The sequence below is a fragment of the Tenacibaculum sp. MEBiC06402 genome, assembly GCF_049239625.1.
GTDB lineage: Bacteria > Bacteroidota > Bacteroidia > Flavobacteriales > Flavobacteriaceae > Polaribacter.
The window spans coordinates 115,343-173,013 of the sequence record NZ_JBMKKT010000086.1 but is presented as its reverse complement, the minus strand read 5'-3'; the positions used below and the strand labels follow the sequence as shown (position 1 = coordinate 173,013).

Annotated in this window: 61 protein-coding genes and 1 tRNA gene (1 of these 62 cut by a window edge); 30 read left to right on the top strand and 32 right to left on the bottom strand. The window is 31.4% G+C overall.

Annotated features, from left to right (window positions below; genetic code table 11):
- Positions 1-184: 184 nt before the first annotated feature.
- The 11 genes from ACOSP6_RS04785 to ACOSP6_RS04735 form a co-directional block, all read right to left on the bottom strand.
- Complete coding sequence (locus ACOSP6_RS04785) at positions 185-430, bottom strand: hypothetical protein (protein WP_422094084.1); 246 nt, start codon at positions 428-430, stop codon at positions 185-187.
- Between the two features lie 77 nt (positions 431-507).
- A complete protein-coding gene (locus tag ACOSP6_RS04780) occupies positions 508-1,797 on the bottom strand; it encodes an HlyD family secretion protein (RefSeq protein WP_422094085.1) in 1,290 nt (429 codons plus the stop codon).
- 65 nt (positions 1,798-1,862) lie between these two features.
- Positions 1,863-2,096: a hypothetical protein gene (locus ACOSP6_RS04775; RefSeq protein ID WP_422094086.1), complete on the bottom strand. Its 234-nt coding sequence runs from the start codon at positions 2,094-2,096 to the stop codon at positions 1,863-1,865.
- Between the two features lie 2 nt (positions 2,097-2,098).
- On the bottom strand, positions 2,099-2,302 hold the full coding sequence (locus tag ACOSP6_RS04770; RefSeq protein ID WP_422094087.1) for a hypothetical protein: 204 nt from the start codon (positions 2,300-2,302) through the stop codon (positions 2,099-2,101).
- Between the two features lie 47 nt (positions 2,303-2,349).
- A complete protein-coding gene (locus tag ACOSP6_RS04765; protein WP_422094088.1) occupies positions 2,350-2,574 on the bottom strand; it encodes a hypothetical protein in 225 nt (74 codons plus the stop codon).
- Positions 2,575-2,585: 11 nt separating this feature from the next.
- Positions 2,586-2,798: a hypothetical protein gene (locus ACOSP6_RS04760; RefSeq protein WP_422094089.1), complete on the bottom strand. Its 213-nt coding sequence runs from the start codon at positions 2,796-2,798 to the stop codon at positions 2,586-2,588.
- Positions 2,799-2,915: 117 nt separating this feature from the next.
- A complete protein-coding gene (locus tag ACOSP6_RS04755) occupies positions 2,916-3,122 on the bottom strand; it encodes a hypothetical protein (RefSeq protein WP_422094090.1) in 207 nt (68 codons plus the stop codon).
- Between the two features lie 44 nt (positions 3,123-3,166).
- Positions 3,167-5,353 carry a peptidase domain-containing ABC transporter gene (locus ACOSP6_RS04750; protein ID WP_422094091.1) on the bottom strand — a complete coding sequence of 729 codons (2,187 nt, stop codon included), beginning with the start codon at positions 5,351-5,353 and terminating at the stop codon, positions 3,167-3,169.
- A 332-nt stretch (positions 5,354-5,685) separates the two neighbouring features.
- Positions 5,686-7,290 carry a vitamin K epoxide reductase family protein gene (locus tag ACOSP6_RS04745; RefSeq protein WP_422094092.1) on the bottom strand — a complete coding sequence of 535 codons (1,605 nt, stop codon included), beginning with the start codon at positions 7,288-7,290 and terminating at the stop codon, positions 5,686-5,688.
- A 186-nt stretch (positions 7,291-7,476) separates the two neighbouring features.
- Positions 7,477-7,550: transfer RNA gene (locus ACOSP6_RS04740), tRNA-Ile, on the bottom strand.
- A gap of 51 nt (positions 7,551-7,601) precedes the next feature.
- The gene (locus tag ACOSP6_RS04735) at positions 7,602-8,573 is read right to left on the bottom strand and encodes a polyprenyl synthetase family protein (protein WP_422094093.1); all 972 of its coding nucleotides are present in this window, start codon (positions 8,571-8,573) and stop codon (positions 7,602-7,604) included.
- 126 nt (positions 8,574-8,699) lie between these two features.
- Between ACOSP6_RS04735 and ACOSP6_RS04730 the strand changes: the two genes are divergently transcribed.
- From ACOSP6_RS04730 to ACOSP6_RS04710, 5 genes are all read left to right on the top strand, one after another.
- Positions 8,700-9,308, top strand: coding sequence for a TetR/AcrR family transcriptional regulator (locus ACOSP6_RS04730; protein ID WP_422094094.1), 609 nt, complete (start codon positions 8,700-8,702; stop codon positions 9,306-9,308).
- 4 nt (positions 9,309-9,312) lie between these two features.
- Positions 9,313-10,638: a TolC family protein gene (locus tag ACOSP6_RS04725; protein ID WP_422094095.1), complete on the top strand. Its 1,326-nt coding sequence runs from the start codon at positions 9,313-9,315 to the stop codon at positions 10,636-10,638.
- A 7-nt stretch (positions 10,639-10,645) separates the two neighbouring features.
- Positions 10,646-11,815 (top strand): efflux RND transporter periplasmic adaptor subunit, encoded by a 1,170-nt coding sequence (locus tag ACOSP6_RS04720; RefSeq protein ID WP_422094096.1) that lies wholly within the window; start codon positions 10,646-10,648, stop codon positions 11,813-11,815.
- Positions 11,816-11,833: 18 nt separating this feature from the next.
- Positions 11,834-15,352: an efflux RND transporter permease subunit gene (locus ACOSP6_RS04715; protein WP_422094097.1), complete on the top strand. Its 3,519-nt coding sequence runs from the start codon at positions 11,834-11,836 to the stop codon at positions 15,350-15,352.
- 69 nt (positions 15,353-15,421) lie between these two features.
- Entirely contained in the window at positions 15,422-15,895 is a 474-nt protein-coding gene (locus tag ACOSP6_RS04710) for a regulatory protein RecX (protein ID WP_422094098.1), read from the top strand.
- Positions 15,896-15,901: 6 nt separating this feature from the next.
- Here ACOSP6_RS04710 and ACOSP6_RS04705 read toward each other — a convergent pair whose 3' ends face one another.
- The gene (locus tag ACOSP6_RS04705; protein ID WP_422094099.1) at positions 15,902-16,324 is read right to left on the bottom strand and encodes a hypothetical protein; all 423 of its coding nucleotides are present in this window, start codon (positions 16,322-16,324) and stop codon (positions 15,902-15,904) included.
- 279 nt (positions 16,325-16,603) lie between these two features.
- Between ACOSP6_RS04705 and ACOSP6_RS04700 the strand changes: the two genes are divergently transcribed.
- From ACOSP6_RS04700 to ACOSP6_RS04680, 5 genes are all read left to right on the top strand, one after another.
- Positions 16,604-17,560, top strand: coding sequence for an NAD-dependent epimerase/dehydratase family protein (locus tag ACOSP6_RS04700; protein ID WP_422094100.1), 957 nt, complete (start codon positions 16,604-16,606; stop codon positions 17,558-17,560).
- A 60-nt stretch (positions 17,561-17,620) separates the two neighbouring features.
- Positions 17,621-18,214: a thioredoxin family protein gene (locus ACOSP6_RS04695; RefSeq protein ID WP_422094101.1), complete on the top strand. Its 594-nt coding sequence runs from the start codon at positions 17,621-17,623 to the stop codon at positions 18,212-18,214.
- Positions 18,215-18,289: 75 nt separating this feature from the next.
- Entirely contained in the window at positions 18,290-18,766 is a 477-nt protein-coding gene (locus tag ACOSP6_RS04690; RefSeq protein ID WP_422094102.1) for an ABC transporter ATPase, read from the top strand.
- A 101-nt stretch (positions 18,767-18,867) separates the two neighbouring features.
- Positions 18,868-20,679 carry a T9SS type A sorting domain-containing protein gene (locus ACOSP6_RS04685; RefSeq protein WP_422094103.1) on the top strand — a complete coding sequence of 604 codons (1,812 nt, stop codon included), beginning with the start codon at positions 18,868-18,870 and terminating at the stop codon, positions 20,677-20,679.
- 116 nt (positions 20,680-20,795) lie between these two features.
- The gene (locus ACOSP6_RS04680; RefSeq protein ID WP_422094104.1) at positions 20,796-21,080 is read left to right on the top strand and encodes a hypothetical protein; all 285 of its coding nucleotides are present in this window, start codon (positions 20,796-20,798) and stop codon (positions 21,078-21,080) included.
- Here the strand turns inward: ACOSP6_RS04680 and truB are convergent.
- The 5 genes from truB to mce form a co-directional block, all read right to left on the bottom strand.
- A complete protein-coding gene (truB, locus tag ACOSP6_RS04675; protein ID WP_422094105.1) occupies positions 21,075-21,767 on the bottom strand; it encodes a tRNA pseudouridine(55) synthase TruB in 693 nt (230 codons plus the stop codon). The two genes, ACOSP6_RS04680 and truB, sit on opposite strands and share 6 nt — an antisense overlap.
- A gap of 2 nt (positions 21,768-21,769) precedes the next feature.
- A complete protein-coding gene (locus ACOSP6_RS04670; protein WP_422094106.1) occupies positions 21,770-22,564 on the bottom strand; it encodes an undecaprenyl-diphosphate phosphatase in 795 nt (264 codons plus the stop codon).
- Positions 22,565-22,566: 2 nt separating this feature from the next.
- Entirely contained in the window at positions 22,567-22,812 is a 246-nt protein-coding gene (locus ACOSP6_RS04665; RefSeq protein ID WP_422094107.1) for a DUF3098 domain-containing protein, read from the bottom strand.
- A 3-nt stretch (positions 22,813-22,815) separates the two neighbouring features.
- Entirely contained in the window at positions 22,816-23,694 is an 879-nt protein-coding gene (locus tag ACOSP6_RS04660) for a cell division protein FtsX (protein WP_422094108.1), read from the bottom strand.
- 235 nt (positions 23,695-23,929) lie between these two features.
- A complete protein-coding gene (mce, locus tag ACOSP6_RS04655; protein WP_422094109.1) occupies positions 23,930-24,334 on the bottom strand; it encodes a methylmalonyl-CoA epimerase in 405 nt (134 codons plus the stop codon).
- A gap of 468 nt (positions 24,335-24,802) precedes the next feature.
- Between mce and ACOSP6_RS04650 the strand changes: the two genes are divergently transcribed.
- From ACOSP6_RS04650 to ACOSP6_RS04620, 7 genes are all read left to right on the top strand, one after another.
- Entirely contained in the window at positions 24,803-25,327 is a 525-nt protein-coding gene (locus ACOSP6_RS04650; RefSeq protein ID WP_422095700.1) for a hypothetical protein, read from the top strand.
- A 495-nt stretch (positions 25,328-25,822) separates the two neighbouring features.
- Positions 25,823-26,356: a hypothetical protein gene (locus ACOSP6_RS04645; protein WP_422094111.1), complete on the top strand. Its 534-nt coding sequence runs from the start codon at positions 25,823-25,825 to the stop codon at positions 26,354-26,356.
- A 617-nt stretch (positions 26,357-26,973) separates the two neighbouring features.
- A complete protein-coding gene (locus ACOSP6_RS04640; RefSeq protein WP_422094112.1) occupies positions 26,974-27,732 on the top strand; it encodes a sensor histidine kinase in 759 nt (252 codons plus the stop codon).
- Between the two features lie 45 nt (positions 27,733-27,777).
- Complete coding sequence (locus tag ACOSP6_RS04635; protein ID WP_422094113.1) at positions 27,778-28,422, top strand: response regulator transcription factor; 645 nt, start codon at positions 27,778-27,780, stop codon at positions 28,420-28,422.
- Positions 28,423-28,563: 141 nt separating this feature from the next.
- Entirely contained in the window at positions 28,564-28,959 is a 396-nt protein-coding gene (gene rbfA / locus ACOSP6_RS04630; protein ID WP_422094114.1) for a 30S ribosome-binding factor RbfA, read from the top strand.
- Positions 28,960-29,081: 122 nt separating this feature from the next.
- Positions 29,082-30,200 carry an ABC transporter permease gene (locus ACOSP6_RS04625; protein ID WP_422094115.1) on the top strand — a complete coding sequence of 373 codons (1,119 nt, stop codon included), beginning with the start codon at positions 29,082-29,084 and terminating at the stop codon, positions 30,198-30,200.
- Positions 30,201-30,205: 5 nt separating this feature from the next.
- Positions 30,206-30,784: a hypothetical protein gene (locus tag ACOSP6_RS04620; protein WP_422094116.1), complete on the top strand. Its 579-nt coding sequence runs from the start codon at positions 30,206-30,208 to the stop codon at positions 30,782-30,784.
- Positions 30,785-31,061: 277 nt separating this feature from the next.
- Here the strand turns inward: ACOSP6_RS04620 and dusB are convergent, their stop codons facing one another.
- Positions 31,062-32,063 (bottom strand): tRNA dihydrouridine synthase DusB, encoded by a 1,002-nt coding sequence (dusB, locus tag ACOSP6_RS04615; RefSeq protein WP_422094117.1) that lies wholly within the window; start codon positions 32,061-32,063, stop codon positions 31,062-31,064.
- Positions 32,064-32,142: 79 nt separating this feature from the next.
- Between dusB and ACOSP6_RS04610 the strand changes: the two genes are divergently transcribed.
- The 4 genes from ACOSP6_RS04610 (at position 32,143) to ACOSP6_RS04595 (ending at position 35,522) form a co-directional block, all read left to right on the top strand.
- Positions 32,143-32,880, top strand: a complete 738-nt coding sequence (locus ACOSP6_RS04610; protein WP_422094118.1) for a prolipoprotein diacylglyceryl transferase — start codon at positions 32,143-32,145, stop codon at positions 32,878-32,880.
- Positions 32,870-34,258 (top strand): radical SAM protein, encoded by a 1,389-nt coding sequence (locus tag ACOSP6_RS04605; protein ID WP_422094119.1) that lies wholly within the window; start codon positions 32,870-32,872, stop codon positions 34,256-34,258. Before ACOSP6_RS04610 ends, ACOSP6_RS04605 begins: the two co-directional genes overlap by 11 nt.
- Before the next feature lie 2 nt (positions 34,259-34,260).
- Positions 34,261-34,452: a hypothetical protein gene (locus ACOSP6_RS04600; protein ID WP_422094120.1), complete on the top strand. Its 192-nt coding sequence runs from the start codon at positions 34,261-34,263 to the stop codon at positions 34,450-34,452.
- Between the two features lie 92 nt (positions 34,453-34,544).
- Positions 34,545-35,522: a Gfo/Idh/MocA family protein gene (locus ACOSP6_RS04595; RefSeq protein ID WP_422094121.1), complete on the top strand. Its 978-nt coding sequence runs from the start codon at positions 34,545-34,547 to the stop codon at positions 35,520-35,522.
- A 33-nt stretch (positions 35,523-35,555) separates the two neighbouring features.
- Here ACOSP6_RS04595 and ACOSP6_RS04590 read toward each other — a convergent pair whose 3' ends face one another.
- The 4 genes from ACOSP6_RS04590 to ACOSP6_RS04575 are packed head-to-tail and all read right to left on the bottom strand — an operon-like array spanning position 35,556 to position 37,726.
- Complete coding sequence (locus ACOSP6_RS04590) at positions 35,556-36,455, bottom strand: DUF5777 family beta-barrel protein (RefSeq protein ID WP_422094122.1); 900 nt, start codon at positions 36,453-36,455, stop codon at positions 35,556-35,558.
- The gene (locus ACOSP6_RS04585) at positions 36,437-36,823 is read right to left on the bottom strand and encodes a hypothetical protein (protein WP_422094123.1); all 387 of its coding nucleotides are present in this window, start codon (positions 36,821-36,823) and stop codon (positions 36,437-36,439) included. Before ACOSP6_RS04585 ends, ACOSP6_RS04590 begins: the two co-directional genes overlap by 19 nt.
- Complete coding sequence (locus tag ACOSP6_RS04580) at positions 36,801-37,334, bottom strand: YceI family protein (RefSeq protein ID WP_422094124.1); 534 nt, start codon at positions 37,332-37,334, stop codon at positions 36,801-36,803. Before ACOSP6_RS04580 ends, ACOSP6_RS04585 begins: the two co-directional genes overlap by 23 nt.
- A gap of 29 nt (positions 37,335-37,363) precedes the next feature.
- On the bottom strand, positions 37,364-37,726 hold the full coding sequence (locus ACOSP6_RS04575; RefSeq protein ID WP_422094125.1) for a hypothetical protein: 363 nt from the start codon (positions 37,724-37,726) through the stop codon (positions 37,364-37,366).
- A 573-nt stretch (positions 37,727-38,299) separates the two neighbouring features.
- Here ACOSP6_RS04575 and lepA point away from each other — a divergent pair.
- The 3 genes from lepA to ACOSP6_RS04560 all read left to right on the top strand — a co-directional run bounded on the left by lepA (position 38,300) and on the right by ACOSP6_RS04560 (position 42,066).
- Positions 38,300-40,096 (top strand): translation elongation factor 4, encoded by a 1,797-nt coding sequence (lepA, locus tag ACOSP6_RS04570; protein ID WP_422094126.1) that lies wholly within the window; start codon positions 38,300-38,302, stop codon positions 40,094-40,096.
- Between the two features lie 5 nt (positions 40,097-40,101).
- Positions 40,102-41,190 carry an NAD(P)/FAD-dependent oxidoreductase gene (locus ACOSP6_RS04565; protein ID WP_422094127.1) on the top strand — a complete coding sequence of 363 codons (1,089 nt, stop codon included), beginning with the start codon at positions 40,102-40,104 and terminating at the stop codon, positions 41,188-41,190.
- 162 nt (positions 41,191-41,352) lie between these two features.
- On the top strand, positions 41,353-42,066 hold the full coding sequence (locus ACOSP6_RS04560; RefSeq protein ID WP_422094128.1) for a Bax inhibitor-1/YccA family protein: 714 nt from the start codon (positions 41,353-41,355) through the stop codon (positions 42,064-42,066).
- Between the two features lie 75 nt (positions 42,067-42,141).
- Here ACOSP6_RS04560 and ACOSP6_RS04555 read toward each other — a convergent pair whose 3' ends face one another.
- From ACOSP6_RS04555 to ACOSP6_RS04530, 6 genes are all read right to left on the bottom strand, one after another.
- The gene (locus tag ACOSP6_RS04555; protein ID WP_422094129.1) at positions 42,142-42,909 is read right to left on the bottom strand and encodes a LytR/AlgR family response regulator transcription factor; all 768 of its coding nucleotides are present in this window, start codon (positions 42,907-42,909) and stop codon (positions 42,142-42,144) included.
- A complete protein-coding gene (locus tag ACOSP6_RS04550; RefSeq protein WP_422094130.1) occupies positions 42,860-43,918 on the bottom strand; it encodes a sensor histidine kinase in 1,059 nt (352 codons plus the stop codon). Before ACOSP6_RS04550 ends, ACOSP6_RS04555 begins: the two co-directional genes overlap by 50 nt.
- Positions 43,899-45,035 (bottom strand): hypothetical protein, encoded by a 1,137-nt coding sequence (locus tag ACOSP6_RS04545; RefSeq protein WP_422094131.1) that lies wholly within the window; start codon positions 45,033-45,035, stop codon positions 43,899-43,901. Before ACOSP6_RS04545 ends, ACOSP6_RS04550 begins: the two co-directional genes overlap by 20 nt.
- A gap of 11 nt (positions 45,036-45,046) precedes the next feature.
- Positions 45,047-47,416: a TonB-dependent receptor domain-containing protein gene (locus tag ACOSP6_RS04540; protein WP_422094132.1), complete on the bottom strand. Its 2,370-nt coding sequence runs from the start codon at positions 47,414-47,416 to the stop codon at positions 45,047-45,049.
- A 108-nt stretch (positions 47,417-47,524) separates the two neighbouring features.
- Positions 47,525-48,034, bottom strand: a complete 510-nt coding sequence (locus tag ACOSP6_RS04535) for a hypothetical protein (RefSeq protein ID WP_422094133.1) — start codon at positions 48,032-48,034, stop codon at positions 47,525-47,527.
- A 96-nt stretch (positions 48,035-48,130) separates the two neighbouring features.
- A complete protein-coding gene (locus tag ACOSP6_RS04530) occupies positions 48,131-48,829 on the bottom strand; it encodes a zinc metallopeptidase (protein WP_422094134.1) in 699 nt (232 codons plus the stop codon).
- A gap of 93 nt (positions 48,830-48,922) precedes the next feature.
- On the opposite strand from ACOSP6_RS04530, the gene ACOSP6_RS04525 reads away from it, so the two are divergent.
- From ACOSP6_RS04525 to ACOSP6_RS04500, 6 genes are all read left to right on the top strand, one after another.
- Entirely contained in the window at positions 48,923-49,963 is a 1,041-nt protein-coding gene (locus ACOSP6_RS04525; RefSeq protein ID WP_422094135.1) for an asparaginase, read from the top strand.
- Between the two features lie 226 nt (positions 49,964-50,189).
- Entirely contained in the window at positions 50,190-50,903 is a 714-nt protein-coding gene (locus ACOSP6_RS04520) for a MotA/TolQ/ExbB proton channel family protein (RefSeq protein WP_422094136.1), read from the top strand.
- 8 nt (positions 50,904-50,911) lie between these two features.
- Positions 50,912-51,349, top strand: a complete 438-nt coding sequence (locus tag ACOSP6_RS04515; protein WP_422094137.1) for a hypothetical protein — start codon at positions 50,912-50,914, stop codon at positions 51,347-51,349.
- Positions 51,350-51,355: 6 nt separating this feature from the next.
- Positions 51,356-51,988: an ExbD/TolR family protein gene (locus tag ACOSP6_RS04510; protein WP_422094138.1), complete on the top strand. Its 633-nt coding sequence runs from the start codon at positions 51,356-51,358 to the stop codon at positions 51,986-51,988.
- A 23-nt stretch (positions 51,989-52,011) separates the two neighbouring features.
- Positions 52,012-52,485, top strand: a complete 474-nt coding sequence (locus ACOSP6_RS04505; RefSeq protein ID WP_422094139.1) for an ExbD/TolR family protein — start codon at positions 52,012-52,014, stop codon at positions 52,483-52,485.
- An 84-nt stretch (positions 52,486-52,569) separates the two neighbouring features.
- Positions 52,570-53,235: a porin family protein gene (locus tag ACOSP6_RS04500; RefSeq protein ID WP_422094140.1), complete on the top strand. Its 666-nt coding sequence runs from the start codon at positions 52,570-52,572 to the stop codon at positions 53,233-53,235.
- Here ACOSP6_RS04500 and ACOSP6_RS04495 read toward each other — a convergent pair.
- The 4 genes from ACOSP6_RS04495 to ACOSP6_RS04480 all read right to left on the bottom strand — a co-directional run.
- Positions 53,230-53,829, bottom strand: coding sequence for a hypothetical protein (locus ACOSP6_RS04495; protein WP_422094141.1), 600 nt, complete (start codon positions 53,827-53,829; stop codon positions 53,230-53,232). The two genes, ACOSP6_RS04500 and ACOSP6_RS04495, sit on opposite strands and share 6 nt — an antisense overlap.
- Positions 53,830-55,293 (bottom strand): RNA polymerase factor sigma-54, encoded by a 1,464-nt coding sequence (gene rpoN, locus ACOSP6_RS04490; RefSeq protein WP_422094142.1) that lies wholly within the window; start codon positions 55,291-55,293, stop codon positions 53,830-53,832. It abuts the gene before it with no gap.
- An 84-nt stretch (positions 55,294-55,377) separates the two neighbouring features.
- Positions 55,378-56,820 carry an asparagine--tRNA ligase gene (gene asnS, locus ACOSP6_RS04485; protein ID WP_422094143.1) on the bottom strand — a complete coding sequence of 481 codons (1,443 nt, stop codon included), beginning with the start codon at positions 56,818-56,820 and terminating at the stop codon, positions 55,378-55,380.
- A gap of 94 nt (positions 56,821-56,914) precedes the next feature.
- Positions 56,915-57,671, bottom strand: the 3' portion of a protein-coding gene (locus ACOSP6_RS04480) for an efflux RND transporter permease subunit (protein WP_422094144.1). The gene runs 1,613 nt beyond the window's last position; the window shows 757 of its 2,370 coding nt (coding positions 1,614-2,370); the start codon falls outside the window, past its right edge; the stop codon is at positions 56,915-56,917.

Below are 57,671 nucleotides of genomic sequence, written 5' to 3'. Positions count from 1 at the left end.
GGAATATGTCTATTCTTCGCTAAAAGTGTAAGTTTATTATGCAATAGAACTGTTACAACAAGTTTTTGAACTTGTTGTAGTGTTCTTTTGTGCCTCAGAGGTTAATCTTATGAAAGTTTAACTTTTGGTGGCTATTATTACGTGTTTATGACTTCTGTTAGAAGTTGTTTATACGAATAACTATTTAGCAAATGGGTTGTGTTCCATCATTACAAGTACTATTACAAGAAATAGTATAAGAACCGAAAGGAGTAAAGCAAACACCAGTATCATTACCACCATTACCACCGCCATTTAAACAAGGATGATTTGGAGGTACTATGCATGGGCAATCTGGAGGAGCGATATCACAACCACCGATTTGACCGTTGATGTTCTGTAGTTCAGTTTTGGTTAATACCGAACCTAGTTTTAAGATTGTTTTTTTCATTTTGAAAAGATTTAATGTTTATTAAATCCTTGATCATTTTAAGACATTCAAGGTATCTGTCTATTCTTCGCGATATATTATTTTATAACATTTTTAAGCTGATAAAAGAAGCGTTCAATAAGTCTAAGATCTTCTGTAATTATATCTGCCGTTCCAGTCATTTCTTGTTTAAATTCAATTTCTTTTTCATAAGTTGTAATGAGTTTTTTCGGTAATTCAACGTCTATTAAATAATTTCCTTCCAAATCTGGGAATAGAGATATAAATTTCACAGTTCCATTTAATTTACCAAACTCATCTGCTGGGTAGTTCAATAATTTAATGTGTACAGCTTGTCCTTTTTTAATTTTACCTGAATTGGCAATAGGCGCTTTAATTTTACCAATAAAAGACTCACTGTTTTCCGGGATTATAGTGAATATTAAATCACCAGTTTTAACAGTTTGGTTTTTATTCCAAAAAGATAAAAATGAAACTTTACCATCAATTGACGATGTTAAAGCATATAGTTTTTCCCAGTCTTTAATAGCTTTTTTTAAGTATAAAAAGGATTGAATGGCTTTTTTTCTTAATCGAATGTCATTTTGAGTTTTCTTTATAGAAGTTCCTTCGTAATTTCTTTTAGAGTTATTAATCAACTCTCTCATTTGAGAAATAGATGTCTCGTTGCTTTCATAGGCTCTTTGGGCTTGAAGATATTCTACTTCTTTTTGTCTTTTTTCCTTAGCAGAAATAACTCCCTGTTCAAACATTTTTCTACTAACTTCTAAATCACTTTTTCGAAAGGCCAATTCTTTTTTGTTTAGTTCTCTTTGTGAAAGAGAAGTTTGTAAACGTCTTCTGGCTTCAATAACAGACATTTTATTGGCGAAAGTCTCAGATTTAAACGGCGCTAGTTTTTCATTTAAAACATAATCTGAATAATCATTTTCAAATTGCGAAAAGCTAGTTGTAATATCTCCTAACATTAATGGAGGTAAATCATCTATTGGAAAAGAAAAGTTATTGTCATAAATCTGAATGGTGTCTACAATGCTCTTTAATAATAATACATCTTTATACGAAGCTGTGTTTTCTATGACTGCCAAGACCTCATTTTGTGAGACTACGGTCCCTTCACTTGCTAAAAAAACTTCAAACTGCCCTGTGGATTTAGCAAATAATTTCTCTGGCGGAGTAGAGGTGGTTACCATAACTTGAGAAGTTATTACATCTGGGTATTTGATAAACCATGAAATGAATAACAACATTAGAATCAATATAAAAACTAAAGTGTTTCCATATCGAATCATCCAATTAGGTACTTTGGTTAAAATTTCCTGTACCTCTTCACTTCTAATCTCTATGTCTTGAATGTCTTGTGGCATTGAACTAAAAAGTATAAAGAGAGAGATAGTTTAAATCTCTCTCTATTAATTATTGTTTTATAAAATTAAAAAGGCCATCCTGGATTCCAACCTGCGCTTGTGTCACAATCACAACGACCTGTTCTTTCATTACATACAGCGTCTAAATCACAAGGATTGTTTTGTGCTGAGCATGCTATTTGAGATTGCGTTTCCTGATCACAATCACCATCTGAGATGCCAAACCCACGTCCTCCTTTGATTAACTTTTGTTCTTTTTTATTTAAAATAGAACCAATATTTAAAATTGACTTTTTCATAATTAAAATTCTATTCTATTTGAACAAACATCACTGGTACAAGTATAATATGGATCGTTTACTAAAAAAGGATATTGACTGATCCAAAATCCTTGCGTTCTAGTACAGCAAAATTGATATAAGGTAGGTATATAACCTCCTTTTATTGTTTGTTGCTGATCTTTACTTAGGTTTTTTCCTAATGTCAAAATTGATTTTTTCATCATTTATTTGATATTTTATGAGAGACTTTTATCTCTAAATTTTTATTCTGTTAAACTGGATCAACTGGTTCACCTCCTCCACCAGGAGGATTATTATTACCACCGCCAGAACCTCCTGTATTACAACTACAGTATAAAGGTTTCCAATATAGCTCTTGTAAGTATGGATCAGCACACCATTCAAAACAAGGTCCTCCGAAAACTTGTCCTCCTTTTATGTTTTTCTGTTCTGCTTTTTTTAAAGCCTTACCAAAATTTAAGATTGATTTTTTCATAATTCAAAGGATTAAAAACAAGCACAGTTTTCAGAAGTTCCATATCCTGTTGCTCCCGGATGCCAAATACCTCCTGTTTCTCCACATTCAGAAGGAGTACAACATCTTGGGTCTCCATAATTTACAAGACATTTAAATTTAGTAGGTCTTAATGTACCTCCACTAATTGCTTTTTGGTCAACTTTGTTTAACAGTTTGCCTAAGTTTAAAATTGATTTTTTCATAATCAAAAAAGATTTAAATTGATTTTAAATCCTTGAACATTTAAAGACACTCAAGGTTTGTGTCTGTTCTTCGCGAAAGAATATTTTAATGTTGTTTTGTGATATTGATAGATGAAGTTACTTTACCAAAATATCTATGCTGTCACAAACTAATTTATACGTACAAGGTCCAGTTTTAACCCAATCACAACCTGGAGGAGGTGGAGCTAATACAGGTAATTCACACGGGAAAGGTTTGATAGGGATAATTTCAATACCTCCAAAAATGTTTTTCTGATCTGATTTGTTTAGGATAGTTCCTAAGTTTAAGATTGATTTTTTCATTATTCTATAATTTAATGGTTGATTATTATTCAGTTTTTGTGCTGTTAACTACCAAGTTCAAGTTGGTTTTTAACAAGGTTGTAATAATTTCCTTTTAGTTTAATTAATTCTTGGTGATTTCCTTGCTCTACTATTTTTCCTTTGTCTAAAACTACAATTTGGTGTGCGTTTTTTACGGTACTTAGTCTATGTGCAATTACAACAGCGGTTTTGTCAGCAAAAAAAGTGTTTAGTTTTTCCATAATAACCTTTTCGTTATTTGCATCTAGTGCTGAAGTAGCTTCGTCAAAAAATAGAAATTTAGGGTTTTTGTAAACAGATCTTGCAATTAACATACGCTGTTTTTGACCTGTACTTAATCCGCTTCCTTCACTACCAATTTTAGTATTAAAACCTAATGGTAAACCATCGATATAGTCTGAAATATTGGCAACATCAATGGCATGAGCTAGTTTTTTCTTGTCAACGAAATCCTCTCCAACAGCAATGTTTTTAGCAATTGTATCATTGAAAATGTATCCTTCTTGCATTACCACACCACAATTTCTTCTCCATTCTTTTTGGGAGATACTTCTAAAATTAAAATTTCCAATCTTTATTTCACCTTCGTCAACTTGATAAAAACCAAGTAATAGCTTCATTAATGTTGTTTTTCCACTTCCACTTACACCTACAATTGCGGTTGTTTTATTAGCTGGAATTTTGAGGGTTAAATTTTTAATTACAGGTTCTAAACCACCAGTATATCGAAATGAAATATTATTCAATTCAATGTCATTATTTGTTGGGATATTCGTAACCTTTTCATCATCAGGACTTTCTTCATCTTCCATGTTGTGGATTTCACCAAGACGATCTAATGAAATTTGAGCATCTTGTAAATCTCTCATGAAATTGATGAGCTGAGTAATTGGACCATTAAGCTGACCAACGATATAGCTAATTGCCATCATCATACCTAAAGTAATATCACCATCAATTACTAACTTAGCGGAAAGAATTGTGATGAGCATATTTTTTAGTTCGTTAATTAAGTTAGACCCTACACTTTGAGTTTGCTCTAAAGCCAAACTTTTGGTAGCAACTTTAAATAAACGAGCTTGAACGTATTCCCAATTCCAACGCATTCTTCTTTCAGCGTTGTGCAGTTTAATTTCCTGCATTCCATTAATTAGTTCAATTACTTTACTTTGTTCCTGACTCACCTCAGAGAACCGTTTATAGTCTAATTCTTTACGTTTTTTAAAGAAAAATAGTACCCATGAAAAGTACAGTATACTTCCAAGAACAAAGACTCCGAAAATCTGAAAGCTATAATAGCTCAAAACCAAACTGAAAATAATCAGATTTACAAATGAAAATAATACAGTAAGGGAAGAAGTGGTAAGGATTCTTTCGATTCGTTTATGATCGTTTATGCGTTGTAATAAATCCCCTGTCATTCTTACATCGAAATAAGAAATAGGTAGTTTCATTAATTTTATAAAGAAGTCGGAAATAAGAGAAATGTTAATCCGAGTACTTAAGTGCAGTAGAATCCAACTTCGAACAATTTCTAAAGATGCTTTTCCTAAAAAAAGAAAAAGTTGCGCGAACAGAATAAGGTAGACAAAATTTATGTCTTGGTTTTCAATACCAACATCAACTACACTTTGAGTTAAGAATGGTAGAATAAGCTGTAAAACACTTCCAGCAAGAAGTCCGATAATTAACTGGATGATGAACTTCTTGTATTTGAATACGTATTTGAAAATAAAGGAGAAGCCAAATTTCTCGTCTTTTTCAAATTCTTCTGAATAAAATTTAGGAGTAGGTTCAATTAATAATGCGATACCTTCTTCCGTTGTTTCATCGGCGTTATTTCCAATCCAATGTTTAATAAATTCTTCTTTTGTGAAAGTTATTAAACCGTGAGCGGGATCTGAAACATAGACTGTGTTTTTCTTTATTTTGTAAACTACTACATAATGGTTTTTATTCCAATGTACAATACAAGGTAATGGAGCTTCAATAAATTTTTCAAAAGCTAACTTTATCCCTAGTGATTTAAAACCAATAGATTCAACAGCTTCACTTAACCCAAGAAGGCTACTTCCTTCACGAGTAGTTTCACTTAGGCTTCTTAACTGTTGGGTGTTAATAGTTTTACCATAGTGTTTGGCAATTATTTTTATACAAGTTGGCCCACAATCTTTGGCTTCTGTTTGTTTGTAATGTGGAAATTTTTTCAAAAAATACAGTTAAAATAACTGGGCAACATTATCCAGTTTGGGTTAATACTAATTCTTTTATTCTATGCTCTCTTAAATTGTACTTCTTTTATTTTATCTCAAAATAGAAACACTATAAAAAATTCTCTGTCAATTTTGTTGTTTTAAAATTTAATTACTTAAGCTTTAAACCATGGCTTTTACAAGTTTAAATTTATTTTTTAACAAAAATTAAAATTTTAAAACTACATTTGCGCCGAACATTTTGGACACTCATTGAGTGCGTCTATTCTTCGCGAGAGAATATTGTTCAAAAAAGAGCAAAGTCGTTAGTTCGACTTTGCTTGTCTTTTTTATAGTTCAGTATGTTGAGGAATGTTACTATAGTTTTCGTCTAAGTCTTCAATAAAAAAACTTAAATCTGTTCTGCTATATTCTTTTGGAAAAGCTTTTCCGTTGATTAAAATCTCAGGAGTAAAATTAATTCCATTTGCCTTACACCACTCTTTTTCTTGATTTAACACCTCTTGATGTTTAGCAAAATCAGTACTCTTTTTCCACTTGGCAATCCAGTTATCATAATCGACTTCACCATAAATTTCGCTCATAGCTTCCATGCAGATTTTTTCTCCTTCTTCATGATAAAGTTCAATAAGTCGATTAGTTACAACAACTCCATTAGAATCAGGATGGTCAACAGGAACGTTAAAACGAATAATAACTTTTACTAAGTTTTGATAACGTTCTATTATTTGATCCACCAATTTATGTACAGGTTTACAATGGCCACAAAAAGGGTTCGTAATGATAGTTATTTCTACTGATGATTTTTTGTTTCCTAAAATAATTTCTCCAGCACTTTCTAGAGTTGTATTAAGCTTAGGAGACTTTTGTAATAGTGTATTAAATAGATTAAAATTTCTTTTGAATTTAATGGATTCAATTTTTTCCTTTCTTAAATCGATTACGTCTTTGATAAGCGGTTTCAAATATCTCCAGGCTGAATAAGTACCAATAAAACTTAAAGCTGTAATTACAATATCTTTGGTTTGAAGATTTAGTAATGCGTTAAAATCCGTTGTTTTTAGAAAAACTAAGCCGGCTTGAAACCAAAGAATTCCAACAATTGATAAACATAAGGTACACCAAGATTTAACTACTTGGTATTGGTAGTAAATTGAGTAAAGAGTAATTGGTAAAGCTAATAAGCTTATAACATAAACAGAATTAAAATAACTTAAGCTAAGAGAAGCAATTGTTAAGCCAATGAAATAAATAATACTTAAATCACTTAATTTATGTCCTTTAATAATTTCTGCTCCCTTAGAGCTTAAAACAGCATCGCAATCTTTCTTTTCATTATTACCAGAACAAAAAGCGTCACCGATTAAGGTGCTTTCACCTAGTTCTTGTTTCAAAATACTGTAACTCGCAACAATTCCGAAAACTGATAATAAGAGATGCATAAGACTGATTCCTCCTATTTTGTCAAAAGTTAAAAAACCAGTTATTCCAACTAAGGCAAGGAGCAGAACATAATCTAAAATTGGATTTGATGTTTTTCCTGCTGTTTCGTTTTCTGTTTTTTCGACAGCGACAATAATTCCTGTAAATTTCTGGATAAATTCTGATTCAGATAGTCGTGTGTCTTTACTTGAACTAGAATAGATGGAGTATTGAGGTTTGTTTTTTACTTTTGAAACAGTTACTAAATCTGTTCCGTCATCTGTATTAATCTGAGCTATAAAACTCTCAGGTAATTGATGTAATGTTTGAATGTCGGTTGGTACTTCAGCTGCAACATTTTCAATATTAAAATGGTCTAATACACCAGTAATTGCATGTAAACTTGGATAAGAAGGGTGACTTTTTATTTGAAAAGCAAGTTCTTTCTTATCATATGCAATTTTATTTTTTGATAGCAGCCTCTGCACTATCATAAATAGTGGATTCTTCATCGGAGGACAATATTTTGGTTGATTCTAATTACTCCAAATATAACTTTTTTGGTTATACTTTTAAAGTAAAAGTGTATAATTTACATAATCAAAACTATGATTAGTAGTATTTATTTTATTTTTTAACAAAAAATATAAGAGAATCATAAAAACAAAAAAGCTTCACAAAAAGTGAAGCTTTAAAGGTGGTCCCACATGGGCTCGAACCATGGACCCCCTGATTATGAGTCAGGTGCTCTAACCAACTGAGCTATAGGACCAGTAAAATGGATTGCAAAAATAAAATATTTTTTGAAATCCGAAAGGCTTTTTTATACTTTTCTAGTCATTAAGTTTTTCCCGAAACTAATAAGACTTTCCTTCGCTGATTCTGATATGTTTAACTGTTTTAAATCTTCAAATGATTTATTTGTGTATTCTTGAATTAAGTTTTGTGTTAATGAAGGAATATCATTTTGCTCAAATATGCGAGTAACTTCAGAAACTTTGATAGAGCTATCCTCTAGTTTTTGATTGTAATAAAATTTCAGTTTCTCCTTATCTTCATTATTTGCGAGTTCAAGACATTTAAGGTATAAATATGTTTTTTTATTCTCAATAATATCTCCACCGATTTGTTTACCAAAAGTTTCAGGATTACCAAACGTATCTAAATAATCGTCTTGAAGTTGAAAAGCGATACCTAAGTTTAATCCAAAATTATACAAACCATTGGCATCTTCCTCACGTGCTTCGGCTACAATGGCTCCCATTTTTAAAGCTGCGGCTACTAAAACAGAAGTTTTTAACGTAATCATTTTAATATATTCAGGTATGGTAACATCATTGCGAGTTTCAAAATCAACATCTAGTTGTTGCCCGTCACATACTTCAAGTGCTGTTTTACTAAATAATTTGGCTAATTGTTGAAAAATAGCAGGTTCGTAGTTTTCAAAGTATTGATATGCTAAAATCAGCATGGCATCACCAGAAAGAATCCCAGTATTTATATCCCATTTTTCATGAACTGTTTCTTTTCCTCTTCGTAAAGGGGCTTCATCCATTATATCATCATGAACTAAAGTAAAGTTGTGAAATGTTTCTACAGCCATTGCCGCTGGTAATGCTTTTTCGAACGAATTAGAAATAACATCACAAGCAATAAGAGTTAATAAAGGACGTAATCGTTTTCCTCCTAATTGTAAAATATAATCTACTGGAGTATATAAATTCTTAGGTTCTCTGTTAAAATCTTGCTTTTCTAAATAAGAAATAAAAGGCTGATAATATTTAGTTAAATCCAAAGGTTAAGTTTTTGTGCAAAAATAAAGTAATTCAACCAACTGGGTAAATTCAATGTTAAAAAAACATTAAAACTTAGGAAACTTTTTTTGTTTCTAAAGTTTCCTTGCGTACATTTGCATCGAATTATGAGAGATAAAATTATAAACAAAGCTGGGGAATTGTTCTTAAATCTAGGGTTTAAGAGTGTTACGATGGATGATATTTCAGGTGAGTTAGGAATATCAAAAAAAACATTGTACAAACATTTTTCAAATAAAGTTTCGTTGGTAGATGCATCTTGTGCTACAATTCATCAGTCTATTGAGCAAACTATAGATTTTATTAAAGAGAAAAAATACAACGCTATTGAGGAGGAGTTTGCAATCAAGGCAATTTTTAAAGAAATGTTTAAAAATGCAAAAGACTCACCAATGCACCAATTAAGAAAATACTATCCTGAAATTTATACAAAATTGATGCATCGCGAAGTATGCATGTTTAAAGATTGTAATGGTGATAATTTAAAGAAAGGTATTGAACAAGGTTTATATCGTGAAGATATCGATCTTGATTTAACCACAAACTTTTATTTCACTTTGATTTTTGGTCTGTTTGAATCAGATATGTATAGTCAAAATATGCAAGAATTGGTAAAAATTGAATACAAGATTTTAGAATACCATATAAGAGCGATTGCTACTGAAAAAGGAGTTAAAGAATTAGAAAAACAATTAAAAATAATTAATGAAAACTAACCAAATGAAGAAATACATTTTAAGTGTATTTGTTTTGTTTTTTATGAGTGTAGTATATGCTCAACAAAAAAAAGAAATGAGTTTGTCTTTAAGAGAAGCTGTTTTCTATGCAATAAAGAACAATTACAACAACAAAACAGCTCTAAATGATATTGAAGCTGCAAAAGAAAAAAAGTGGGAAACAACTGCGTCTGGTTTACCTCAAATTAATGGATCGTTAAATTATCAGAATAATTTAAAAAGACAGTTTCCTGGTGTCGATTTTGATCAAGATGGAAATATAGACTTTAATGCTCAGCATAATATTACTGGAACCGTAACATTGAGTCAATTATTATTCGATGGTTCTTATTTAGTCGGATTGCAATCTGCTAAAACTTATTTAAAAATTTCAGAGCAAGCAAAGGAAAAGACTGAATTAGCTACAAGAGAAGCGGTAATAAATGCCTATGGTAATGTTTTAGTTGCAGAGGAAAGTGTGCAAATTCTCGAAAGAAATAAAAAAGTAAACGATAGATTATTAAGAGGAGCAAGACTAGGTTATGAAAATGGTTTAGCGGAACAAGAAGATGTTGAGCGATTTGAGATTTCTGAGGGAAATATAATAAGCAATATTAGAAATGCCAAAAGGATGGTGGAAATTGCTTACGAGTATTTAAATATCGCATTAGGAAATCCGATCGATACAAAACTAATCTTAACTGAAACATTAGAAGATTTAGTTTTGAAAAACTCTAACTTAGAATTATTATCCGAGAAGTTTGACTTGGATAATCATATTGATTATCGAATTGCACAGAACGATAGAGAAAGTAATCGATTGCTTCTAAAATTAGAAAAAAGTAAGGCTTTACCAAGTGTAAATGCATTTATCAATTACTCACGATTGGCTAATGCAGAAGATTTTACCTTTTTCGACTCATCTCAACAATGGATTTCTACATCAGTATTTGGTTTAGGTATAAATGTACCAATCTTTAGTAGTTTGGGCAGAACAGCGAAAACGAAACAGGCTAAAATTGCTTTAGAGTCATCTGATATTCGACTAGAGGAAACAAAACAAAAACTAAACCTTCAAATAAAACAGGCGAGAAGCCAATATCAATTAAGTATTGAAAATTACAGTACTGCAAAAAGGAATTTAGCCTTGGCAGAACGAATCGAGAAAAAACAAACAATAAAATTTGATGAAGGTGTAACTACTAGTTTCGAATTATTAGAAACAAGAAATCAGTTATATACACAACAGAACAACTATTTACAGGCGATGCTGAATATCATTTCAAGCAAAGCTACTTTAGATAACGCATTAAATATACCAGTTAAATAATCAACTAATGAGAAAGATATTTATACTAACCGTAACTTCAGCTTTTTTATTCTCATGTGGAAGCAAAGAGCAATCTGTAGAATCTGTTTTAGCTTCAAACGATCTAACGCAAATTAGAGCTAAAAAGGATGAGCTAAGTACAAAATCTCAAGATATTGCAAGTCAAATTAAACAGTTAGATGCAGCAATTGCGAAGTTAGACACAAATAAAAAGGTTCCTTTAATTTCTACAATTCAAGCAAATGCCAAGGAATTTATACACTATTTAGAGCTGCAAGGAAGCGTTCAAACTAAAAAGAACGTTTTGGTATATCCAGAAGTTCCAGGTCAACTAGTTAGTGTTCTTGTAAAGGAAGGACAAAAAGTTTCAAAAGGACAAGCATTAGCTCGTATTGATGATGGAGGTTTATCAAATCAATTAGCTCAATTGGAAGCAAACGAGGCGTTAGCTAAAACTACTTATGAGCGTCAAAAACGTTTATGGAATCAAAGAATTGGTTCTGAAATTCAATATTTGCAGGCAAAAACGAATTACGAAGCACAAAAAAATGCTGTAACTAATTTACGAAAGAGTATCGGTAAATATACAATTAGAGCACCTTTTACAGGAATTGTAGATGATGTAATTAAAGAGCAAGGAACAGTTGTTTCTCCGGGGCCTGGTGCTGAAGTATTTAGGATTGTAAATTTAGGAGAGATGTACATTGAAACTGATGTTCCTGAAACTTACATCAGTTCTGTGGTGAAAGGGAAAGAGGTTGAAATTGAGTTTCCAATTTTAGGAAAAGAAGTGCACTCTGAAGTTCGGCAAGCAGGAAATTTTATCAATCCAGCGAACAGAACATTTAAGGTAGAAATTGGAGTTCCTAATAAAGATAGGTCAATCAAACCAAATTTAACGGCGAAATTAAAAATTAACGATTATACAAACCCAACGGCAATTTTAATTCCACAAAGTATTATTTCTGAAAATTCAAAAGGAGAGCAATACGTATATGTTGTTGAGAGTTCTCAGGATAAATCTGTAGCTAAACAAGTAATTATTGAAACAGGAAAAACACAAGGTGATGTTGTGGAAGTAATAAAAGGTTTACAGAGCGGAATGCAAATTATTGACGAAGGAGCAAGAAGTGTAAAAGATAAACAAGAAGTTAAGATTTTAAAATTAACCAAATAACAATCAAAAACTAATCTGATGACAGACCAACAGAAAAAAGTAGATAAAGAGTTTGGTTTATCTTCTTGGGCAATTAAGAATAAAACAACCATTTATGTTTTAATGGTGATTATATTATTTTCTGGAATCTCAGCATTTTTAAGTATGCCAAGGGAGAATTTTCCAGAAATCAAGGAAACTAAAATCTATGTAAACTCAATTTTCCCTGGAAATACCGCGGAAGATATTGAAAAGTTAATTACCGACCCTCTTGAGGATAAATTGAAAACAGTTAGTAACGTCACTAAAATTAATTCAACTTCTCAAGAAAATGTTTCGATGATTACTATCGAATTCAGCGAAAAAGTAACTGTAGAAGAGGCGAAGCAGTTGGTAAAAGATGAAATTGATGAAGAGGTTTCAGGAGAGGATTGGCCAACGTTTAATGGGGCTAAAGTCGAGCCGAATGTATTTGAATTAAATATTGCCGAAGAAACTCCAATTTTAAACATCAATATTTCAGGAGATTACACAGTTGAACAATTAAAAGAGTTTGCCGAGTATCTTCAAGACGATATCGAAGATTTAAAGGAAATTAAAAAAGCAGATATCAGAGGAGCAGAAGAAAAGGAAGTTGAGGTTGCGGTTGATATTTATAAGATGATGGCAGCTCAAGTAAGCTTTAATGATATCATGCAGGCTATCGGTAATGGTAATGCAACTGTTTCTGCTGGTAATATTATCGCAAGCGGACAAAGAAGAACTATTAGAGTTTTAGGAGAAATTGAAAAGCCTTCTGAACTCGAAAACTTCGTTGTGAAATCTGAAAGAGGAAATGCTATCTATTTAAAAGATATAGCAAGTGTTAGCTTTAAGGATAAAGATAAAACTACTTATGCTCGTGAGAACGGTGAATCGGTAGTAATGCTTGATGTAAAAAAGCGTTCTGGAGAGAATATGGTCGAAGCTACTGACAAGATTAGAGAAATTGTTAAAGAAGCTCAGGAGTCAAAAGCATTGCCAAGCAATTTAAAAATTACATTAGCAAATGATCAATCTTCAAAGACAGTTGGACAGGTAGATGACTTGGTAAACAATATCATATTTGGAGTTATTTTAGTTGTAACTGTATTGATGTTTTTCTTAGGGTTAAAAAATGCTCTTTTCGTAGGATTTGCAATTCCAATGTCAATGTTTATGTCATTAATGATTTTAAATATGATGGGGTATACCATGAATACGATGATTCTTTTCGGGTTAATTATGGGGCTTGGAATGCTGGTTGATAACGGTATTGTTGTTGTCGAAAATGTTTATCGATTGATGGATGAAGAGGGAATGTCTCGACTAGAAGCTGCCAAAAAAGGTATTGGAGAAATTGCATTACCAATTATTATTTCTACTGCAACTACCGTAGCGGCTTTCGTTCCTCTAGGTATGTGGCCAGGTGTTATGGGACAGTTTATGATTTATTTCCCAATTACATTATCCGTTGTACTAGGTTCATCATTATTCGTGGCAATTTTCTTCAACTCTGTTTTAGTGTCGCAATTTATGAGCACCGAGGATAAAAGTATGCCACTACAAAGAATTATTAAATTAACTGTAACACTTGGTGTTTTAGGTGTATTTGTAGTATTGTTCGGAGGTTCGTTTAGACCGTTAGGAACGTTATTGTTATTCGCAGCGGCTAATTTCTGGATTTACAGATTTGTAATGCGACCTGCTGCCAATAAATTTCAGAGAGTGGTATTACCTAGATGGGAGCGTTTTTATGAAAAGATGATAAGTGCATCATTAATTGGATGGAGACCTTATATAATTACGGGAGGTACTGTTATAACACTGTTTATTGTGTTTAATATTTTTGGTACTTTAATGAAGTCTGGTTCAGTAAAAACCGAGTTCTTTCCGGACAACACTCCAAACCAAGTGGTAGTTTATGTTGAATACCCTCAAGGAACAGATATTGAGAAGACTAATGCAATCATGAAGGATTTAGAAGAAAGAGTAACTAAGATTATCAATTCTCCTAAATACTTAGATGGTGATTATAACTTTTTAGTAGAAAGTTCAATTACTCAGGTTGGAGCAGGTTCTGGAAATCCTCAAACGGATGGTGGTTCAACTGCAGAAATGCCACATAGAGGAAAAATTGTAGCTTCAATGCGTGAATATAAATATCGCAAGGGAGCAGATAGTAAAGTTTTGAAAAAAGCAATTACGGAAGATTTAAAGGGAATTTATCCAGGATTATCTATATCAGTTGAGAAAGATCCAGTTGGACCTCCAGCTGGTTATCCAATTAATATTGAATTAGAAGGAAAGGATTATGCGGAAATGATTGATGCTGCAGAGAAAATGCGTGACTTTATCAATACAAAATCGATTCCTGGAATTGCAGAGCTTAAAATTGATGTTAACAAGGCTAAACCTACAATGTTGGTAAATGTTGATAGAAAGAAAGCGGGTGAATTAGGAGTTTCTGCATCTCAAGTTGGTCAACAATTACGAAATTCAATTTTTGGAGCAAAAGCCGGTGTTTATAAAGAAGATGGTGATGATTATGATATTTATGTTCGATTTGATGAAGAAAATCGATACAACACAAGTGCTATTTTCAATCAAACAATAACGTTCAGAGATATGGCTAGTGGACAGGTAAAATCTATTCCTGTATCGGCGGTGGCAAATCAAAAAAACACATCTGGTTTTAGTGCGATTAAACATAAAGATGGTAAGCGAATTGTAACAGTTTATTCAGCATTAGCTCCAGGTTTTACTGATGCAGAGGCAATAGTAAAAAAGATAAAAGAAGAAATGAAACTGTATAATGACATGCCTGAAACAATTGATGTTGATTACACAGGTCAAATTGAAGAACAGAAGAAGCAACAAAATTTTCTTGGAGGAGCTTTTATGTCTGGTTTAGGGTTGATTTTTTTAATTTTGATTTATCAGTTTAATTCATTGTCCAAACCAACAATTATCATGCTAGCAATCTTTTTAAGCTTAATTGGTGTTTTTTCTGGAATAATGTTAACAGGAGCTCCTTTCGTTATTATGATGACGATGATGGGAATAATTTCATTAGCCGGAATTGTCGTAAATAATGGGGTAGTTCTGCTTGACTACACACAACTACTTGTAGATAGAAAGAAAGTTGATTTAGGTTTAGAGGAAAACGAGTATGTTTCTATATCAGATTTAAAAGAAAGTATTATTAAAGGAGGAAAAGCGCGTTTACGTCCAGTATTACTTACTGCGATAACAACAATTTTAGGTTTGATTCCTTTAGCAACAGGGTTAAATATTAATTTTTACACCTTGGTGTCAGAATTGAATCCGCACATTTATGTAGGAGGAGATAATGTTATTTTCTGGGGTCCATTAGCTTGGACAGTAATTTACGGATTAATAGTAGCAACCTTCTTAACACTTATAGTAGTACCAATCTTATTCTATTTAATTACGAAATTAAAAATGTGGATAAGAAACCAAAACACTTCGGAATTAGCAGATAACGCTTTAGATGAAATTACTGGTGTAACCAGTTAGTTAAATTAATTTGTTAATAGAAAAGGGTTAGAGGTTGTTTACTTCTAACTCTTTTTGTTTTTTTGAAGAATGAATAAAAAAGAAGTTTATACTATTGAAGAAGTAAAGCGAAAATTAGAACGTTATTGCGTGTATCAAGATCGCTGTCACAAGGAGGTTGAAGATAAGCTGGGAGAGTATAAGCTAATTCCACAGGCTAAAGAAGTGATATTATTGCATCTTTTGGAGCATAACTTTTTAAATGAAGAACGATTCTCTAAGAGTTTTGCAAGAGGAAAGTATCGTATAAAAAAGTGGGGTAGACTCCGAATAATTAGAGAGCTTAAGTTTCGTCAAATTTCAGAGTATAATATTAGAACAGCTTTAAAAGAAATTGATGAAAAAGAATACATTCAAAATTTATACAGCTTAGTCGAAAAGAAGAATGAACTAATCAAAACAACGAATGCATTTGAAAGAAAGAAGAAGCTCTATGACTATTTGAATTATAGAGGTTATGAATCAAATTTGATACTAGAGGCGTTGGAGGTTTATACGAAGTAATTTTGACTACTTATCAAAAATAGCATCTAAATCAATCTCTTCGTCAAACTTTTTCTTACTATAAATTGTGTTTACTTTTTGAGTGTAGCTGTTAAAAACTAATAAAATCTTATCAACTTGCTCATTTACTTGATTGGGTTGAATAGCTGGTATTAAAGTCATATCCTTCAAACGAAGCGCTTCGTTCCGTAAAACATTATATCTCGCTTTTAAAGAATTAATTTTTAAATCTTCATTTTTTAGACTATCTCTAAGTACAGTAATGTATTCATTTAGTTCGACAGCCATGTTTAAAGCTTCATTCGGACTCGTATTGTTAAATTGCTTTAGATAATTGTTCAAATTGTCATATTCCTTCCAATCTTTTATCTTGCTTTTAGATAAACTAGAAAGTGAGTCAATTCCAACATGTTTTACTCTAACTTGCATTTCAGTTTTTTTAGGAACAGAATCAGTATTTTGAATTGTTTTTTTACAGTTCAAAAGAAAAAGCGAAAAAATGGAAATAAGAAAAAATTGTCGAATCATAAACTATGTAATACCTCGCAAAAATACATCTTTTCTATACTTAGTTCCTAAACATTAAGTTAAAGGTTAAAAATCAGTTAGTTGAACTGTGTTTTTGATAATAGTTAAAAAATAACAAAACAATTTTGCGAATTCTTAAAATTATTAACTTTGCGGCAGTCTGAAAATATATTATTACAAATGACAGGAACAATTTTAATACTTGGAGCTTGCGGGCAAATTGGTACAGAATTAACTCAGAGTTTAAGAGAAATTCATGGGAACGATAAAGTTATTGCTTCAGATATAAGATATGGAGAAGATTCATTTGTGAAAGAAGGCCCTTTTGAAATTATAGATGCTACTGATAGAAATAAGATTCTTGATGTTATTAAAAACTATAACGTATCTCAAGTTTACTTAATGGCCGCAATGTTATCAGCTACTGCTGAGAAATATCCACAAAAGGCATGGGAACTGAACATGAACTCCTTGTTACTAATTTTAGAATTAGCAAAAGAAAAATATATAGAAACGGTTTATTGGCCAAGTTCAATTGCAGTTTTCGGACCTGCTTCACCTAAAATAAATACTCCACAGGAAACGATTATGAATCCAACTACAGTTTATGGAATGAGTAAACTTGCTGGAGAACACTGGTGTAATTATTATCACCAAAAGTTTGGAGTGGATGTCAGGAGTTTACGTTATCCTGGTATTATCAGTTGGAAAACAAAACCAGGTGGTGGAACAACAGATTATGCAGTCGATATCTATTTTAGAGCTGTTGAAGAAGGAAAGTATGAATGTTTTTTATCAGAAAACACGATGCTTCCAATGATGTATATGAAAGATGCCATTCATGCAACTATTAATATTATGGAAGCCGATTCGGATGATATTAAGATTAGAACTTCATATAATTTAGCAGCAATTAGTTTCACGCCAGAACAAATTACAGCTGAAATAAAAAAGCATATCAAGGATTTCGAAGTAAGTTATAAACCTGATTTTAGACAGGATATTGCTAATAGTTGGCCTCAAATAATTGATGATTCTAAAGCTAGGCAAGATTGGAGTTGGTCGCATGAATTTGATTTAGAGTCAATGACGAAGGAAATGTTAAAGAATATTCAATCGAGCATGGTTAACATGTAATTTCGTTTGTAAGTTTTTATATTCTTATTCGTCTTAAAAGCTGTGAAATGTAAAGTCAATATGAAAGAAATTATTGAAAACAGTTTAGAGAAGGGAATCTCTTATACTGAATATAGAAGTTTAGTAAGTAATTTATTAAAAGACCAAAAATCTACAGGGCCGAATCAATCAGAAGCCTTATATAACTATAGTTTATTGAATGATAGAAGAATGAAACGTTTAGATAAAACATCTAAATTAAGTAATGATACTATTGAAAAGGTAAAAAAAATAGCTAAACCTCAAACTTGGTTGGTCTTAACTGAAGGATGGTGTGGAGATGCTGCGCAAAATTTACCAGTTTTAAGTAAAATGGCCGATGAAAATGAGAACGTAGATTTAAAATTGGTTTTAAGAGATGAAAATCTTGAGTTAATGGATGCTTTCTTAACAAATGGTGGAAGATCAATACCAAAGTTAATTGCTCTCGATGAAAATAAAGATATACTCTTTACTTGGGGGCCGAGACCGTCAATAGCGACTAAAATGATTTCAGATTATAAAGAGGAGCATGGAGTGGTTGACGCGAAAATTAAAGAAGACTTACAAAAGTGGTATAATAAAGATAAAGGGATAAACGTACAAGAAGATGTAATCTCTTTATTGTCTAATTAAATTTAATTAAAGGTTATTTTAGTAAAAACCATCTAGTAATGAACTAGGTGGTTTTTGTTTATCTATATTTGTCGAATGGTAGTAGAGTTTCAAAAATTATCTGATGATGCTAAAGTTTGGATTTATCCGGCTAGCAGAAAGTTTTATGCTCAAGAATTAGAGCCTCTGAAAGAAAAAATTTCTTCTTTTCTTTCTTCATGGAGTGAAACTATTGAAGGAGATATTTCCTATCAATTATTGTATGACAGATTTATAATTTTCGGTGTTGAAGACGAAGTGAAAATTACAAATCAACATCTTGATGAGCAAGTTTCTTTCATTCTTAAGTTACAATTACAATACGAAGTTGAATTACTGGATAAAATGAATGTTTGTTTTAAACAAGGGGAATTTGTTCAATATAAAGATGTAAAAGAATTTAAAAAACTACTTAAGAATAGATCAGTAAACGCAAATACAATTGTTTTTGATAACCTTGTTCAAACTAAGTACGACTTAGAACATTTCTGGGAAGTGCCAATTACCGATAGTTGGTATAATCGATTTTTGTAATTTGTTGAAGGATAAGTACTTTACGTTTTTTTACAAAAGAGGTAAGAGAATGTCATTTTTTTCCTAAGTAAAAACTCTATTTTTAAGGAAAATTTTTATTTATGAAAAAAACTATACTCCCATTATTAATTATATCAACTTCATTATTTAGTTTAAATGCACAGGATGTCGCCTTTAAACAACGATTATCTTCTGATAAGACTACCGTTAGAGGTAATATTACTGTTATATCTAATAATATTTTAAATAGAGAAGACACTAATTTTACATCAAATGACGCTTATTCTGGTGACGGTGCCAACGGACAACTTAATATGCAATATATTGATGTTGACAATGATGATACTACATTTTCATCGTCTAGTGCAACTTTAAACTTGCCTAGTTGTTCTAAAGTTGTTTATGCAGGATTGTATTGGTCAGCTATTTATCCTTATGAAACTTGGGAAGGTGAAGAGTCGCGATCAGGAAATTACTCTAATATTAAATTTAAATTACCCGGACAAGATTACGTAAACATCTCAAGTGATGAAATCATTTATGATAACGGAATAACTACTCAAAAACCATATGTTTGTTATAAAGACATGACCTCTGAATTAACTTCTTTATCGGATCCAAATGGTGATTATTACGCAGCAAATATTAGAGCTACGGTTGGTCAAGATAGTAACAATGGTTTAGGAGGAACTGCTGGTTGGGTTCTGGTACTTGTTTATGAAAACTCTAATGAAACTGAAAAACATATATCACTATTTGACGGATTCTCTACAATTGATGGAGCAAGTGATGGAAATGTTGTTTTCTCAGGTGTAAATGCAATTCCTACAGGTAAGGTAAAAGTAAAGGCTCTAGTAGCTGCTTTAGATGGAGATCAATCAATTTCAGGAGATAGTTTTCAAATTAAAAACACGAATGGTGTTTATTTGAATATTTCAAACGCAATTAATGCGGAAAACAATTTATTCAATGGTACTATATCACAATTTAATGATCACGTGACAACTAGAGTTCCAGCGAGTACAAATACACTTGGTTTCGATGTTGATTTATTTGAAGTTTTTAATACTGATAACTCAATCGTATCGAATGATCAAAATACAATAGAAGTGAGATTTACAACTGGAGGGGATGTGTACTGGCCATTTTTAAGTGCCATTACTGTGGAACAAGCGGAAGCGACTCCTTTAAACGTTAATAATATAAATGTCGTTTCTTCAGGAAATGTTGCGAGTGGTAAAATTGAGATTGATGCAACTGGTGGATTTACCGGATATCAATATAGTATAAATGGAACTGAATATAAGGATTCAGATAGTTTTAGAGATTTGTCCGAAGGAACTTATTCAATTACAGTAAAAGATGCTAATGGGTGTGTTTCTGAGTCGGTTGATGTGGTTATTGATAAAATTGATATCGATAATTCAGTGAGTCAGATTTCTGAAACTTTAGAAGCTTCTTTTAAAACGGCAAACTCATATCAATGGATTGATGTTGATACTAATGAAAGGATTACTGGAGCAACTCAAGTAACTTTTGCACCGACAAAATCTGGGAATTATCAGGTAGAAATGGAAATTACACAAACGGCTACGAAAGTTGTTGGTAAAACAACTGTAAATAAAAGCAATACTCAGATAGTTCTATCACCAGTTGTAGCGTTTAATTCAGGTGTATTAAGTGTGAATGATTTAGAAGGAAAGATTATTAAAGCGCATCCGAATCCAGCATCTGACAAATTAATTTTATCATCAGAGTTAATTGGTAAACAATTCAAAATTTATTCAATTCTTGGTAAGGAAGTTCAGTCAGATAAATTTTTCTCTGATGAAATTTATATCAATAAGTTAGCAAAAGGAGTTTATATCCTTAAAGTTGAAGGATATCAAGCGATAAAATTTTTAAAAAAATAAATAAGAATTCTCTTATTTTAACTACCTAAAGTGCATTTAATAACTAAATGCACTTTTTTATTGTCATAACAAGAATGTAACAAAAATTAATTTTTTCGTCCTATAATAAAAAAGTTATGGGAGGAGGATATGGTAGTATTCAACCAGTTTTGAATAACAATAAAAATTTATTAAGAGAAAGAGATTACCTCAATGGAGTTTCGTCGTCTTCAACAGATGTTAAATTAGAATTTGATAAAGTATCAGAAGAGAAACTACATCAAATTAAGGAATCAATTCAAATTAGATCAAAAAAAGAACGAATAAAGTCCAGATTAAAATCGACGATTTTATTTATAATTTGTTTGTTTATTTCTATTTATTTGGTTGTTGAAGTTTTTGCTGGTTGGATTCCACTATGATTTTAACTTCTCAATAAAGCCATCAATACTTTGCGCATTATCAACGGAAAATTCACCAATCTTTGTTCTGCGCAATACAGATAAATGTCCTCCAGAATTTAAAGCTGCTCCAAAGTCGTTGGCTAATGAGCGAATGTAAGTTCCTTTACTACAAACAACTCGAAATTCTACATTTGGTAAATCAATATTGGTTATTTCGAATTCTCTAATTTCAATTTCTCTAGATTTGATTTCAGTAGTTTTTCCCTGTCTAGCCAGTTCGTACAAACGTTTACCGTCTTTTTTAATAGCAGAGAAAATTGGTGGTTTTTGTTGAATTTTTCCAATGAATTGTTCTGTAGTTTTATGAATTAATTCATCGGTAATATGGTCTGTAGGAAAGGTCTCATTAATTTCAGTTTCCAAGTCATAACTCGGTGTTGTTGACCCTAAAACAATAGTTCCTGTATATTCCTTAATTTGACCTTGGTAGGTTTCAATGTTTTTAGTTTGCTTTCCAGTACAAATAATTAATAATCCAGTAGCCAAAGGATCTAAAGTTCCTGCATGGCCAACCTTAATTTTTTTAATATCGAATTGCTTACGAATGTGCCAACGAAGTTTATTTACCACCTGAAAAGAAGTCCATTCAAGAGGTTTGTCGATAAGTAAAATCTTACCGGTTTTAAAATCTTCAACAGTATTCATAATTAATTCAATAGAGAGTAAATAATTGCGATAGCTCCAACAACAGCACAGTAAACTGAGAAATATGAAAGTTTACTTCTTTTTACTAAGGCAATCATCCATTGACAAGCTAATAACCCAGCAACAAATGCCGCAATAAAACCAGCTGACATCGGAATTATTTCTGATGATTTAAAACTAATATCACCGCCTAATAGATCTTTAGCAATTTTTCCAAAGATTAACGGAACAACCATTAAAAACGAAAATTTTGCAGCTTTGGTTCTATCAATTCCCAATAATACAGAAGTAGAAATGGTCGCTCCAGAACGAGAAATCCCAGGCAACATTGCAATAGCTTGCGATATACCAATGACTAATGAATTGTTAAAAGAAACATTTTTGTCTGTGTTTTTTGCTCTATCAGCGAGTAATAATAATAGCGCTGTAATCAATAACATAAAACCAACAAATAAGATTTTACCGCCGAATAAGGATTCTAGTTGATCTTCAAAAAATAAACCAACAATAACAGCTGGAATCATAGATATTACAATTTTTAATGAAAATTGAGATTCTTCATTCCATTTAAATTGAAATAATCCTTTTAAGATTTCACCAACTTCTTTCCTGAAAATAACTAAAGTACTTAAAGCGGTTGCAAAGTGTAAAACCACTGTGAATGTTAAACTTTCCTCAGGAACAGAGGTGTCTCCTAAAATTGCTTTTGCTAATTCTAAATGTCCACTCGATGATACAGGCAAAAACTCTGTTAATCCCTGAATAATACCAAGGATAATTGCTTCTATAATGTCCATGTTTATTTTTTAGGATTTGCTAAAATAGCGTAGATTTCAATTCCTAATCCAATAATTACTAAAGTAGGAGCTAAACGAATTCTTCTCCAACTATAAATATCAGGATTAAAAACATTTGGATCATCACTTCCTCCACCTGCCATTAAGATAAATCCTAAAGCGATAACAGCTAAGCCAATAAGCATTAACATGTAATTTCTTTTACCGAATAAAAATTCTGGTTCATTTGAATTTTTATTTTTATTCATAGTTTAATAATATAATTCGTTGGTTTGTAAGTTTAAGAATCTTTGTGTGGCAAAAAACGTGCTAACCCAAGTAATAATTAATGAACTAATTATGATTCCTGCAGACAAATATACTAAAGATAAATAGTCTTTGGTTAATTCTAAAGAAGGGATGTATTTATTGATGTAATAAATTACAAAACCTAAAAATATCAAAGCAATTAGTGCGCCAATTAATCCAAGCTTTATGCTTTGCCAAATAAATGGTTTACGGATAAAATTTTTGGTGGCTCCAACCATTTGCATGGTTTTAATATTAAATCGTTTTGAGTAAATCGATAATCTAATCGAACTATTGATTAATATGATAGAAACGACAACAAAGAATCCGCTTAACACCAACAGCCAAAAACTAATTCGCTGTATGTTTTTTGTGAGTTGTTCTACTAAAGGTTTATCATAAGAAACATCAATCACGTAAGCATTTTTCAAAAACTTTTGTTGCAACTCTTGCATTTGTTCAGGAGTTACATAATCTGCATTTAAATGTAAGTCGATTCCGTTTTTAAGTGGATTACTTCCCAAAAAGTCTAGAAAATCCTCACCTAAATCTTTACTATACGTTTTTGCAGCTTCTTCTTTCGATATAAAGTATAAGTCTTTCGTAAAAGATTCTTTAATTAAAGATTCTCTAAAACTATCTATTTGCTCTTTTGTTACTTCGTCTTTTAAGAATAAAGACATTACAACTTCTTCCTTAAAATGATTAGCAACTTTAGTCGATTTTAATAAAATCAAACCTAAAATTCCTATCATGAATAAAACAATAGCAATACTAATTATAACCGAAGCATAAGAGGAACGCAATCGTCTTTTTTGAAAAGAATCATAAGAATTCGTCATGTACTTGAGTTTTGTGTGGCAATATAATCAATTATCAATTATTCGTTGTTAATTAAGATTTATTTAGGGTTTCAATCTAAAATAATTATTATAAACTGAGTGGAGCGGAAGCTCCGCAAAAAATATGATTTCGACTTCGCTCAATCACCATATTCAGAAACAAATATATTGTTAGCTGAGCGGAGTCGAAGCTAGAACTTATTTCAAAAGTTAGTTTTACATAACTCAATTAGCATTATTCTTTAATATCTTGGCAAAGTTCTATTAAAACTCCGTTTGTAGTTTTTGGATGTAAGAAAGCAACCAATTTATTATCGGCTCCTTTTTTAGGAACTTCATTTAAAACAGTAAACCCCTCTTCTTTAAGTCGTTTTATTTCACTTTCAATATCCTCTACGGCAAAAGCAATATGATGAATTCCTTCTCCTTTTTTTTCTATGAATTTGGCAATAGGACTATCAGGTTTTGTAGCTTCTAAAAGCTCAATTTTATTTGGTCCCGTTTTAAAAAAAGAAGTTTTCACGCCTTCACTGGCAACTTCTTCAATTTTATAATGTGCTTCTCCAAATAATGAAGCAAATAATGTATTTGATTTTTCAATGCTTTTAACAGCAATTCCGATGTGTTCTATTTTGTTCATACTACAAAAATAATGAGTTTTGTTAGAAGTTAGAAGTTAGAAAGGATCTTGTGTTGTCATTCCCGCGCAGGCGGGAATCTCATTACTACACTCTGTCATTGCGAATGAAACAAAGTAGAGTGAAGCAATCTATAGATTCTGAATTTATTAAAGAATCAATTGAGCTTATTTTGAGAGGGGATATGAAGATTACTTCATTTCGTTGCACTATATTCGTAATGACGTTTTACTTGTTGTTTCTAATAAGTAAGGTGGGAATCTCATTACTACATTCCGTCATTGCGAACAAAACAAAGTGGAGTGAAGCAATCTATATACTCAAGATTAAATTAATATTCCTTCTAACCTAAAAAAACAAAAAAATCTTTGTAGTTTTACTCAAAATAATTGCTATCCCTTTTTGCTATGAAACGATTTAAGGGATAATTGTTCAAAATGTAATTTATTAACCATTAAATATTTTCAATTATGAAAACTATGAAGATTATTGCTATTGCATTAATAGCGAGTTCAGTAACATTTATTGCTTGTCAAAAAGATGAAGAACCAGTAACTCAGGAAACAACTATTGAAGTACAAAAGCCAGAACAAGCTATTTCAATGAAAAAAGCAAAAATTCTACAACAAGAGTACATTACTACGAGAGCCAATTTATTAAACAATTTATTAAAAGCGAAAGGGACGATACAAGGAGAAGATGTAAGAGATGTATGGTATGATTTGGAAGTTATTGAACAATACATAGCTTATGTAAAAGCAGAAGCCAAAAAGAAAGGTTATGAAAATTTGGGATTACGAGTTCACTTAGGAGCTTATCCAAACCAAGAAGATTATCAAGACCCAGGAAACACAACTTTTTTCTTTGTGCCAACTTACAAGAATTCATCATCGACTAAAAATTTGGCTTTAAGAAATAGCGATAATATAACAGCTGAAGGTATAGATGCTTTGAATTTTGGTCAGGCAGGTAGACCTCCAAAAGATTTAGAATAGTATGTAGTTTTTAAACTCTAAGTATAATAACGCTTTACATTTTGTAAAGCGTTTTTTGTTATCCCGTTCCGAAGTTTCGGGATATTTCTGAATCTTAATCATAATCCGTCTTCATTGCGAACATAACAAAGTGAAATGAAGCAATCTTTGTGTTCAGAACATGATTCAAGATAAAATTCTGAGATTACTTCATTTTGTTGCACGCCATTCGAAATGACGTTTTAATTGTCATTCCCGCGTAGGCGGGAATCTTAAATAACCTTTTATGAAAACTGAATTTAATATTTCTTTTTTCTATTTAAAAAGATTCTGCATAGGGTGCGGAATGACATTTTTAAAGTCAAAACCAAAGAAAACCCTTAAGCTTAAAAGGGGTTTTTCCTGTGAGTTAGTTTATAACTTATTAAGTTCTTTGATAAACTATTAAAGAGTTTGTTTTGTATAAAAAAAATGCTTGTATTTTTGGATTGAATTAATAACTAAACTTTAACTAAAATGAAAAACACAAAATTAGTATTAGCATGTTTCGGATTAATGGCATTGGCATTCAGCTCTTGTAAATTAGAGGGAGGAAACCAAGAACCTTGTGAAGACTGCGATAAATACAAAGGAGAAAAGCCTAAGACTACTATTAACTACAAACAAGCGATTACACTTCAGAAAGAATACTTAGAAACTCGTTCACGTTTCTTAAACAAGTACTTAAACGAGCAAGGGATTATCGAAGGAGAAGATGTCCGTGAGGTATGGTATGATTTAGAAACCATTAAGCAATACATCTCGTATGTAGAGGCAGAAGCAAAGAAAAAAGGGTATGAAAACTTAGGACTACGCGTATATTTTGGTGCTTATCCAAAAGATAGTAACTACAAAGATGCTGGATATAGTACATCTTTTTTCATTCCTACGTTTAAAAGAAAAAATTCAGGAATGAATTTGGTATATCAAGAGGATGAAAATACAAATATGCATGATGTAGAAGGATTGAATTTTGGAGGAGCAGGAAAACCTCCTCATGATTTAAACTAAAAAATGAATTTTTCAGATATAACTTTATTAATCATTTTTTTTGAGTTTGTTGCTCTGTGTTTTGCAATAAAGTTTTTCGCTAGATACAAGGATTCAAGTGAGAAATATTTTTTATACTTCTTATTGTTTACTTTTTTAATGGAGCTTTACGGAAACTTTTGCGGTTATATACTTAAAAAAAATGTATTTTATATTTATCTGATTTATCTAATAGTTTCCTATCTTTTTTATTTTATTTGGTTTTTGAGAATACTAAAGCTTAAGTATCAAAAGAATATATTAAAGTTGTTGTCAGTAATATTTTTATTTATTTCAATTTATAATATGTTTTTTTTAAGCTGGAAGAATTTTCACTACTCAACATTTGCTACAGGAGCTATAGTTTTAGTGATTATTTCTTTATTCTTCTTTTCGCAATTACTTAATGATAAAAGCGAAATTGATGTAAGGTATAATTTAAAGTTTTGGATTACGACAGGACTATTGTTGTTTCATGTTGGGATGATTCCTCTTAGTATGTTTTCAGAGCAGTTTAATGCAAATGATAACATAAGAGTTATAATTTTGGTAACACTTAATTTGATTTTATATACTTGTTATTCAATAGGATTCTTTTTATGCAAACCGATCAGAGATTAGTTTTTATACTTACTACATTAATTGTTTTTTTAATGGCTTTGGTCATTATTACATTATTTGTAGTTTTTTCTAGAAAAAAAAATCGTTTGCTGCGTGAAAAATCCATAGAAAAAAAACGGTTCGAGAAAGAAATAGCCGAAACGCAAATAGAAATAAGAGAAGAAACCTTAAGAAATATTAGTTGGGAGTTGCACGATAATATCGGGCAACTTCTAACTTTAGCCAAAATACAATTACAAAATGCTTCTCCAGAAAACTTAGGAGAAATCTCAGAAACAATTACAAAAAGTTTAAATGAGATTAGGTCGTTGTCGAAACTTATTAATCCAGAGTTTATAAAAAACATCAAATTCAAAGAGGCATTAGCGCTTGAAATAGAACGTTTTAATCGATTAAAGTTTATTGACGCAACCTTAACAATTACAGGAGAAGAAAAAGAAGTGGATCAAAAGCATGGTATTATTATGTTTAGAATTTTGCAAGAATTCTTTTCAAATACCATAAAGCATGCTAAAGGCTCTAAACTAGATGTTTTCCTACATTTTAAAGACGATGCCTTAGAAATTATAGCTAAAGATAACGGAGTAGGATTTAATGTAAATGAAGTAACTAAAAAAGGAATTGGTCTTCAGAATATTAAAACAAGAGTAGAACTTATTAATGCTGAGGCTAATATAAAATCAGAGCCAAATAAGGGTACTACTTTGAATATTTATTACTACTTTTATGAAGTATAATCTCCTACATAAAGTTAAATTTAATAACCAACTTACCTAACGAAAATGAAATATTCAGTTGTCGTAGTAGATGACCATACTTTATTGTCGCAAGCAATAGAAGGTATGGTAAATACTTTTGATAAATTCAAAGTATTATACACCTGTAAAAACGGAGGAGAAGTACAAGAGAAATTTACAGCTTCCCCCAGAAACATTCCAGATATTGTTTTAGTAGACGTAAATATGCCAGTAATGAATGGTATAGAAACTACTGAGTGGATTGTAGAGAATTACCCGAATGTTAATGTGTTAGCATTATCTGTAGAAGATGCAGACGGAACTATCTTGAAAATGTTAAAAGCAGGAGCTATAGGATACCTGTTAAAAGACACGAAGAAAGAAGTTTTAGAAAAAGCGTTGCTTGAAATTATGGACAATGGTTTTTACCATACCAAAAATGTAACTAATTTACTTTTAGAATCGGTTTCAGGGAAGAAAAGTAAAAATCAAATAGACTTTAAGGAAAATGAACTTAAATTTATGCGTTTGGCTTGTTCTGAATTAACGTATAAGGAAATTGCTGAGAAAATGTTTTTAAGTCCGAAAACAATTGATGGTTATCGCGATAGTTTATTTACAAAACTTGACATCAGAAACAGAGTCGGTTTAGTAATGTATGCCATTAAAAATAAGATATACATGCCTTAATTTTAAATTATAGCAATGAATAAAGTCGCCGTACTATGTAGTCTTTTAAAAGATTGTATAGAAGGCGACTTTTTATTTTTAGTAATCATATCTAAGGATTTCAATCGCTTCTAATTCAATATTTATCGGTAAATTTGCAACATGGAAGAAACGAACAGGCAACGAAAAATTGCGGCATTATTACAAAAAGATTTAGTTGATGTACTTCAACGTGCTGCTCAAAACGGAATGAAAGGAGTAATCATCTCAGTATCTAAAGTATCTGTAACTGCAGATCTTGGAGTTGCTAAGGTGTATTTAAGTGTTTTCCCATCTGACAAAAGAGATGAAATAGTAGAAGGAGTAAAATCAAATACGCCTTTAATTCGTCATGAAATGGCGCAACGAACAAGAAATCAATTACGAAGAATGCCAGAACTGATGTTCTTTGGAGACGACAGTTTAGATTATATCGAAGAAATTGATAAGTCGTTGAAAGGAGAAGATGAAAATCCTATAAAAAATCCAGATATTTTACCTCGTAGACAAAAAAGATAATAATCATCATTTTTATATTGTTATACCTGTAACGCTAATTGAATTTTCCTTTTTACATAGCCAAAAGATATTTAAAATCGAAGAGTAGCACCAACGCTATCAATATCATTACTATCATTGCTATGTTTGGAGTTATTGTAGGTACACTTGCTTTATTTATTATTTTATCTGGTTTTTCAGGTTTACGTACTTTTAGTTATTCTTTGCTAGACTCATCAGACCCAGACATCAAAATATCTCCAGTAAAAGGCAAGACTTACGAGTATTCGAAAAAAGTAGATGAAGAGTTAATTTCAAATACCAATATAGCTTCATTTTCAAAAGTTGTTGAAGAACGAGTTTTTTTGAAGTATAAAGACAAGAATCATATTGCTTTTATAAAAGGAGTCGATACGAATTATACAGAGGTAGTTCCGGTTGATTCATCTCTCGTGGTTGGTGGTTGGATTGATCCTGAATTCAAAAGAACAGCAGTAATTGGAAATGGAATTTCCTATAAACTCTCTCTCAGAATATTTAATATTACTGAACCATTACAAGTATTTGTTCCAAAACCAGGAAAAGGTTTATTGAACGCAAATAATGCTTTTAATTCTATAAATGTGCAAATTGTAGGAGTTTATTCAGGTGCGGAAGATTTTCAGAATAAATATGTATTTACTGAATTAGAAGTCGCTCAGAAATTATTAAACTACGATTCTAACAAGGTTTCAGCTGTTGAAATTAAATTAAGAGATAACAATCGAATTGATGAAGAAGCAGCATTATTGCAAGAGAATTTGGGCGATTCTTTTAAGGTTCAAACGCGAACCGAATTAAATGCTTTGATTTACAAGGTTATTAATACGGAGAATTTTGTTTCCTATTTGATATTCACACTAATTGTAATTATTGCTTTGTTTAATGTGGTGGGTGCGATTATTATGATGATTATCGATAAAAGAAAAAACTTAAAAACATTATTAGATTTAGGAACGACTTTAAAAGAGATCAAACAAATATTCGTGTTTCAAGGTTTTTTATTGTGTTTAACAGGAATGGGTATCGGGTTGTTTCTTGGGGTCGTTTTGGTTCTTATTCAACAGCAATTTGGTTTGTTTATGATTACACAAAATATTCCTTACCCAGTTGAATTTAGATGGACGAACTTATTTATTGTGATGCTAACAATTTCTGTGTTAGGTTTTATAGCTGCGAAAATTGCAAGTTCAAGGATTTCTTATAATTTTGTAAGAAAATAATTGTTATGAAATTTATTAAATACGTATCAGTAGTTGTAATTGCTTTTATCTTCTCATGTAAATCTACCTATAATAACAGAGGGATAAAACAATTCGAGAACAATCCATTCAAAGTCTTGGATAGTGTAGAACAAATCAATAGAGCAACCAATTTTACAATTAATCCTGTTGAGGACTGGGAGCTTAGAGGAGAAACTGGTTCTAAATACTACAAACCTAGTAGCCTTGATGAGCAAGATCAGATATTATCTTTAACAATTTATAAGAACATAGTTAAAGAGGATTTTAAAAGACAAGCTAGTATAGAAGATTATCTTGACTATCATATTCAGATGAAAAAAAGATGGTATCCTAAGGAGTTTAAATATAAGCTTTTAAAAGCCAACCATAAGCTTTATGGAGAAGTCTATGTTGTTAACTTTATTCATCGATATAATTTAAATAGTCAGGTCGAGAATTCGTTATTTTTAATTGTTCATAAGAATAATGGTTATACACTCGAGTATAAGGCTAAATCAGAAGAATTTTATAAAAGATTATCGGAGGTTGAAAAAATGGTTAATTCTTTCAGGGTTCTAGATTAATCGTAGTTATAAAAATAAACCTCAACAGAAATTGTTGAGGTTTTATGTTTTTTTTGATTGATACATGTTTCTTTTTAGGGATCTCTATACGGGAAGGCGAGATTTACTTTATGTTTCATTTATCAACTAAAAGTCTAATTAATTCTATTGAACTTGGGATTAATATAATTAACTAACTCTTGCAAGATACATACAAAAGGCATTCCAAAGTTTAAAAATTAGATGTCTAATAGTCAGTTTTTCGGTAAATTGTTGAAATCTTTCGATAAATTGAAAACTAACCAATTTCTGGTATTCTTGTATTACCGAATTTGGCTTCAATTTCATCAAATGCCTTAAAAACATCGTTTGGGTCATCGGAGGTAACCAACTTTAATCGGTATTCTTTAAAATGAGGAATTCCCTTAAAATAATTGGTGTAATGTCTTCTGGTTTCTACTACTCCTAAATGTTCTCCTTTCCAATCAATAGACATTTGTAAATGACGACGAGCCACATCTACACGTTCTGCAATAGTAGGTTTAGGTAAATGCTCTCCAGTTTTAAAGAAATGTTTTACTTCATTAAAAAACCAAGGATAACCAATAGAAGCTCTACCTATCATTGCGCCATCTAAACCATATTTATCACGCATTTCCATGGCTTTTTCTGGTGAATCTACATCGCCATTTCCAAAAACAGGAATATGCATTCTAGGATTGTTTTTTACATCTGCAATAGGTTTCCAATCTGCACTTCCTTTATACATCTGTGCACGAGTTCTACCGTGAATTGAAATTGCTTTAATTCCAACATCTTGTAAACGTTCAGCAACTTCTACAATTCTAATAGAATCATGATCCCAACCTAAACGCGTTTTAACGGTAATTGGTAAATCAGTGTGTTTTACCATTGCTTCTGTAAGCTTTACCATCAAATCAATATCTTTTAAAATTCCCGCACCAGCTCCTTTAGAAACTACTTTTTTTACAGGGCATCCAAAATTAATATCAATAATATCTGGTTTTGTTTTTTCTACGATTTCAACAGAGCGTAGCATAGAATCCATATTGGCACCAAAAATTTGAATTCCAACCGGACGTTCCTTTTCGTAAATATCTAATTTAATAACGCTTTTGGCAGCATCACGAATTAATCCTTCCGAAGAAATAAACTCAGTATATACTACATCTGCGCCATTCTCCTTGCATAAAGCTCTGAAAGGAGGGTCACTAACATCTTCCATTGGGGCTAACAACAATGGAAAATCTGGAAGTTCTATGTTATCTATCTTTACCATAATTCAAAATCGCTGCAAAATTACAGTTTTTTTAAAAAACGTTTTTATAAGTTTGGTAATAACTTCAAATTAAAGCATTTTGGACATTCCTTTTGAACCAATTGTGTTCGGTTATAAACTCAATATTCATTTAATTCTAGAATATTTGGCGTTCTTTTTAGGATATCGATATTATGTTTATTTGAAAAAAAGGAACACTGACGTAATTACTTCTTCAAATAGATTATATATCATTTTAGGAGCGGCAATTGGAGCGTTATTAGGATCAAGAATAGTTGGGATATTAGAGCATCCAAATGCAATTACTACCCAATCTTTAATGTATGTGTTAAATTCTAAAACAATTATGGGAGGATTGTTTGGAGGTTTATTAGGAGTTGAAATTGCTAAAAAAATTATAGGAGAAAAACATTCCTCGGGAGACTTATTTACATTGCCAATTGTAGTTGGAATTTTTATAGGAAGACTTGGATGTTTTTTGACGGGAGTTAATGAATTTACCTATGGAAAAGAAACTTCTTTTTTTATGGGAATGGATTTAGGTGATAGTGTTTTGCGTCATCCAATTGCATTATATGAATTATTGTTCTTAATACTTTTATTTTTCTTTTTGAAGTGGTTTAGCAAAAGAAATCAAGAAAGCGGGGATGTTTTTAAATGTTTTATGTTAACATATTTTGGTTTTAGATTTTTTATGGAGTTTTTAAAACCAAATCAGTTTTTTGTTTTTGGACTAAGTACAATTCAAATATTATGCATAACTTGTTGGTTATACTACTATATATTTATTTTAAAAGCTGTGAAATATGCCCGTTAGAAAATATACTTATTACGATTTTACGTTGAGTTTATGTCCTGAATGTTTAAAGCGGGTGGATGCCAAAATTGTTTTTGAAAATGATAATGTTTACATGTTAAAACGTTGTCCTGAGCATGGAAATTCTAAGGTGTTAATTGCAGACGATATAGAATATTATAAAAATATCAGAAATTATAATAAACCTTCTGAAACACCATATACATTTAATACCAAAACCCATTATGGTTGTCCTTACGATTGTGGTTTGTGTCCAGATCACGAACAACATTCATGCTTAACAGTTTTAGAAGTCACAGATCGGTGTAATTTAACTTGTCCTACTTGTTATGCAGGTTCTTCTCCAACTTATGGAAGGCATAGAACTTTAGATGAGGTAAAGAAAATGTTGGATGCCGTAGTAAAGAATGAAAAAGAACCAGATGTAGTTCAGATTAGTGGAGGAGAACCAACCATTCATCCGCAGTTTTTTGAAATTCTAGATTATGCAAAAACACTTCCAATTAGGCATTTGATGCTTAATACTAACGGAATTAAAATTGCAAAGGACAAAGAGTTTGTAAGAAGATTGAAATCATATACTCCAGATTTTGAAATTTACTTACAATTTGATTCGTTTGAAGATGAAGTGTTAAAAACAATGCGTGGCGCACATTTATCTGAAATTAGAGAACAAGCTATTGCCAATTTAAACGAAGTAAATTTATCCACAACATTGGTAGTTACTTTACAAAAAGGATTGAATGATGATGAAATAGGAAAGATTATTGATTATGCGTTGAAACAAAAATGTGTAAGAGGAGTTACGTTTCAACCAACTCAAATTGCTGGTAGATTAGAGAATTTTAATACTGAAACTGATCGATTAACACTTACTGAGGTAAGAAGAAAAATATTAGAACAAGCGCCAATTTTTAATTCAGATGATTTAATTCCGGTACCATGTAATCCAGATGCTTTGGTAATGGGATATGCGTTAAAATTAGATGGAGAAGTATTTCCGTTAACTCGATATGTAAATCCAGCTGATTTATTAGATAATAGCAAAAACACTATAGTTTACGAACAAGATGAGCAGCTGCATGGTAAAATGATTGAGTTGTTTAGTACTGGAAATTCTGTTGAAGTAGCTGAAGAGAATTTAAAATCAATCATGTGTTGTTTACCAAATATTGACGCACCTAATTTAGGTTACGATAACCTATTTAGAATTATCATAATGCAATTTATTGACGCTTATAATTTTGATGTCAGAGCAATCAAAAAATCATGTGTACATATTGTAGATAAGGATTATAAAATTATTCCTTTTGAAACGATGAATTTGTTGTACAGAGATGATAAAAAAGAACAACTAGAGAAACTAAAAACACTATAATTATGATTCCATTAGAGGCTGATTATTCCGGAATTTTCGTAATCATATTTGTTATCCTTTTACTTCCACCAATTGTGTTAGCAGCGATTGGGTTTGCAATTCGAAAAAAATATAAAGATGCGGCTACTGTTTTTTACATTTTAGCGGTTTTATATTTAATTGTAGGATTAGGAGTGTGCTTTGGAGGATTTTAGAAGAATTAATTATTTAGTTTTTGCGCATTTACTATCAGAAAACAAGTAATTATTGCAGTATTTTTCTCTTGAATCAAAAAGATGAATAGGTTTTGAAAAAGTACAATTGGGCAATTTTAGGTTGTGGTTGGATAGCAGAAATTTTTGCTGGAGATTTAAAACTGCTTAACAATGCTGTTCTGTATGCTGCGGCTTCAAGAGATTTATCCAAAGCAAAATCTTTTGCAGATAAATTTGGATTTCAAAGAGCTTATGGAAGCTATATTGAAATGCTTGAAGACGATAATGTAGATATTGTTTACATAGCAACTCCACATACTTTCCATTGTAAACATACATTACTTTCATTACAAAAAAAGAAGGCGGTATTATGTGAAAAAGCCTTTGCAATAAATCAAAAGGAAGTTGAGTTAATGATTAATACTTCTAAAAAGCACAATACTTTTTTAATGGAAGCCTTTTGGACTCGATTAGTTCCTACGTTTAAAAAAATCTTATCGATTATAAATTCAAAAGAGTTGGGAGAACTTAAAATAGTTCAGTCCGATTTTATGTTCTATGCTCCTTTTGATGAAAAAAGTAGATTATATAATTTAGATTTGGGTGGTGGCGCTTTATTAGACATTGGAATTTATCCCGTTTTTACGGCTCTTGAAACATTAGGAAAACCTGAAAACATCATCGCGAACGTGATTAAAAGTCCAACAGGATCCGACCAACATATCGATATAATTTTTGAATATAAAAATGATAAAAGAGCATACTTAAGAGCAGGTTTTATGAATGATGCTCCGAATTATTCAGTTTTTCATTTTGAGAAAGGAACCGTTCAAATTTCAAGAGAAATGAATTGCCCGATTATTATAAAAACTGAAGAAGGAATTCAGGAATTAAAGGAAGATGATGGGGCAGGATATGGATACTATTTTGAAGCTGCTCATGTAATGGAATGTATAGATAAAGGTGTTATCGAAAGTCCGATTTTGAGTAACGATTTTAGTTTGAGATTAATAGAAACTTTAGATGAAATAAGAGCAAAAATAAATGTAGTTTACCCTAATCATGATTAGAATAAACTACACTTTTAAATCAGGGATTACTGATTAAAATACTCTTACAATATTAAACCCAAAGGCGATGTCTCCAACAGCATTGCTAATGTAACCTGGCTCATTAGTAGATTGAGCATTGGTGAATAATAATTGAAACACATGACCTCCAGTTTCTATATCAACTCCAAAGGTGTACGGATTATAATATATTGAGTTTTCATGTCTATTAAAATTATGTACATATTCTGCATTAAAACTAACTCTTTTACTTAGTTTAAAACGTCCTCCAATTCCCATCGCAAACTGATTATGATTTGATTCAAAAGTTTCCTCTAAAATTTGTAGATTTTCTCTAACATATGTTGGGGCAATTTCTAATGAGAAGTTTTTTGAAAAACGTCGCGATGCTAATAATTGTAAAGCATAGCTGAAGCGATCTTCATCTTTTAAGCGATAATTAGAAAAGCGACTATTATTTAATTCTGTATTAATATTTATAGTACCATAGGCAGTTAAATTCAATGGAAACGAATTTGATTGTCTTTCTAGTCGTAGTTTGCTCGAGAAAGCAACTGTTTTCTCAAAAGATTCACGACTAACACTAAATTGTAATCCATCAAAAAAGGAATATAATAGCTCAATTTTTGTGTTTGCTAGATCAAGGCCTAAAAAAGTATCTAATCCATCTTTTAAAGGCCCAAATCTATGCGAAACAATTAAGAATAAATCCCCTTTATCGGCAACTTTTGTTGATTGTAAATTACCGATTTTAAGTGTTTTAAATGCCGGCAGTTCAAAATTAGACGCACCGTTATTGTTATTTTTAGCAGAGTCTTTATCTGTTTTAACATAATCATCAAGCTCATTTAATAAATCTTCTTGTCCATTTACAAAATGATAAGACAGTGAAAAAACAAAATAAAATACTAGGGTTAGTTTCTTATAATACATTGGTTTAGTTTTAGTTCGTTTAATAAGTCATCATAGCCAACAATAATTCCTTTGATTTTAACTTTCTGTTGTTCTTTTAATTGTTGTCTTGTTTCTGGTTTTGCAAACTGACAGAAAATAGCTTTGTCAATTATAATTCCTTCACTGTTAATTGAAGTAATAACGCCTGTGATTTGAACAGCTTTATTATTTAATTGTGAATCTTCTGCTGATAACAGTGTTAGTAATTCTCCGGATGAACCCTCAAACGCAGTGTTTATTTCTTCCGTAGTTTTAGCTTCTTTAAAAATTTGATTATAACCAAGAATTCCAATCACCAGAAGTAAAGAGAAGATTATTAGTTTCTTATTTTTTTTCAGTGAATTCATAATTTAGATTGATAGTTACTTCACGTGCAATCTTGCGTCGTATTAAACTAGGAATTTCAATGTTAAAATCACTCGGAAGAACAACTAAAGTTGACGTTAAACTGACTTTATCACCCTCTTTTGAAATAGTTCCTTTCGTTACAATTTCTTTATCAATTCCTCTTATGTTTAAAGTGCCTTTAATGACTACTTCTTTCGAGTTTTCTAAATCACTAACGGTTATATTTTCAATATTTCCTCTAAATGTAGCTTTTGGAAATTCAGCAGAATCCATAAAATTTTCATTGAAGTGTTCTTGCATTAAAGCTAGACGAAATTTAAACGCACTAATGAATAATTGTGCAGCTATCTTTCCATCATTTGTGATTATCGCACTAGTGCTATTATTTGTTGCTTGAACTGGTTCAAAAGCTTTCACTGAAGCCTTGAATTCAGTAGACCCCGTTCTTGTAAAGTATTTTTGAGCAAAAATTGATTGCGATATAAAGAGTAAAATAACAAGTAGTCTCATAGTAAAGTTTCTTTTTTTATAGTTTAGCATTAGTTTTCAAGAAAACCATCTGCTTTCCACTGATCAATAATGCTTCTTGTTGAACTAGGTAATTGTCCTGAAGGAGGCATTGGGTTTGATGAGCTATTAATTCGTCCAATTAAATTTCCATTTTCAGCCTGACTTCTTACTTGATTATAGGTGTTTAATAAAACCCCAGCAGGAGGATTCGAACCAGTATGGCATCCACTAACAGCACAGCTATTATTTATGATGTTTTTTACATCTTTTTCGTATGTAATTTTTTGTGTAGGATCAATAACTACAGGATCATCATTTGAAACTTCAGATGAAGAACAGCTTACTGCTAAAATACTAGCAAGTACAAGAGTTGTTAGATTACGTGTTTTCATGGTTTAATTTTTATAGGTTATTAACGGTTAAATCAAAAGATTTATTCCAAATGTTGATTAAAAACGTTTTTATTCTTAAAAAACAAAACAGGTTTTTAGAAATATCATCTTTTTAAGAGCCCAGCATATGTTGCTTTAGTTTAAATGAATTTGAACAATAAATTAAAATTAACGTCCCCCTTAAACTGTGTTTTCAATCCAAAAAACAAAACAGATATGCTGAGTCTTAGAGGTCAACTTTAAATATATGTGACACTCTGGAATGATGATCTTAAATATTTTTATAATGTATGTTATCTAATTTTTTGTAAAACATCAATTTGTAATTGAATACAGTGACAAATGTATTAGAGCGTTGGAGTTTTAGCATTATAAAATAGGGTTAAAGGGAACTTTTTTAGGTTGAAAAGGAAAAAAACAGGTTGAATAATTAGCCGTTTTTAAAGATTTCAATAAAAAAAGAAATAACGTATTCAAATTGATTTTAAGTTAAACTAGGAGTAAAACTTTTATTTGCTAGAGAAGATGCAATTAGCGTATCTTTGCAAGTCATTAAGAAGGAATAAAGAACGAATGAAGAACATTAGAAATTTTTGTATTATCGCCCATATTGATCATGGAAAGAGTACGCTTGCTGATAGATTATTAGATTTTACGCAAACAGTGACAGAGCGTGAAAAACAAGATCAATTATTGGATAATATGGATTTGGAGCGTGAGCGCGGAATTACCATTAAATCACACGCAATTCAAATGGAATATGTTCATAATGGTGAACCATATATCTTGAATTTAATTGATACTCCAGGTCACGTTGATTTTTCTTATGAAGTTTCTCGTTCGATTGCTGCTTGTGAAGGAGCTCTTTTAATTGTAGATGCTGCTCAAAGTATTCAAGCACAAACAATTTCTAATTTATATCTAGCTTTAGAAAACGATTTGGAAATTATTCCTGTATTAAATAAGGTTGACTTGCCTTCTGCAAATCCAGAGGAAGTTACCGATGATATTGTAGATTTATTAGGATGTGATCCTGAAGATGTAATTCCTGCCAGTGGAAAAACTGGTTTTGGAGTTGATAATATTCTGGAAGCTATTATTGATAGAATTCCTGCTCCAAAAGGAAATCCAGACGCTCCTTTAAAAGCATTAATTTTTGATAGTGTTTATAATTCATACAGAGGAATTGAAACTTACTTTAGAATTATAGATGGTTCTATTAAAAAGAATCAGAAGATTAAGTTCATGGCAACCGGGAATGATTATTTTGCTGATGAGGTTGGAACTTTAAAATTAAAACAAGAGCCAAAGAAAGAAATTAAAACTGGTGATGTTGGGTATTTAATTACTGGTATTAAAACCGCTAAAGAAGTAAAAGTAGGTGATACTATTACTGATTTTGAAAATCCAACTACCGATCATATTGAAGGTTTTGAAGATGTAAAACCAATGGTATTCGCAGGAATTTATCCTGTTGACACAGAAGATTATGAAGAGTTAAGAGCTTCTATGGAGAAGTTACAATTGAATGATGCTTCTCTAGTATTTCAACCAGAAAGTTCTGCTGCTTTAGGTTTTGGTTTTCGTTGTGGATTCCTAGGGATGTTACACATGGAAATTATTCAGGAGCGTTTAGAACGTGAGTTTAACATGACAGTTATTACTACGGTTCCTAACGTATCTTACCATGCATATACTAAAAAAGAACCGGACGAAATTATCATTGTAAATAATCCATCAGATTTACCTGATCCGTCAAAATTAGATAGAGTAGAGGAGCCGTTTATTAAAGCTTCTATTATTACAAAATCAGATTTCGTTGGACAAGTGATGAGTCTGTGTATTGAAAAGCGTGGACAAATTATTAACCAAACATATTTAACTCCTGAAAGAGTTGAGCTAATTTTTGAAATGCCATTAGCTGAAATTGTATTTGATTTCTATGATAGATTAAAAACAGTTTCTAAAGGATATGCGTCGTTTGATTATCATCCAATCGGAATGAAGAAGTCAAAACTTGTTCGTGTAGATATGTTATTAAACGGTCAATCAGTTGATGCACTTTCATCATTATTACACGATAGTAATGCATATTCTATTGGTAAAAGAATTTGTGAAAAATTAAAAGAATTAATTCCTCGTCAGCAATTCGATATTCCAATTCAAGCTGCAATTGGAGCAAAGATTATTGCTCGTGAAACGGTAAAAGCTTTACGTAAAGATGTAACGGCAAAATGTTACGGAGGAGATATTTCTCGTAAGCGTAAACTTTTAGAAAAACAGAAGAAAGGAAAGAAGAGAATGCGTCAGGTTGGAAACGTAGAAATTCCACAACAGGCATTTATGGCAGTATTGAAATTGAACGATTAGGCACTATGGTATATGATGTTGTTATTGTAGGCGGCGGTGGAGCCGGTTTAATGCTAGCAAGAGAATTATCAAAGCAGAAGTATTCAATTCTTATACTGGACAAGAATAAAGATTTACTAGATTTTACGTTCTATACTTTAGCAAGCTTCATGGGTGTGAAAAGTTTTGGCTTTACTGAAAATGTAATATGTCAAAAAATCAATAAAATTTGTGTTAAATCAAGTAGGTTTTCAGAAACTATAAATGGCGATTTATATACTTTAGATAAAAAGTTGATTCACGAAGAATTATTAGCCTCTCTAGATGTTGATAATGTAGATATACTGAAGAATACTAAGGTTGTAGATATCCATAGAAAAGATAATGCTTTTACATCTATTGTGGATGATAAAGGTAACGAATATACAGGTAAAATATTTGTTGATTGCACAGGAACAGCCGGTGTTCTAAGTAAAAAAGTTGGTATTCAAAGTGATGATTTTGGGTTAGCCACTGGTGTTGAGTACAACGTAAGATATTCAGGAGACGTTAATAAAATATATCTATTACTAGGAAAACAATATAAAGGAGGTTATGGCTGGATATTCCCTCTAAAAGACAATCGAGGAATTATTGGGTTTGGTACAGTTGATAACTCAATTAAGAAGGAACTTAAAAAAAGATTGCAAGAGATTATTGAATTACCTGAAATCAAAAAAATCGTTACGTTAGATAGGAGTAAAGTTGAAGGCGGAAGCATTCCTATTACACCAGTAATTGAAAAGTTTGTATTGAATAATTTGGTATGTGTTGGAGATAGTGTTTCTCAGGTGAATCCAATCGCTGGAGAAGGATATAAGTTTGTTTTTGAGTCTGCACTTTTGGCTAGTGAGGCTATCAAAAATGCTCTAGAAAATAATAATTTATCCCTATTAGGAACTTACGAGGAAAAGTGGAAAAGTCGTTTTTTATCCAACTATAAACGTTCAAAAGTTGCGCAAGAAAGAATTCAAGGTTTTTCTAAAAGTGACGTGTTAGTGGATTTGGGAGTTTTACTCCTAAAAATGAGAAGTGATTCTAAAAACTTAAAAACCTTATCAGGAGAATATTATTAGAATTATAATAGAATCTCTAACTAGATTACAGATATTTCACAACTCTTAAAATGTACCAAAATAATGCAGGTCGATGTAATATTTTGTTAATTAAGACAGCCTTTAAGTTTCGTTTAAAAATAAATTATATTTTTACAATCTAATTAAACTACAAAAAAAACTATGGAAAATTCATTTAACTCATTTGACAATGATAGAGTGCTAATTGCTCAATCAACTGAAGTAGAAAGAGTAGAGTTCTACAAAAAAACCTATGCGCATGTTGCAGGTGGAGTTTTATTATTCATCATTTTTGAATATTTATTGTTACAAAGTAACGCAATAGTTGAATTTACATTATCAATGACTCAAGGATATAAATGGTTATTAATGCTTGGAGGTTTTATGTTGATTACAAACTACGCAGAAAGTACAGCTTTGCGCACAACAGATAAAAATTTACAGTATATGGCTTATGCTGGATATATTTTTGCACAAGCTTTTATTTTTATTCCTCTGATTTACATTGCGGTTGCTTATACTGAAAGTTTTGAAGTGTTACAACAAGCAGGAATTGTTACCTTGACATTATTTGCAGGATTGTCTGCAGTTGTAATAATGACTAAAAAAGATTTTTCTTTTCTGAGATCTGCTTTAACGATAGGTTTCTTTATTGCTATTGGATTAATATTAGCTGGAACTTTATTCGGTTTCAATTTAGGACTTTGGTTCTCTGTAGGAATGTGTGTTTTAGCAGGAGGCTCTATTTTATACCAAACATCAAACTTAGTAAACAAATTTACTACAGAAGATTACATTCCAGCGGCATTAGGATTATTTGCATCTTTAATGTTGTTATTTTGGTATGTATTACAAATCTTCTTAAGTAGAGATTAATTTTAATTACAATCGTTTATATATAAAAAAAGGCTCGAATATTCGAGCCTTTTTGATTTTAGTAATTTTCATTTTCTATTGTTCCAACCATTTTCTAAACTCCGCTGTTGTCGAAGTACTTGTCATTGGCTTTTCTTTACACCCTGAAATTGTCAGTAATAATCTATTTTTAAAGTGACTCTCAATATTTTCTATAAATTCTATATTGATAACTTCACTTCTGTTAATCTTGAAAAATTTACTTGGATTTAATTGTTTAGATATACTTCCTAACGATTGCGATATGGTATGTCTTTTTCCATTGTAATCAGTTGCAATACAAAAATCTCCTGAAGCTTCAATTAAGGAAATATCAACAACGTTTAGCAATTGTATTCCTTTACTTTTTTTAATAACGAAACGTTTTTTAAAAGTTGTGTTTTCTTCTTTTAATGTCGATTTCAGTTCATTAATTACCTCTGTGTTCAAATTTCCATAAACACCTTTTTTGAAAAGTGATTGGTATTTTTCTACAGCACTATTAAATTCCTTTTTGGTATAAGGTTTTAAAATGTATGCAATTCCATTAGAGTTAAAAGCTTTAAATAAATATTCATCATGAGCAGAGCAAAATATAATAGGAGTGGTTATAGAAACATCATCAAATAGATCGAAAGAAATACCATCTAATAATTGAATATCAGATAAAATAACATCATAAACATTACTTTCTAAAAGTACTTTTCCATTTTTAATGCTTCTTGCCCAATCGAAATCTACTTCTTCAATATTGAAGTATTCATTTAAATAGGTGTTAAGTTTTTGATAAGCAGGGATTTCGTCTTCTAGAATTAATATTTTCATAGTATTGATATTCAATTAACTTAATAATGGGAATAGTAACCTTAAATTCATCTTCAGTATTAATCACAGTAATCTCTTGGTCTGATAACAACTGATATCTAGTTTTTAAGTTCTGCAGTCCTGTTCCGAAGGATTCTTTATTACTTATTACTGAGGATTTAGTGTTAATAACAGATAACCTATCTTCTTCAATGATTATAGAAACCTTTATAGGAAAGGTGTCTGGTTTGTTATGTTTAACAACGTTTTCTAAAAGTGTTTGAATTGCTCCTGTTGGAGTATATTTATCAAAAATAGCAGCCTTATTTTGTATGTCGAAATCATAATCTTTGTCAAATCTTGTTTGAATGAGAAAAATGTAGTTTTCAGCTAATTGAATTTCTTCGGAAAGCTCCATTACTTCCGAATCTTTTGTTTTAATTAGATATCTGTAAATTAATGAAAGTCGATTAATATACTCTTTTGCTTTTTCAGTATTAGAGTCTATTAAACTGTCTAATGTATTTAGGTTGTTAAATAAAAAATGAGGATCAATTTGTGAGCGTAATAACTTCAATTCATTTTCTTTTTGCTGCTCTTTTATTTCGAAAATTTGAGCCTGACCTTCATAGAATTTTTTAGTTAGTAATAATGCAAAAGGAAAAGAAACATCTTTAACGCTTCTGCTAATCATTTTAAAAATAAAGTCCATTCCTTTCGGGAATTGACTCCAATCATTTTTACCTGACCAATAACCAATAGTATATTCGATACCAGTCGTAACGATCATTACCGTTAGTGCAATAAGAGTGTAGAGAACATATTTCTTTCCGATTACAAACTTAGGTGTTATCCAAAAAGTAAGCACATATATAGTTGTGCAAGTGGCAATAAGTTCAGCGGGAAAATCAAATACATACTCTCGAACATAGGCTCCTCTTGTGTAGTAATCATCAAATTGCATGATAAAATCTACAAAAAAGTAAATTCCTAATATTAAATAGTCAGTTTTATTGAGTTTGGTGTTCATTTTTGATTTTTGAATTGAAAAAGATTAATCCATAACCAATTGCAGTAATCGTGTACACATAAATCAATCTTGAAGGAATAAATCTACCAAAAAAAACAGTTAACGTTGCTAAAATTACTAATGTTACTCCAATCTTATTTGCTTTAAAATAATTTAAGGCTAGTATGAATAAACCAACATTTATGAAATTCGGACCTGTTGAAATGAACGGTTTCCATATAGAGGGAAACTTATATAAGTGACTTCCCAACTGATTTCTGATATCCTGTGTTGGTTGACTCCACCATATAAAGTCTAAAACACACATTCCAAGTATTGACACTATTCCAATCATTATTACTGGTATGCCTATGTAAGTAAATATACTTTTTGGAAATTGTATCAGCTGAGGAATCATTAAAGAAACTCCTATGAATAATGACCAATGAGCAAAGTCGATAGGTCTTAAGGCATACACAAATTCTATTCCTCGAGATAGTAATAATTGACCGAGAGCCTCAAAAAGTAATCCGGCTACAAAGAGTTTAGGGTATAAGTGGTTGTATTTTAAGTTTACATTCGACTGTTTTAAAACCAACAATATATTTCCAATAGCAAAAATAGCATAACCAATTACCATAATGTAGTGATAATCTCTAGGTAAAATTAAACCTCCTAATGCCACTAATATTGCTCCGATATTTACGGATAAAACTTCTTTTAAGTTTGTTTTTGTATAATCATAAGATTGAATGGTAAACCCAGTAAAAAAGAATGTTGGTCCTACAGATATAAAAACTGGCCAAATAGCAGGTTGGTTTACTAAATGGAAGTACATATCATTTCTCGCGTCTTGATTACCATTATAACTCCATAGAACAAAATCAATAACACACATACCAATACTGGTAATAATTCCAATTAAAGTAAGAGGTAATCCAATTTTAGAAAATATTCCTTTATTCAGTGATAATGCTCCAGGTATAACAAATACGCAGCCTAATAACAAAGTCCAATGAATAAAATCAACCGGTCTTAAAAGCTCAATAATGTCCGTTAGAGAAAAAGATATTTGAGCTAAGATTAATAAAGTGAAACCTAAAATGAACGATGCGTTAACTAGTTTGTTTTTTTTCATTATCTGTTCGTTTAATCGTTGCTATCTATTCTATTTTCTTCATCTTTTGAAGAGTTACTTTTAGATTTCTTTTTACCAAATTTAGAACCAAAATTATAGGTAAGTCTTAATTGAACATTTTGTCTAGATCCATTACTCTCAATGTTCGCATTAATATTGTCGTAGTTAACTCGTCCAACAAAACCTCTATCCAATACTTTATTAATTCCTAAGTTTACTTTTAATCTATCTTCTAAGAACTTCTTACCAAATGAGAAGCTCAAATTACCGATCCAACCTACATCGATTTGACCTTCTAATGCTCCTGATCCAAAATAACTCGACATTTCGGCATTTACAGCCCAAGGTAGTTTATAACTAGCTTGCGTATACCATCCGTAATTCCATTTGGTCAGCAATAAGTTTGGATTTAATTCATCAGATGCAAATTTATTATAATCAACAATGAAGCCTGTGAAACCTTCTAATCCTTTTATAAAGTCTAAAGGTCCGAATAATCTAAAATTCCAGTTTTTTCTATCTTTAAGATTGATGGTTGTTCTAGAGATTTGAGCGGTAGCATCGTCTTGAGAAATGAATAAAAATAAATTGTCTTTTGTCACACTGTAGGCAACGGTAAAAAACGGTTGACTATCAAATGTCAGGTTAAACTGATAATTATTAGTAAAAGCAGGTTTTAGATTTGGGTTTCCTACTTCCGATGTTAACGGATCATAAACCGTTACAAATGAGTTTAAACTGTTGTAATTTGGTCTTCTAATTCTATAACTATAAGCAACATTTACGCCAAGTTGTTCTGTAAGTTTTCTGCTAACAGATGCACTAGGAAATAGTTGAGAAATGACTCTTGTTCGAGTTTCATTGGTACTTATTGAGGTACCTTTTGTGTTACTGTTTTCATATCGTAAACCACCTGATAAAGACCAATCGCCAAAAGAAGCATTTACTTTTGAATATAGTGCAAAGATGTTTTCATCTATTAAAAAACGATTACTATTATCTGGTTGAAAATCAAAGTCTCCATTCGTGTTTTCGGTAAATAATTTTAAATCGCTATCAGTACCTACTTGAGAGTATTTTGATCCTGTACTTAATTTTAAGTTTTCTGAAAACGTTTTTACATAATCAATTTTATAGGTATTAATTGTGTATTTGCTATTTTGAAGATAACGTTGATTCGTAAAAGGAACCGTGTTTCCTATTACAGCATAAATATCATTGGTGTTGTCGTTATTGAAGTTGATATAGTTGAAATCAACTAATAACTTGTCTGTCTCTGTCTTGAATTCGTAATACGGATTAATACTAAACGTATTTCTGTCTCTATCAAAAGTATTTTCAGTTACAAAACGCTCAAATGAAGAATTAGAAGTTATATCAGTATTGCTTTTAGAAATTCTATCCGAAGTAGAGTTGTTAAATCTAGAACCTATTCCAATTGAGTTTTTTTCATTTATATAGTAGTCAATACTTCCGCCTACCCAAATTCTTTTAGGGTCAAAAGGTTCAATCGTTGCTTGGTCGTATGTTGTGTCGTCAACTGTTCTTTGAATAAATAAGTCGTCTCTCCAAGTAGGAGCAGAATAACCTGTGTTTAATTGCCAGTTCAGTTTGTTTTTATAACTGGCAATCGATGCATTGGTTCCGTATTCAAAACCTTCATCTTCACCAACCCATAAACCAACACTTCCATGAGTCCCTAATCGGACGTTCTTTTTTAGAATAATATTAATAATCGGTCCTGATCCTTCTGCATCAAATTCTGCTCCCGGCTGTTCGATTAATTCAACTTTGGCAATATTATCCGCCGGTAAATCTTGCAAAAGAGTATCCATGTCCATATAATCTGTGGTTTTACCATTGATTAAAATGCGAACATCAGATCTTCCAGCAAAGCTTATTCCGTTATTCGTTACAATAACTCCAGGAACACGCTTTACAACATCTTCTAAACTGTTGTTTAACATTTCTGAATTTTGAAGATCAACTACTAGTTTTTCTGCTGTTTGCTTGATAACAGGTCTTTTACTTTGGATAACAACTTCGTTTAATGATTGATTTTCCTCTTTTAGAATAAAATCAAATGACTTACTGTCGCTTAAGTCGAATTTTTCTGTAGTTTTTGTTTGAAACCCAAGCATCGAGATTTCAATAAAATAGCTTCCTTCAGAGATGTTTTCAAAACGGTAATATCCTTCGTCGTCTGAAACGGCTCCTTTAGGGTTTGAACTTTTGTTTTCACTAAACAAAATAATGTTAGCAAAAGGAAGAGGTTGATTTTTTTTGTCTGTTACTTTTCCTGTTATTGTATGTTGGGCAAGAATTTGAAAAGAGTAAAGGGTAATAAATGTTATAAAAGACTTTCTAATGTACGTTTTCATTGTGATTTTCATTTTTCTAATGACAAGTCAAAATTAGACTTGTTACAACTCATTGAAAATTGAAAACCGATGGAATGGGATAAATTTCGGTTGAATTAGGTTTATAGATTACATTTTGTCAATAAACTCTTTTGATTTTGGAGTAGTCTTCTCTTTTCTATTAGGTTTTTTCCCTGGAAATACTAAAGAAGTACTTGAGAAAGTAGTTCCAAAGTTAACTTTTGCATAATATACTTGGCTTACAGCATCAAGAACTTGTTCCTCAGTTAATTCTTTTAAAGGGTGAATAAAAACTGACCAAAGCACATTGTCAGAAATTGCGTATTTAACGTCTAATGCTGTATGGAAATTTGCCATCAATGAAGCAGTTTTTAATCCTTCAGAAAGTTTTTCGCTTTCTATTATGGGAGACATAATACGCATTCTATTATGGGTAGAGTCCGCAATAGTTATAAAAGCAGTATTTCTAATGATAAATCTCCATTGCGATTTGTTACTTACGATACTGTCACTTATTATCTCCAGTATATTGCCAAGTTTATTTGGTGTCATTTTTTGGCTGTAGTTATTCCAAAATGTAAAAGTGGTTAAGAGAAGAACGAATATGCTTTTTTTCATGATGTTGATTTTTTAGTTAGACGAAAGCAGATATAAAAAATAACAAAGGCTTCCAAATTGGAAGCCTTTGTTATTTTATTTTTAAAACGAGAAATACTAGTCTCTACTACCTAAAACTTGAAGAGCCCAGTATGCCAGCATTGCTAATGAGCCCAAAGCAGCAACTAAATAAGTTCTTGCAGCCCATTTAAGAGCATCTTTTGATCCTGCCAATTCTTCACGACTCACTATATTTTTGTTTTCAAGCCAAGCCAAAGCTCGGTTACTAGCATCATATTCAACAGGCAATGTGATAAAGCTAAATAATGTACCCATTGCCATAAAAATTAAACCAGCAATGGCAACATAAAATCCAATACCAGCATTTCCAGATGCTGCACCGAATGCAATACCACCAATAATCATCCATTGCGAAAATCGTGAGGTAATACTAACCATCGGCACTAATTTAGATCGCATTTGTAACCATTCATACGCTTGTGCATGTTGAACTGCATGTCCAACTTCATGGGTTGCTACAGCTGCTGCTGCTGCGTTTCGCTGGTTGTAAACACCTTCACTTAAATTTACTGTTTTATTTTGCGGATTATAGTGATCTGTTAGCATTCCGGGTGTAGAAATTACCTTTACGTCATAAATCCCATGATCAGCCAGCATTTTTTCGGCGATTTCAGCCCCACTCATTCCATTTCTTAAATGAACTCTAGAGTATTTTTTGAATTTTGTTTTTAAAGTACTACTTACTATCCAACTGAATAGACTTATAATACCTATAAGAATATAAAAACCTATCATAATCGTTCTAATTAATTTTCAAATATTGTTTTGTTTGATAAATTTACAACATAAATTATTCCATTTTATAAAATAGGGGTTAAAGTTGACAAAATGGCAAACAAACCAAAGATTTTACTAGTGTATACTGGCGGTACTATCGGTATGATAAAAGATTATAAAACAGGTGCACTAAGAGCTTTTGATTTTAATCAAATCCAAGAAAAAATTCCAGAATTACAACATTTAAACTGTGATATTTCAACTATTTCATTTGAGGAACCTATTGATTCTTCAAATATGAATACAAGTTATTATGTGCAAATTGCTGAAATAATTAAAACAAATTATAGTAACTATGATGGTTTTGTGGTGTTAACAGGTTCTGATACGATGTCTTATACATCTTCTGCTATAAGTTTTATGTTTGAAAATCTTCAAAAGCCAGTTATTTTTACTGGTTCTCAGTTGCCTATTGGTGACTTGAGAACAGATGCTAAAGAAAATTTAATTACATCTATTGAGATTGCTTGTGCAACAGAGAATGATCTGCCAATAGTTAGAGAGGTTGGATTGTATTTTGAGTACAAATTGTATAGAGCAAACCGAACCACAAAGATTAATGCTGAACAATTTGAAGCTTTTGCTTCTATGAATTATCCACCGTTGGCAGAAAGTGGAGTGCATTTGCATTTTAATCATCATTTATTATATAGAAATGAGAATGAAGAAAGTCAGTTGATATATAGGAAGAACTTAATTGATGATATTGTTATTTTAAAGCTATTTCCAGGGATTACGCCAAAGGTGATCTCAACAATTTTAAACATCGAAAATCTCAAAGGTGTTATTTTGGAAACCTATGGTTCTGGAAATGCACCAACTGAAGATTGGTTTGTAAATATGATAGCAGATGTAATACAAAAAGGTGTGAAAGTAGTCAATGTGACACAGTGCGCAGGCGGAAGTGTTATTTTAGGATTATACGAAACGAGTACAGATTTAAAAAGAATCGGTATTATTGATGGAAAAGATATTACTTCTGAAACTGCTGTAGCGAAAATGATGTATCTTTTAGGAGAGAATTTATCTCAAGAAGAATTTAAGTTTTACTTTGAGAAACCATTAAGAGGAGAGATGAGTTTGCAGACTTAATACATATTTTATAAATTTATGTATCAAAAAGAAAAAGTTTTTTAACAATTAGCGTTAATTTTTTTTAATGTACCAACATTTTTTTGTTACTTGGCTCTCTGAAAACTGGCAGGGTTGGTCGATGTAAGCTTATTATTTTAAATAGGCTGCTCGTAATCAGGCTGGTTAGCTATATAAAAATTTGTATTTTTAACACGTTAACTATTTTTAAATTAATTATAACAAAATGAAAAAAGCAGTAAATGTCCTAACTCTTACAGGATTTATGTTCTTTGGGGCTATTCAATCAACTTTTGCACAAGACGCGGAAAAAACTTTTCACCAAGAGTTAAAGCAACGTTTTATTGAAGGAGATCCAACGTTTATGGGTATTGTATTAGTTGCCTTAATTTTAGGTTTAGCTATTGCAATCGAAAGAATTATTTACTTAAACATGGCGACTACTAACACTAAAAAATTAATTGCTAGTGTAGATGACGCTTTAAGTTCTGGTGGTGTTGAGGCAGCAAAAGAAGTTTGTAGAAATACTAAAGGACCAGTTGCTTCTATTTTCTTCCAAGGATTAGAGAGAGCTGATGAAGGATTAGATGCAGCTGAAAAAGCAGTAGTTGGATACGGAGGAGTTCAAATGGGATTATTAGAGAAGAACATTTCTTGGTTATCTTTATTTATCGCACTTGCACCAATGTTAGGATTCATGGGTACTGTAATTGGTATGATCGAGGCCTTCGATAAAATTCAGGTTCAAAACGATATCTCGCCAGCAGTAGTAGCAGGAGGTATTAAGATTGCACTTTTAACAACAGTATTTGGTTTAGTTGTAGCAATTATCTTACAGATTTTCTATAACTATATCGTATCAAAAGTAGATAGTATCGTAAACAATATGGAAGATGCTTCTATTTCTTTAATCGATTTATTAGCTAAGTATAAAAAATAATATCTAGCATGAATAATAAAATTTTAACAATATTAATTGCCATTATTGGTGTTGTAGGTATAGGTTTTTATGCCAACATTATGATGGTAGATAAAGACGATGTTGCGGCTATTGACGGTGCATCTTCACCAATGGTGTCGTTCGCGATTTTTCTTTTAATTGCGGCAGTGGTTGTAGCTGTTGTAGCATCTTTATTAGGATTCTTTAAAAACCCAGCAGCGCTTAAAAGAGCAATTTTGGGTATAGTTAGTTTGGGAGTTGTAATTCTTGTTTCTTATTTGATTGCTGATGCTAATCAAGTAATTAATGCAAACAATGAAGTAATTGCAGCAGCAGATAGTTCTGTTTCTAAGTTAACTAGTACAGGAATTTGGGGAAGTTTATTCTTGCTTGTAATAGCAGGAGCTTTCTTTGTATTTGATTTATTAAAAGGATTAATTAAATAATTTATCATGGCAAGAAGAGAAAACCCAGAAATTAATGCAGGTTCGATGGCAGATATCGCCTTCTTGCTACTTATCTTTTTCCTTGTAACAACAACAATGGATGTGGATTCAGGTATTTCAATGAAATTACCAGAAAAACCACCAGCAAATTACGATCCACCAAAAATTAAAGAGAAGAATATCTTTGAGATTAGTATTAACAGAAATAACGATTTGTTTGTAGACGGAGATGTTATGGTGTTAAAAGATCTTAAGGAAGCTGCTAAGAAATTTATTGATAACGGTGGAGGTATTGGTAACCCAATGCCAGGAGAAGAGAAGGGTAAAGAATGTGATTACTGTACTGGAGATAGAAACCCTGAGTCATCTGATCACCCTAATAAGGCAATTATTTCAATCGAAAGTGATAGAGCTTCAGATTACGAGGTATACGTAAGTATTCAAAACGAATTGAGAAGAGCTTACACAGAGTTAAGGAATAAATTGGCTCTAAAAAAGTTTAAAAGAACTTTTGACGAGATAGAGGAGGCTTATAAGAAAAGTGGTAATAAGGATGAGAATTTAGAAGCTCAAGTTAAAATGATCAAAAATGCTTATCCACAAATTATTACTGACTTAGAACCGACAGGTACTGAATAATTTAATTATAAAAACAATTAGATATGGCAAAATTTGGAAAAAAGAAAAAAGGGACACCGGCTATTTCGACTGCCTCTTTACCTGATATTGTTTTTATGTTACTTTTCTTCTTTATGGTAACTACCGTAATGAGAGAGACAGACTTACAGATTAATAGCCCTAAGTTACCTAGTGCAACAGAAGTAAAGAAGCTTGAACAAAAAAGCTTAGTTACTACAATCTATGTTGGTCAGGCTAAAGAATCGGATAAGTATGGTAAAAAGTATAACAGTATACAGTTAAACGATAAGATTGCAACTGCTGACGATATTCCAGCGTTTATTTTTGATGCTAGAACTAAAGTTCCAGAAGAGAATCATCCAAGAATGACAACTTCTATTAAGGCAGATAAGCAAATGAGTGTGGGTACTTTAACAGATATTAGACAAAGATTGAGAGATGTTAACGCTCTTAAATTAAGTTTGTCAACTCACAAGGGAAGTACTATTAGTGAATAAATTTCATTTTGATTTATTATATAAAAAAAGAGCAATTTTTTAATTGCTCTTTTTTATTTTAAAAGTGCGTTATATATTTATAATATGAGATTGAGATTCTTTATTGTATTATCTATTATGTTTTGTTCTTATTCTGTGGCTCAGAGAGATTCTTTAAGATTAGGACAAAAATACTGGGAAGATCAATTGTATATGGCAATTTCATATAATGTTATGAGAAATCAGCCTGAATCGGCTGAAACAACTGGTTTTTCATATAGTTTGTCTTTCGGTTATATAAAAGACGTTCCGTTTACGAAAAAAGGGAATTTTTCTGCAGGATTAGGTGTTGGTTATAGTTACAGTTCCTTTAATCATGATTTACAAGTGGTTGATGACAATACGCTACAAATAGCTGACGGTATTGTTGCTAATAAACTTAAAACGCATAATTTAGAGTTCCCTATTCAGTTTAGGTGGAGAACATCTGATGCTGTTACCTATTCTTTTTGGCGAGTTTATGCAGGCTTAAATTTAAGTTATAATTTAAATAATTCATTCTCCTATGAATTGAATACCCAAGCTGTGGAGTTTTCAAATATTCCTATTTACAATAAGTTTCAAAGTGGTTTAGAACTGTCTGCCGGATATGGTGCTTTCAATTTTTATTTTTACTATGGCTTGAGTCCAGTATATCAAAATGTGGAGATTAATGGAGATGAAGTCACTTCTAAAATAACCAAGTTCGGACTAATATTTTATTTACTATAAAATAAGATATGTAATAAGTTGACATCCTATTCCTAAAATAAACCCTAAATAAACCTCTTTTGGTGTGTGCGCTTTCAAATATAACCTCGACGATGCTAAAAGCCCAGAAAGAAGTATTAAAATGATTATAAGAGGTAAAACAGATGTGTCATATAAAAGTTGGAACACAATAAAGTATCCAACAGCACTTCCTATAGAGAGTAAATGGATGCTTGTTTTCACACCTGTAAAAAAAATCAGGTAGATACAAATTAACCCTAAGAGCGTGCCATAGAATAAATAAGCTAGGTCTTGAGAGTTTCTGAAATAGCTGAAATATCTGGCTAAAACTAAGAATACGCACATCATTATTAATAATGGCATTTTTCGTTCTCTAATTGAAGGAAGATTAACAGAGTTGATTCTCCTAGTCAGTTTTAGAAAAATCAATATAAATATTGGCAATATATACGTTCCTAAGAAAACAATACTTAAAAAGTATAATTGTTCTCTAATATCAACTTGGTAAGGATATAAATAGAAGTATAGTAATAAACCAATTGTAGGCATTACTATGGGATGTAAAATAGTTGATAAGAATTTGTGCCAGCGCATTTATATTTCTTTTCTTAAACGAGCTACAGGAATATCTAGTTGCTCTCTATATTTTGCAACAGTTCGTCGTGCAATTGGATAACCTTTTTCTTTTAAAATACCAGATAATTTCTCATCCGTTAAAGGTTTCTTTTTATTTTCTTCAGCGATTACATTTTCTAAAATCTTTTTGATTTCTCTCGTAGAAACATCTTCACCTTGATCATTTTTCATTGATTCTGAAAAGAATTCTTTTATCAATTTAGTTCCATAAGGTGTAGAAACATATTTACTATTTGCAACACGTGATACCGTAGAAACATCCATGTTGATAGTGTCTGCAATATCTTTCAAAATCATTGGTTTTAGTTTACGCTCATCACCCGTTAAGAAATAATCATATTGATAATGCATAATTGCGTTCATTGTTACTAATAACGTCTGTTGACGTTGTTTAATAGCATCAATAAACCATTTTGCAGCATCCAATTTTTGTTTAATGAACATAACAGCATCCTTCTGAGATTTAGTTTTATCCTTAGAGTCCTGATATCCTTTTAACATGTTGTTGTATTCCTTAGAAACATGTAACTCTGGAGCATTTCTTGAATTTAGTGTTAATTCTAATTTACCTTCAATAATTCTGATGGTAAAATCTGGAACAATTTGTTCTGCAATTTTATTATTTCCAGCGTAAGAACTTCCCGGTTTCGGGTTGAGTTTAGATATTTCAGAATTCACTTCTTTAAGTTCTTCCTCAGAGATATCAAACTTGTCTAGTAACTTCTTATAGTGTTTTTTTACAAAATGATCAAAAGCACTTTCTAAAATTTGTATAGCTAATGCACGTATTTTAGTCTCAGATTTAGATTTTAACTGAATAATTAGGCATTCCTTTAAATCTCTTGCACCAACACCAATTGGATCTAATCTTTGGACTACGTTTTTTAGTACGTGAGCTACTTTTTCTTCTGTAGTAAATACATTTTGAGTAAAAGCTAAATCATCAATTAAATCGATTAATTCTCTTCTTATGTAGCCACTTTCGTCAATACTGCCAACTAAAAATTCAGCAATGGCTTTTTCTTCTTCATCTATTCTGAATGTATTTAATTGATTTTTTAAAGATTGATGAAATGTAGTCCCTGCCGCATAAGGAACATGTTTCTCTTCATCGTCCGAAGAGTAATTATTTGTCTGAGTCTTATAGCTTGGATATTCATCATCACTTAAATATTCATCAATGTTGATATCTTCTGCGTCAATTTTTTCGTTTCCAGAATCGTCATAATCAACATCGTTTGAAAAATCATCTTCAAAATTATCACTTTCTTCTTTTCCTGTATCCAAAGCCGGATTTTCTTCAATTTCCTGTTTTAAACGTTCTTCAAAGGCCTGAGTAGGCAGTTGAATTAGTTTCATCAACTGAATTTGTTGAGGCGACAGTTTTTGAAGTAATTTCTGATGTAAACTTTGTTTTAGCATAAATACAAATATATGAATTCGGTAAAAATAAAATCGCCATTCTTGTTAGGAATGGCGATTCGTATATGTATTTTATAATTCTTTTTAGAATTCTGCATTTTGAGGTGTCCTTGGGAAAGGAATCACATCTCTAATATTACTCATTCCTGTAGTAAATAATACTAAACGCTCAAAACCTAATCCAAATCCAGAGTGAACTGCAGTTCCGAATTTACGAGTATCTAAATACCACCATAATTCTTCCTCTTCAATATCTAAAGCAGCCATTTTTTCTTTAAGAACATCTAAACGCTCTTCTCTTTGAGAACCACCAACCATTTCTCCAATTCCTGGGAATAACACGTCCATTGCTCTTACAGTTTTTCCATCTTCATTTAAGCGCATGTAGAAAGCTTTAATGTTAGCTGGATAATCGAATAAAATAACTGGACATTTAAAGTGTTTTTCAACTAAATAACGCTCGTGTTCAGATTGTAAATCTGCTCCCCACTCATCAATTAAATATTGGAATTTCTTCTTCTTATTCGGTTTACAGTTTCGCAAAATATCAATTGCTTCTGTGTAAGAAACTCTTTTGAAATTGTTGTCAACGACAAATTTGATTTTTTCAATTAAAGACATTTCACTTCTTTCAGCTTGTGGCTTCGATTTTTCTTCTTGAAGTAATCTGTTTTCTAAGAAAGCTAAATCATCTTTACAGTTATCTAAAACATATTGTAAAACGTATTTTATGAAGTCTTCAGATAAATCCATGTTTGCATCCAAATCGTTAAATGCAACCTCAGGTTCAATCATCCAGAATTCTGCTAAGTGACGTCTAGTATTCGAGTTTTCAGCTCTAAATGTCGGTCCGAATGTATATACTTTTCCTAGTCCCATTGCATACGTTTCAGCTTCTAGTTGTCCAGATACTGTTAAATTCGTTTGCTTTCCAAAGAAGTCTTGAGTGTAATCCACTTCACCATCGTCATTTAATGGAGCTTTGTTCGCTTCAAAGTTTGTAACTCTAAACATTTCTCCAGCTCCTTCAGCATCTGATCCAGTAATAATTGGAGTATTTACATAGTAAAATCCGTTTTGCTGAAAATACTGATGAACAGCAAAAGATAATGTTGAACGCACTCTCATAACTGCACTAAAAGTATTTGTTCTCACACGTAAGTGAGCTTGTTGTCTTAAGAACTCTAATGAATGTTTTCTAGGTTGTAAAATTGTTTTTGAAACTTCTTCTGGATCTGCATCTCCTAAAATTTCAACATTCGTTACCTGAATCTCCACTGATTGTCCTTTTCCTTGACTTTCAATTAAAGTTCCGTTAACTGAAATAGCAGCGCCGGTAGTAATTCTTTTTAATAAAGCTTCATCCGTATTCTCGAAATCAACAACACACTGAATATTATTAATAGTAGAACCATCATTTAACTGGATAAAACGATTACTTCTAAACGCTCTTACCCAACCTTTAACATTTACTTCTTGTAGAAGTTTTTCTGAAGCTAATAATTCTTTTACGCTACTTGTTTTCATATTCTTTAAAAAATTGAGCGACAAAGATAATTTTTTAAAGAGAAATTAACAACGGATTTATCCGATGAATGGGGCTTTTTAAATAAAGACGGTTTTAGCTGTCAGATTTTTCTTTTGGAGGTAAAATCTTGAAATTAGTTTCCTTTAACACTTTTTTATTGGCGATTTTCTTTTCAAAAGATAATAAAAGTGATGGAAGTAATAATAAATTTGAAACCATAGCTAATAAAAGAGTTACTGAAACCAAACCTCCTAAGGCAATTGTTCCACCAAAGCTCGAAACTGTAAACACTAAAAAACCAAAGAAAAGAACTATTGAAGTGTAAAACATACTTACTCCAGTTTCTTTAAGTGCTGAATATACTGCTGGTTTTATTCTCCAATTATTTGCTAGTAATTCTTGTCGGTATTTTGCCAAAAAGTGAATGGTGTCGTCCACGGAAATTCCAAAAGCAATACTAAAAACTAAGATTGTCGATGGTTTAATTGGAATATCAAAGAACCCCATTAACCCTGCTGTCATTAACAAAGGAAGCATATTTGGAATTAACGAGATTAAAATCATTTCTAAAGACCTAAACATCCAAGCCATAAAAATCGAAATTAATAAAATGGCCAATGACAATGATATTACTAAATTATTGATTAAATAATTTGTTCCTTTTAAGAAAACTAAAGCTTTTCCAGTCATGGATACTTCAAACTTTTTATCAGGAAATTGTTTCTGAATAACAGCATTTAGGCGCTCTTGTATAATGTCCATTTTATCCGTTCCTACATCCTTCATAAAAGTGGTTATACGAGCGTAACGTCCGGTACTATCAACAAAATTCTTTAGCATTCCTGAATTC

Excerpts from the sequence above, each read along its gene's own strand:
- ACOSP6_RS04785 (WP_422094084.1), bottom strand. The coding sequence starts at position 430 with ATGAAAAAAACAATCTTAAAACTAGGTTCGGTATTAACCAAAACTGAA.
- ACOSP6_RS04780 (WP_422094085.1), bottom strand. The coding sequence starts at position 1,797 with ATGCCACAAGACATTCAAGACATAGAGATTAGAAGTGAAGAGGTACAG.
- ACOSP6_RS04775 (WP_422094086.1), bottom strand. The coding sequence starts at position 2,096 with ATGAAAAAGTCAATTTTAAATATTGGTTCTATTTTAAATAAAAAAGAA.
- ACOSP6_RS04770 (WP_422094087.1), bottom strand. The coding sequence starts at position 2,302 with ATGATGAAAAAATCAATTTTGACATTAGGAAAAAACCTAAGTAAAGAT.
- ACOSP6_RS04765 (WP_422094088.1), bottom strand. The coding sequence starts at position 2,574 with ATGAAAAAATCAATCTTAAATTTTGGTAAGGCTTTAAAAAAAGCAGAA.
- ACOSP6_RS04760 (WP_422094089.1), bottom strand. The coding sequence starts at position 2,798 with ATGAAAAAATCAATTTTAAACTTAGGCAAACTGTTAAACAAAGTTGAC.
- ACOSP6_RS04755 (WP_422094090.1), bottom strand. The coding sequence starts at position 3,122 with ATGAAAAAATCAATCTTAAACTTAGGAACTATCCTAAACAAATCAGAT.
- ACOSP6_RS04745 (WP_422094092.1), bottom strand. The coding sequence starts at position 7,290 with ATGAAGAATCCACTATTTATGATAGTGCAGAGGCTGCTATCAAAAAAT.
- ACOSP6_RS04730 (WP_422094094.1), top strand. The coding sequence starts at position 8,700 with ATGAGAGATAAAATTATAAACAAAGCTGGGGAATTGTTCTTAAATCTA.
- ACOSP6_RS04725 (WP_422094095.1), top strand. The coding sequence starts at position 9,313 with ATGAAGAAATACATTTTAAGTGTATTTGTTTTGTTTTTTATGAGTGTA.
- ACOSP6_RS04720 (WP_422094096.1), top strand. The coding sequence starts at position 10,646 with ATGAGAAAGATATTTATACTAACCGTAACTTCAGCTTTTTTATTCTCA.
- ACOSP6_RS04715 (WP_422094097.1), top strand. The coding sequence starts at position 11,834 with ATGACAGACCAACAGAAAAAAGTAGATAAAGAGTTTGGTTTATCTTCT.
- ACOSP6_RS04710 (WP_422094098.1), top strand. The coding sequence starts at position 15,422 with ATGAATAAAAAAGAAGTTTATACTATTGAAGAAGTAAAGCGAAAATTA.
- ACOSP6_RS04705 (WP_422094099.1), bottom strand. The coding sequence starts at position 16,324 with ATGCAAGTTAGAGTAAAACATGTTGGAATTGACTCACTTTCTAGTTTA.
- ACOSP6_RS04700 (WP_422094100.1), top strand. The coding sequence starts at position 16,604 with ATGACAGGAACAATTTTAATACTTGGAGCTTGCGGGCAAATTGGTACA.
- ACOSP6_RS04695 (WP_422094101.1), top strand. The coding sequence starts at position 17,621 with ATGAAAGAAATTATTGAAAACAGTTTAGAGAAGGGAATCTCTTATACT.
- ACOSP6_RS04690 (WP_422094102.1), top strand. The coding sequence starts at position 18,290 with ATGGTAGTAGAGTTTCAAAAATTATCTGATGATGCTAAAGTTTGGATT.
- ACOSP6_RS04685 (WP_422094103.1), top strand. The coding sequence starts at position 18,868 with ATGAAAAAAACTATACTCCCATTATTAATTATATCAACTTCATTATTT.
- ACOSP6_RS04680 (WP_422094104.1), top strand. The coding sequence starts at position 20,796 with ATGGGAGGAGGATATGGTAGTATTCAACCAGTTTTGAATAACAATAAA.
- truB (WP_422094105.1), bottom strand. The coding sequence starts at position 21,767 with ATGAATACTGTTGAAGATTTTAAAACCGGTAAGATTTTACTTATCGAC.
- ACOSP6_RS04670 (WP_422094106.1), bottom strand. The coding sequence starts at position 22,564 with ATGGACATTATAGAAGCAATTATCCTTGGTATTATTCAGGGATTAACA.
- ACOSP6_RS04665 (WP_422094107.1), bottom strand. The coding sequence starts at position 22,812 with ATGAATAAAAATAAAAATTCAAATGAACCAGAATTTTTATTCGGTAAA.
- ACOSP6_RS04660 (WP_422094108.1), bottom strand. The coding sequence starts at position 23,694 with ATGACGAATTCTTATGATTCTTTTCAAAAAAGACGATTGCGTTCCTCT.
- mce (WP_422094109.1), bottom strand. The coding sequence starts at position 24,334 with ATGAACAAAATAGAACACATCGGAATTGCTGTTAAAAGCATTGAAAAA.
- ACOSP6_RS04650 (WP_422095700.1), top strand. The coding sequence starts at position 24,803 with ATGAAAACTATGAAGATTATTGCTATTGCATTAATAGCGAGTTCAGTA.
- ACOSP6_RS04645 (WP_422094111.1), top strand. The coding sequence starts at position 25,823 with ATGAAAAACACAAAATTAGTATTAGCATGTTTCGGATTAATGGCATTG.
- ACOSP6_RS04640 (WP_422094112.1), top strand. The coding sequence starts at position 26,974 with ATGCAAACCGATCAGAGATTAGTTTTTATACTTACTACATTAATTGTT.
- ACOSP6_RS04635 (WP_422094113.1), top strand. The coding sequence starts at position 27,778 with ATGAAATATTCAGTTGTCGTAGTAGATGACCATACTTTATTGTCGCAA.
- rbfA (WP_422094114.1), top strand. The coding sequence starts at position 28,564 with ATGGAAGAAACGAACAGGCAACGAAAAATTGCGGCATTATTACAAAAA.
- ACOSP6_RS04625 (WP_422094115.1), top strand. The coding sequence starts at position 29,082 with ATGTTTGGAGTTATTGTAGGTACACTTGCTTTATTTATTATTTTATCT.
- ACOSP6_RS04620 (WP_422094116.1), top strand. The coding sequence starts at position 30,206 with ATGAAATTTATTAAATACGTATCAGTAGTTGTAATTGCTTTTATCTTC.
- dusB (WP_422094117.1), bottom strand. The coding sequence starts at position 32,063 with ATGGTAAAGATAGATAACATAGAACTTCCAGATTTTCCATTGTTGTTA.
- ACOSP6_RS04605 (WP_422094119.1), top strand. The coding sequence starts at position 32,870 with ATGCCCGTTAGAAAATATACTTATTACGATTTTACGTTGAGTTTATGT.
- ACOSP6_RS04600 (WP_422094120.1), top strand. The coding sequence starts at position 34,261 with ATGATTCCATTAGAGGCTGATTATTCCGGAATTTTCGTAATCATATTT.
- ACOSP6_RS04590 (WP_422094122.1), bottom strand. The coding sequence starts at position 36,455 with ATGTATTATAAGAAACTAACCCTAGTATTTTATTTTGTTTTTTCACTG.
- ACOSP6_RS04585 (WP_422094123.1), bottom strand. The coding sequence starts at position 36,823 with ATGAATTCACTGAAAAAAAATAAGAAACTAATAATCTTCTCTTTACTT.
- ACOSP6_RS04580 (WP_422094124.1), bottom strand. The coding sequence starts at position 37,334 with ATGAGACTACTTGTTATTTTACTCTTTATATCGCAATCAATTTTTGCT.
- ACOSP6_RS04575 (WP_422094125.1), bottom strand. The coding sequence starts at position 37,726 with ATGAAAACACGTAATCTAACAACTCTTGTACTTGCTAGTATTTTAGCA.
- lepA (WP_422094126.1), top strand. The coding sequence starts at position 38,300 with ATGAAGAACATTAGAAATTTTTGTATTATCGCCCATATTGATCATGGA.
- ACOSP6_RS04565 (WP_422094127.1), top strand. The coding sequence starts at position 40,102 with ATGGTATATGATGTTGTTATTGTAGGCGGCGGTGGAGCCGGTTTAATG.
- ACOSP6_RS04560 (WP_422094128.1), top strand. The coding sequence starts at position 41,353 with ATGGAAAATTCATTTAACTCATTTGACAATGATAGAGTGCTAATTGCT.
- ACOSP6_RS04555 (WP_422094129.1), bottom strand. The coding sequence starts at position 42,909 with ATGAAAATATTAATTCTAGAAGACGAAATCCCTGCTTATCAAAAACTT.
- ACOSP6_RS04550 (WP_422094130.1), bottom strand. The coding sequence starts at position 43,918 with ATGAACACCAAACTCAATAAAACTGACTATTTAATATTAGGAATTTAC.
- ACOSP6_RS04545 (WP_422094131.1), bottom strand. The coding sequence starts at position 45,035 with ATGAAAAAAAACAAACTAGTTAACGCATCGTTCATTTTAGGTTTCACT.
- ACOSP6_RS04540 (WP_422094132.1), bottom strand. The coding sequence starts at position 47,416 with ATGAAAACGTACATTAGAAAGTCTTTTATAACATTTATTACCCTTTAC.
- ACOSP6_RS04535 (WP_422094133.1), bottom strand. The coding sequence starts at position 48,034 with ATGAAAAAAAGCATATTCGTTCTTCTCTTAACCACTTTTACATTTTGG.
- ACOSP6_RS04530 (WP_422094134.1), bottom strand. The coding sequence starts at position 48,829 with ATGATAGGTTTTTATATTCTTATAGGTATTATAAGTCTATTCAGTTGG.
- ACOSP6_RS04525 (WP_422094135.1), top strand. The coding sequence starts at position 48,923 with ATGGCAAACAAACCAAAGATTTTACTAGTGTATACTGGCGGTACTATC.
- ACOSP6_RS04520 (WP_422094136.1), top strand. The coding sequence starts at position 50,190 with ATGAAAAAAGCAGTAAATGTCCTAACTCTTACAGGATTTATGTTCTTT.
- ACOSP6_RS04515 (WP_422094137.1), top strand. The coding sequence starts at position 50,912 with ATGAATAATAAAATTTTAACAATATTAATTGCCATTATTGGTGTTGTA.
- ACOSP6_RS04510 (WP_422094138.1), top strand. The coding sequence starts at position 51,356 with ATGGCAAGAAGAGAAAACCCAGAAATTAATGCAGGTTCGATGGCAGAT.
- ACOSP6_RS04505 (WP_422094139.1), top strand. The coding sequence starts at position 52,012 with ATGGCAAAATTTGGAAAAAAGAAAAAAGGGACACCGGCTATTTCGACT.
- ACOSP6_RS04500 (WP_422094140.1), top strand. The coding sequence starts at position 52,570 with ATGAGATTGAGATTCTTTATTGTATTATCTATTATGTTTTGTTCTTAT.
- ACOSP6_RS04495 (WP_422094141.1), bottom strand. The coding sequence starts at position 53,829 with ATGCGCTGGCACAAATTCTTATCAACTATTTTACATCCCATAGTAATG.
- rpoN (WP_422094142.1), bottom strand. The coding sequence starts at position 55,293 with ATGCTAAAACAAAGTTTACATCAGAAATTACTTCAAAAACTGTCGCCT.
- asnS (WP_422094143.1), bottom strand. The coding sequence starts at position 56,820 with ATGAAAACAAGTAGCGTAAAAGAATTATTAGCTTCAGAAAAACTTCTA.